Origin of the sequence: Candidatus Nanosyncoccus alces (assembly GCF_004138395.1) — a bacterium.
GTDB lineage: Bacteria > Patescibacteriota > Saccharimonadia > Saccharimonadales > Saccharimonadaceae > Nanosyncoccus > Nanosyncoccus alces.
Genome location: NZ_PRLM01000001.1, coordinates 57,672 through 113,718 on the forward strand (window position 1 = coordinate 57,672; position 56,047 = coordinate 113,718).

The window sequence follows — 56,047 nt, forward strand, 5'->3', positions numbered from 1 at the left end:
GATAGGAGCGAAGGGACTGGCGGCAATGAGCAGGCAGCTCAACGTACATTGCATTTTGCTGGGATTTTTTCTGATGGTGGGGTGCATAGCCATATTTCGCATTTAGAGCAAATGATACAAAAAGCGTACGATGATGGTGTGCGACGAATGCGTGTGCATGCTATTTTTGATGGGCGTGACGTTTTGCCTCAATCTGAGCCAAAATATATTCAGAGGTTTGAGAAATTTGCGGCGAAGTTTCAGGATGCAGATATACGAATAGCTTCTGGTGGGGGGCGGATGACTACGGTGTCGGATAGATATGGGAATGATTGGCAGATGGTGGCACGTGGTTGGGATATGATGGTGAATGGGGAGGCGGATTATTATTTTAAGTCTGCTGAGGAAGCGATATCGGTGTTGCGTCGGGTGAAACCTGGTGTGCAAGATCAGAATTTGCCGGCTTTTGTGATAGTTGGTGCTGATGAGCAGCCGGTAGGGAAGATAGAAAAAGGCGACGCGTTGATTTATTTTGATTTTCGGGCAGATCGGGCGATAGAAATTGCAATGGCGTTTACCTATTGGGACTTCCCGTATTTTAAGCGAGGTGATTACCAGCCGACTGATGTGTATTTTGTGGGGATGACGGAATATAATTCTGATACGCATGTACCGGAGCATCGTTTGGTGGAACCGGTGGAAATAGACGAGACTTTGAATAGATTTTTGAGCAAGCAAGGTATTTCGGAGCTTGCGGTCTCGGAAACGGTGAAGTTTGGCCATGTGACCTATTACTTTAATGGCAATAGTTATGATAAAGTAGTAGGGGAGGAGCACGTAAAGATAGATTCATATACTGAGCCTTATGAAACACGGCCATGGATGCGGACGGCAGAAATTACCGATGTGGTGTTGGAGAATTTGGATAAGTATAAGTTTGTGAGGCTAAACTATCCGGGCGGTGATATGGTGGGGCATACAGCCGATATGGAGGCAACAATTGTAGCAATGGAGGCGATAGATTTGTCGTTAGCACGGATTGCTGCTAAAGTAGATGAATTGGGTGGTGTGTTGGTGATAGTGGCGGATCACGGTAATGCAGAAGAGTTACTGGACGCGAATGGAGCGAAAAAGACTTCGCATACCACTAATAAGGTTCCGTGTATTATATACGATAATACGGCGAATAGAACAAAATATCAGTTAGCACCAGTAGTAGAACCGGGATTAGCAAATATTGCGGCAACGATGGCTGTGCTGTTGGGCGAAAATGATTATCCGGAAAGTTGGGATACGGCGCTGATAGAAGTTGAATGATACCTGGGGCATTATGCGCGGGAAGTTTGTGCTATAATGGTGGCATTATGATTACGAAAGCTATTATCCCAGTCGCGGGGTGGGGCACGCGGCGGTTACCAATTACGAAAATTATTGAGAAATCTATGTTGCCGGTGGGGAATCGGCCACTGGTGGACTATTCCGTGCAAGATTTGATAAAGGCGGGTGTGAAAGATATATATATGGTGATATCTAACGTAGAGCCGTGTCAAGTGCAGGAGTTTTATAAGGATAATTTGGCGTTGAACCAGTACTTGATTGAACGCGGAAAAGAGGACAGGTTGAAATTGGCAAAAACTTTGCCGGATGACGTGACGATTCACTATACAGTGCAAGACCCGGCGGCAAAATATGGGACAGCAGTGCCGATTGCGATGGTAGTAGAAGAATATAATATAGATGAGCCGGTGTTGGTGTTTATGGGCGATGATTTCGTGTGGAACCCGGGTGGCGAGAATGCAGCGGAAGCTTTGATAAAAGCGGCGGGTGAAAATGAGAGCGCGATACTGGGTGTAGAAATTCCGCTAGAGAAAGTGGAGAAATACGGTGTATTAGCGGCAGAAGATGGGAAGTTGACTGGTGTGGTGGAAAAACCAAAGCCGGAAGAGGCGCCAAGCAATTTGATTAATGTTTCTAAGTATATAATGGCGCCGGAGCTTTTGCAGCGGATTGTGAAATATGTGAATGAGAATGATTTTGGGCCGAAAGATCAAGAATACATGGTGACCGACCCGATTGATGAATATATTAAAGATGGTGGTGTGGTGCGTGTGGCACCAGCTACGGGCGAGTACTTGGACGGTGGCTCAGTAGAAGGCTGGTTGCATGCGAATGAAGTAGTATGTAAAGAACGCAAGTAGTATTTTTTATTTGTGTTCTTCTCCGATTTCTTTGGCCATACGCTCGAGTTTGCGGAAATCGGTTTTGTTGGCGCGGGTGAGTGGAAGATCGTCCAAGAAAATGACTTTGCGGGGGATTTCGTAAGATTTGAGCGTGATGCGGCGACGGCCGAGATTAAACGGTTGGGTAGCTTGCTTCATGATTTTACGACGGATTTGGTTGTTATGGCCGACGCCGTCATTGGTGACGATGAAAGCGTAAGAAGCGAGCTTTAGCTTGGGATCGGGGCCTTTAACAACGTAGCATTTTTTCACTAAATCGGATTTGGCGATGGCGGCACGGACAACTTCGTAATAAACTTTGGCCGGAAGATTATTAATAAAGAAAGTGGCGCGACCAACCAAAGTGATGTAGCCGGTTTCGGAAACGTAGGCGAGATCGCCGGTTTTGACGAAGCGCTTGCCTTTGATTTTGATGATTTTGTCTTCGTCTAGTTCCGGACGGTTATAGTAGCGGTTTAGCATGTGCTTGCCGGTGCAATAAAGGATGCCGGTTTTGCCGAAGCCGAGCTCTTCGCCAGTTTCCGGGTCTAGCACCATGACGTGGGTGCCGGCGGGGATGCGGCCGACAGAATCGGGATTATAGGCGGCGGTGCCGACAGCGGTGGAAATAAGGCCGAGAGCTTCGCCGACACCGTAGCCGTTGCTGATTTTGACGTTTTTGAGCCCGCGAGATTTGAAAAACTCTAGCGCGGCCAGTGAAGCGGATTTTTCTAGGCGTTCACCGCCAGAAGCGAACATTTTGAGATCAGAAATGTCGGTGTCTTCTTTGATATTTGGCAAAGCTTCAAGTAGGGGCGGGATGCCGAAGATGGTGTTAGGGTTTTTGCCGATATAATAATCTAGGTTAGTATCGTCTATATCGGGGGTAAGGATGACTTCGCCACCGCCGCAAATGGGGGCGATAACAGAAACTACCAGCCCGTAAGGGCAGTCAAACTTGACGTAGCTCATCCAGGAATGCAACTCTTTATCCCACATTTTGACGTTGGACGCAACTTTGGAATAGATAGCATCGGCGATGAGATTTTTGTTAGTAAAGACCATGGGCTTGGGGCCAGAAGTAGAGCCAGAAGTGAAAGAGATAAGAGCTTCTTTGTTGGCGGAAAAGATGTTTCTAGGTGTGTGGCCTTTATATTTTTCGGCAATTTTAGTGATGGGCTGATGGCCAAGCCAGAAACCATCTAGGGCGTGAAATTCAATATCTTCTGTTTGCTCATCGTCTGGGCTGGCTTCGTCTACGGTGCGGCCATCTAGATTGATGACGTATTTGACGGACTTGGCGTCTTTTTTAAGATCTTTGATACGGCCGGGAGATTTTTTGTAAGTGATAAGAATGGACGAATTGAATTCGTCTAGGTAGTGTAAGAGCGTGTCGCGTGGGGTTTTTTCGTCCAGAAAGGCAACGACGGCGCCGATTTGGTTGGCGGCTAAGAAAATTAGGATATTTTCGTACATAGAGCGGCCGGTGGCGACGGTGATAATGTCGCCAGATTTGATGCCGAGTTCTAGGAAGGCTTTGGCAAGGGTTTTGCGGTCGTTTTTGAGTTCGCGACGGGTGAAGTCTAGTTCTTTCTGATTGGCGACGACGCCGTCCCAGTGGCGGAAACTAGAAAGATTAAATAATGCTGATATGCTGATAGGCGGGACGAATGGGTCGCGCTTCTGATGCTTGATTTTTAACATATACCTCCTGTGTTAAGTTTATTTTAACATATTTTTGTATGGGGAGTGGAGGACTTTTGGGGAATGTATGATATAATCTAAACATAAATAATTTGAAAGGAAAATATGCAACCAAATAATATAGGCAATCAGCCGGCGGGGCCAGCAGCTGAGGCCGGAATGGCGAGTGCGGGTGCGCCGGTGAATGCGGCTAGTGCTGCACCAAAATCACCTGACCCAACGTTTGATAACGGGCCATCCGTAGTAGAGGGTAAAGGTGGAAAGAAGACCGGCTGGATAATTGGTTTAGTATTGATGGCTTTGATTGCAGCCGGTGGCGTAGGATTTGGCGTGTGGGCCTGGATGGATGGCAATACACAGAAGGACGCGTTGAATATGCAAATTAGCTCGCTGAAGCAACAGGTTAATAGTTTGCAAGAGCAATTAGATAATGGTGGAGCTGAATATAATAATCCAATAATACAATCTTTGAATTCTGACGAAGAATATAGAGTATGGCTGAGTTCTTCCATTGTGGATGGGAAAGAAATGAGAATTGGGATTAAAGATGGAAAAATTGATATTTGTAGTATCTATGAGACGGGCGGTGCTTTTGTTGACGATTGCATGATTGAAGGCGTTTCTGGTGATATTTTTAATGTAGTAGAATTTGGACAAGGACAGGATAATTCGAATTCAAACATTGGTTTCATTATGACGGACGGCTCTGTTTATTATTTTCCGTTTGTTGAGGCTATGAAAAATAATGAGTTCAGCATAAAAGGTAAATTAAATGTTGACGGATTTGTTACTGACGCTATTGAGATTACTGCTGGTCCTACAGAGCCTGGTGTGGCGGGCGGTTATGGCTCTACAATATTCATCCTTAAGGATGGTACTTACGTTAAGTTTGATGAAGCAATGTTAAATTAGTTACAAGATAGGAAGAATGATAATTAGCACTCTTGCATTGTGAGTGCTAATTTGCTACAATAGGGGGTATTATGCAAGAAGAATTTAGTGAAATCATGAATCGGTTAAGCGAAAACGCAAGGTTTGCGCTACAAAAGGCCGATTATTACAGTAAGCGATATAACAATGGTTATATGGGAACGGAGCATCTGCTACTCGGAATTATGAGCATAGATATGTCTACCGGGGCGAAGATGATTCGTGACGAAGGTGCGACGCTAGAAGAAGTGGAAAAAGCGTTAAATAAAGCGGCGGTGGAAGTGCCGGGTAGCGACATGGCAATGATGTCGCTATCGGAAGCGGTGATTTTGACGCTTAGGATGGCGCAAAATTATATACGCGAGCAGGGCCTGAGTGTGATAGGCACCGAGCATATATTATATGCTTTGCTTTCTCAGCCGAATTCGCGGGCTTCGCTAATATTAACTGGGCTGAAGGTAGATACGGAAAAGTTATTGAACGAAATTGAAGATCTAGTAGAAGAACAAACTAAAGATGAAAAGCTAAAAGCTGAAAAAGCGAAATATTTGAAGAAAACGCCACTGAAGTTTTTGAATCGGTACGGGAAAGATTTGACGGAAGAGGCGAAGGCGGGGAAACTAGATACCGTAATAGGGCGTGAAAACGAGATAGAACGGGTGGTGACGGTATTAAGTCGCCGGACGAAATCTAACCCGGTGTTAATAGGTGAGGCAGGCGTAGGTAAAACGGCGATTGTGGAGGGTTTGGCGACACGGATTGCGAATAATGAAGTGCCAGGGAACTTAATTGGTAAACATATTTACCAAGTGGATCTGAGCTCGGTGGTGGCGGGGACGAAGTTCCGCGGGGAATTCGAAGAACGTATTAAGGGGATTATAGATGAGGCGACGGGGGATGATAGCGTGCTGTTATTTATAGACGAAATACATCTGCTTTCTGGTGCGGGGTCTAGTGAAGGCAGCATGGATGCGGCGAATATTTTGAAGCCAGCGTTAGCGCGGAATTCTATCAACCTGATCGGTGCGACGACTTTGGACGAATATCGGAAATCTATTGAAAAAGACAAGGCGCTTTCGCGTAGATTCCAGACGGTGATGGTGGAAGAACCCTCGGCTGCAGTGACGCTCCGGATTTTGAAGGGGATTAAGAAACATTACGAAAAGCATCATGGGGTGGTGATACCGGACGAGATTTTGGAAACGGCGATTACGATGAGTCAAAGATATATTAACGACAGATTTATGCCGGACAAGGTAATAGACGTGATAGACGAAGCAAGTGCGATTGCAAAAGTGGCGGCAGATAAAAAGGGCGGCGGCAAGTATAAAAAATTGAAAATTGAAAAAACAACTTTGGAGAATAAGATTTCGGATGCGGCGGAAAAAGAGGATTACGAAAAAGCGGCGAATTTGAAGACAGAACTGGCGAAGCTAGAGCAAGAGATTAAGAAATTAGAAAAAGCCGGTGTGAAAGAAACGGAGAATCCGATTTTGACGGAAGAAAACTTAGCAACAGCGGTAAGTTTGAAAACTGGTATACCGGTGAGTAAAGTACATGGGTCCGAGATGAAGATGTTGGTTAACTTAGAAGATGAGCTAAAAAAATCCATTATCGGGCAAGATGAGGCGGTGGCGGCGGTAGCGAAGGCGATACGGCGCGGTCGGAGCGGAATTGCGGATGCCAAGCGGCCGATCGGTTCGTTCCTATTCATGGGGCCAACTGGCGTAGGGAAAACGGAATTAGCACGAGTGATAGCGCGTGAAGTATTTGGTGGGGAAAATGCGCTAGTAAAAATAGATATGAGTGAGTTTGGCGAGAAGCATAATGTGTCGCGATTAGTGGGTGCGCCAGCGGGATATATTGGTTATGATGACGGCGGAAAGCTGACCGAAGCGGTGCGCCGCAAGCCATATTCGGTCATACTGTTTGATGAGATTGAAAAAGCGCATCCGGATGTATTTAATTTACTGCTTCAAATATTAGAAGACGGCGTGTTGACGGATGGACAAGGTAGTAAGATTAAGTTTAACAATACGATAGTGATTTTAACGTCTAACCTTGGGTCGGCGGATATGTTTAGGGAATCAGAACTTGGCTTTGCTGCAAAGACGGCGAAAGACAAGAAGGCTTTGGCGGAAGAATACGAAGAAAATAAATCTTATGCAATGAAGGCGCTCAAGAAAGTGATGCGACCCGAGTTAATTAACCGGCTCGATAATATCCTGGTATTTCACGCACTGACGCGGAAGAATGTGGAAAGAATATTTGATAATTTGATAAACGATTTGAAGAAGCGATTGGCGACAAAAGGGATCGGTCTAAAGATTGATGAAAAGGCAAAGAATTATTTGATCGAGGAAGGATATGACCCGAAGAATGGGGCAAGGCCGCTGCGGCGAAAGATTGAAGACGAAGTAGAGTCGCTAGTATCGGAAGAAATTATCGCGGAAGGATTGAAAAAAGGTGATATCCCGACATTGAAATTAGTAAATAAGAAATTGAAATTAGTAAAAGAATAATTGAAAGGATAATATGAAGAAATTAACAAATGACTATTTGGTACCTACGGTAGTAGAAGAAACTAATAAGGGGGAAAGAGCATATGATATTTATTCAAGGCTTTTGAATGATCGGATTATTTTCTTAGGCGAAGATGTGAATGCGCATACGGCGAATTTGGTGGTGGCGCAGTTGCTATATCTTGCGCATGAGGATCCGAAAAAACCGATTAAACTATATATTAATTCTCCGGGTGGTTCGGTATACGATGGGTTGGCGATTATCGATACGATGAATTATATTGAGCCGGATGTAGAAACTATTGGCATCGGCCTGCAGGCAAGCATGGGGGCGTTGTTGCTTTCGTGTGGAGCGAAGGGCAAGCGATATTGTCTACCGAATGCGCGGATTATGATACATCAACCATCGTCCGGTACAGAAGGTAAAATCACCGACCAGGAAATTATGTTACGTGAAGGCATTTTCTTGAAGAAACGGACAGCAGAGATTTTTGCGAAAAATACTGGTAAAGATTTGAAGCAAGTGGAAAAGGATATGGATCGTGATAACTGGATGAGTGCAGAAGAAGCCAAAGAATACGGTATAATTGATGAAATTATAAAATAGGTTTTATAACTGTGGTACTGCGAACTTTAAAAGTTCGCAGTATTTTTTTGTGTTGATTTTTGGGATTTCTTTTTGCTTGTGGTAAAATAAAGCTATGACGAAGGATAAGGTGTGGGGAAAGAAAAAAGTCCTAGTGGCGGGGTTGGTGATTTTAGTGATAATAATTGTGGGGCTAGTAGTGGGGAATGTGATTTTGGTGACTAATCAAAAGAATCAGGTTGATGATAGACAGGACGAAGAGAGTGAACATATTGAAAATACAGAGGATTATGAGATTGTAGTGGAGCTACATGGTGCGGAGGGGAGTTCATCGACAAGTGCGAGTGGGAGTGGCAAATAGATATGCGGGTTAAGAAACAGACGATTTTTGTAATATTATTGATGGCGTTGTTCTGCGGTAGTTTGTGGCTAGGAGGGCAGGAGGCGCATGCTGATGGCTGGTCGTTTAGTATTGAAGCATTTGTGAATTATTCTATTAGTGGTTGTAGTGTAAGCGGGGGTGAAGTGATTTGCAGCTTTAGTATAAAACCGCAGGAGAATTTGACAAAGGCCAGTTATACTGGTCAGCCCCCTAGACAGGATATGCAGATAGACGTAACTCCAAAAGGTTCTTATGGTATGACGGCATTGAAAGACAAATATTTGGGGTATTGGCATTACAGTGAAAATGCATCGCAATTGTTGGATATTCAAAATCCGACTTATTCTTTGAAAATAGATAAGAGTAAATTGAAAAAACAAGAGAATAAGGGAGATGTTACGGTAATTACTTACACTGGGCAGTTTTGTTTTGATGTGGATGTACATTGGCGAGAGTATGGGTATAATAACGTGACTCATGGCGGAGACAGCAACTTCTGTGGTGATTTCAGTGTACAGGAAAGAATACCTTCTGAGTTTAAAGGTAAGTCTAGTGTTGGATCGACGACGACCGATTGGGTAAATGCGACAATTTCGAAATTGAAAGTGATTAATGATTGCGCGGCGGATGGATGCGACGTCAAGTTTGTGCATAGCCTGAAACGTACTGCTGGCTATGGGACATCTAGCTATGAGATAAAAAGAACATCGAATTATTCTAGACTAGGAGTGAACGGTAAAACTTTAAAGACTGGTAGTGAAAATTTTAATAATGGAAGTGAAAGAGAGGAATATAGTGAGACTGTAAAACTCGTTCCGGGTCAGGTGGTGTGTGAGGATATGAGGTTTAGAATTAATAGCAATAATGAGTATAGAACTACTACGGTTTGCGCGATGGCTTTGGGCAATGTGAAATCTACTATAGAGCAAAAGGTAGCCAATAGTAGCGTAGGTAAGTATAGTGATATGCAGGCGTTGGTATATGCTAAGCCTGGTGATACATTGATATATGAAACAACATACAATCCGGCTGTGCAATACGCTTATTATTTGGGCGCACAAAGAGTGAAGATAGATAATGGCGCAATAATAAATCCTTATTCATTCTTGTCTACGCTCGGTTCGGCATTTAATTATTATAAAGGAAGTGGTCTTGGAACTTGGCACAATTCTTTTACGGTGTCCGGGGATAAGATTAGTCTTTTTAGGAATTATTATGAAGATGAGAAGTATAATGGCGATATTACTAGGCGGATTGAACGTAATAATTATGAAGTGAGTAATCCGGTAGATGTAGGTAGAGAGCTGACTGTTGTTGCGGAAACTAATTTAAATGATAGCACCAAGACTACTCCAAGTGAGATTAGTTTTGTAAAATACAAAGATGGTGAAAAGTATTATAGTTTAGGAAATGTTAAGACAAATAGGATTTGGGGCTCTGCTAGTGCTCTGGTGCCGTATAATTTTGTTAACAAAACGGAGATTTCCTCGATAGATCAGCTGGTTTACGCTGGCGAGACGGCCAATATTGCCTACAAAGTTGTTACTGAACTAAAAGAAAATAATTTGTTAGAGGATACTTATGCCACTGTGGCGAAGAATGCAAAATGGAAGATGGAAATTTGCTATGGCAATGACTACGAGAATTGTTATTGGAGTGAGGAAAAAACTGGTAATTTGCATGAGAAAGAGGATATCTGGGATGAATCTACAAAAGAGGATGATAGTACAAAAACGCAGATCGTTGTTCCAGATGTGCCAGCAGGGACCAAAATTTGGGTGAGGTCGGCGGTATATCCGAAAGATAGTGGCGGGGATGATAATATAAAGCCAGACTATTATGATCCGAATGATCCTAATTCGTGGGCTTATTCAGATTGGGCAGAGCTTACTGTGGCAAAAAAGCCGAGTTTCCAGGTGTGGGGCGGAAGCATATATTCGGCTGGTAATATTAGTGTGAACACGAGTGAAAAACAGCATGTGTTTGGAGTCAACAATTTTGAGGAGGTATTGAAGAGTAAGAACAATACAAGTTATATTTTTGGGCCCTGGACAGAGTTAGGGTTAGTAGCAAGCGGTAGCGTTGTGGGGCTTGCTAGTGGTGCTGGTACTGGGTATGCCGAGGCTAGTGATGCCCTGTCTGTGCCAATACCCGATGAGCATCTGGGGGGTAGTGAGGAATGGGACGTAAATTACTGTTTGAGGAGTACGCTTAGCTTTGCAAATAGCAATTGTAATAGTAGCGTTGGTGGCCTGAGTGGTGTGAGCCAGGGCGATAACAGAGAGGCGTTGATAGCTAGGTTCGTGGATGATGGTGGGAGCGATATTAACCGAGTTGATTTAGCTGGCGATTTAGACAGTGTAATAGTTGAAAGTGGTACTAATCTATATTATAAGGATGGAGATTTGAGGATTGCTGGTGATGTAGTTTACGGTGATGCTGTTTATAGTACGCTAGCAGAAATCCCGAAGACTATTATTTATTCTACTGGTAATATCGTGATTGATTGTGATGTAGAGAGGATTGATGCTGTATTGATTGCTAAAGGCGACATTAATACTTGCCCGACTGACGTGATTGATGGACAGGAAGACCGTGACAACAAGGATAATTCTACGCCGTTGAAAATCAATGGTTCTACGATTTCTGATACGCTGACGCTAAATAGAACTTATGGAACAGCGACTGGAGTGAACACTGTAGTGCCGGCGGAGGTGATTAATTATGACACGACTCTGTACTTGTGGGCGAATGGAAAATCTGACGTGACTAGGACTGGAAAAATTGTGACAACATATCAAAAAGAGTTATCGCCGAGATATTAAGATTTATTTTACGACAGCGAACTTGTTTTTACCTTTTTTGATAACGGCAGTTTGATTGAGCGTAATGTCTTCAGTAATTTTGGTGCCATTGATGGAAATAGCTCCGGCACTAATGAACTCACGTGCTTTCTTTTTTGATTCGGCAAGATTGGTAATAGTGAGAGCATCTACTAGACTAACGTTTTTTGAGATGGTAGGTAAAAAATTGGCAAATTCGGAGATTTCATCAGTGGAGAAATCGGCAAAATTAGTGTTTTTGTCAAATAGTAAATTGGTAAGATTCTCGATGGCTTTGGCATTCTCCTTGCCGTGTACTATTTCTGTAACGTTTTTAGCTAAGGTTTTTTGGGCGAAGCGGTCTTCTGGATGTTCGGAATGGCGACGAATGGTAGTCTCAATATCGTTTTTATTGAGTAGAGTGTAGATCTTGAGGAGATATTCTACGGAACTATCAGGTTGATTGAGCCAGAATTGATAAAAATCGAAAATTGAAGTGTAATTACCAGATCCGTTGTCGGAGCTAGCGAGCCAAACAGCATTACCTTCGGATTTGCCAAACTTGCGTCCGGTAACTGGATCAATGACTAGAGGGGTAGACCAGACGTCGGCGTCGGCGTTCTCCAAGCGTTTAATCAGATGTATACCGGAAGTACAGTTGCCGTATTGGTCGGCACCACAGAGTTGTAAGGATACGCCATGCTCGCGGAAAAGATGCAAAAAGTCATATCCTTGGATGAGAGTATAGGAGAACTCAGCATAGGAGATGCCGGACCCGCCAGTGCCAATGCGGTTTTGAACGAATTGGCGGTCTAGGAGTTGAGTCATAGAAAAGGCTTTACCAACTTCGCGGAGGAAATCTAGATAGTTGATATTTTTAAACCAGTCATAGTTATCCACCATGGTGATGTCGGTGGAATTGATTATTCGCTCAATTTGCGATTTAATACAGCGTTTGTTGTGTTCTACTTCGTCTAGGGATTTGAGGTCGCGTTCACTGTTTTCTTTTGGGTCACCGATTTGGCCGGTGGCGCCGCCAACTAGAAGGTATGGTTGATAGCCATGTCGGATAAAACATGCACACATCATGAGTGCAGCGAGATTGCCGATAGTAAGAGAATCAGCGGATGGGTCGGCTCCCCAGTAGAATTTTTTGGATTCGCGATTGTCGAGAACTTTAGGATCTTTGATGGTGGTCTCGGCAGTGAAGCCACGATAAATCAATTCTTCGGATAAATTCATAATGTAATATTAGCATATTTTATAGAGTAGCACCAGTGCGAGCTTTGTTGGCCCATTCGTCGGCGAGCTCGTTATATTTAGTGCCGGCATGGCCGCGGACCCAGATGAGCTTGACTGGGTATTTGTGGTAGAGTGTGTATAATTCTTTGACGATGTCGAGATTCATGATTTCTCCTTTGGATTTTTTCCAACCATGTGATTGCCAGACGTCGGCCCATTTGGTAAGGACGTTAATCCAGAATTCAGAGTCGGAGTGAATTTCGCAACCTTCGATGTTGGCGTACTTGATAGCAGCAATCATAGCGAGGCCTTCCATGCGAATGTTGGTAGTGTGAGCTTCGCAACCTAGTGCTACGGGATTACCTGTTGTGCCGTCTATTACAGCATAGCCACCGGGGCCTGGGTTAGGTGACGCGCTGCCGTCCGTCCATAGGGTCTTCATAGGAAAATTATATCATAGGCGTGTTATAATCGTAGGTATGAAATATTTAGCAGTTTTGGGGCGACAACCAGAGGTATCAGCGGCGGAGCTAGGTGCTTTATATGAAGATGTCGAACTATTATCTGGTAAGGTAGCTGTTTTTGATTCGGAACAAGAGCCTGATATCGCTCGTTTGGGTGGGGTTTTGAAAATTGCTGAGAAGATGGAAGCTAAGCCACTAGTGTATTTATCGGGTTTGTCTGGAGGAAAGATTACACTGGGGATTTCTGATTATTCCAAGAGTGCTTCACGAAAGAGTGCTATGATAGAGGCACTAAAATTGAAAAAGATTTTGATACGGCATGGGCAGAGTGTACGAGTGGTGGAAAATAAGGAAGCGACGCTTTCTACTGCGACTTCTTTACATAATGGGCTCTCCGGCAAAAATGAACGTAAAATTGAATTTATCAAGGTGGATGATGTTTGGTATAAAGTAATTGGAGTGCAAGATATTGGTGCGTATGCAAAGCGTGACCAGGCGAGGCCAGCGCGGGATGCAAAGGTGGGTATGCTACCACCGAAGTTGGCTCAGATTTTGATAAACCTGTGCGGAAATCTGAAGCCAGGTGCGGTGGTTTTAGATCCGTTTTGTGGGACTGGAGTGGTACTGCAAGAGGCGTTGTTGATGGGATATAGGGCGTACGGGACTGATATTAGTGAAAGGATGATACAATACAGTGAAAAAAATTTGAATTACTTTGGTTTTGATGGGTATAATGTAGAAGTTGGTGATGCGACGTCTTTTAAATGGTCACAACCTATAGACGCGGTAGCTTGTGAAGGATATCTTGGTAAACCGATGTCACAGATTCCGTCTGGCGTCAGTCTGAAAGAAGAGAAACAAGAATGCGGGACGATAGTTTTAAATTTTTTGAGAAACTTGGTGGAGCAGATTGTGCCTGGCACTCCGGTAGTAATTGCAGTGCCGGCCTGGCTGAGAGAAGATGGTGAATATTCTCGTTTAGAGGTTGTTGACAAGATAGACGAACTGGGGTATAATGTGGATAATAAAATGCGCGAGGGGCTTCTTTATCATCGAGAAGGGCAAATCGTAGCAAGAGATATAATAATTTTAAGGAAGAAATAAATGTCACATGTGAAAGCTGGCGGTACCGCCAAGAACGTCCATAATAATGCTGGCCAGCGCCTAGGCGTTAAGCGTTTTGGTGGCCAGAAAGTTAAGAATGGCGAGGTTCTAGTTCGTCAAACTGGGGCCACGAAGATTGCTGGTCCAGGTACCTATATGTCACGTAATTTTACTATTCATGCGGCAAGGGATGGTGTGGTAACTTTTGTGAAGACAAAAAAGACACATTTTTCAGGGAAGAGCCTGCCGCGTGTTCGTGTAGAAGTGCGCTAATTGAGATTAGATAACCCCCGGATTGGGGGTTATTTTTTGTGATATAATCTTTTTATGGCTAAGAAGAAAAAGTTGAAGTTCTCTTTTCGGGCGATCTTGTCTGTGCTAACGGTGATTTTGGTAGGGTACGTAGTTTATCGGAATTGGCCGGATATTTTGGATACTGTTGACCATTTGGGTGAGACGAATGTATTCGTACTACTACTTTTGATACCGGAACAACTATATATGTATTATGCTTGTGGTCAAATTTTTTTCTCATATCTTAGGAATCGGAAGAATGTGCAGAAGTTTTCTGGAAAAGAGATTTTGTTGATTTCAACGGAGTTAAATTTTGTGAACCATGCTATACCGGCAGGAGGAGTGGGTGGATTGGCATTTTTGACTTATCGGCTTTTACCGTACAATGTGACGGCAGGGCAAGCGAGCTTCTTGTATCTTTTTCGTTATGCAGTGACGACAGTAATTAATTATGTGCAAGCGCTGATTGCTATAGGGGTATTATTGATTTTAAATTTAATACCAGATGAGGCGAAATGGATTATACCGGTGTCGCTTTTGATGAATATGGGTGTATTTTTCTTCCTGTGGTTGGTAATTTATGTTGCTAGTAGTGGGAAAAGGATTGAATTTTTTTCGAGGACGGTTTCAAGAATCATGAACCGTGTAGTGAGGATTTTTACATTTGGTCATAAGCGTCAATTGATGAAGTATGAGAAAATTAGCAATTATTTTGCAGACATCCACGAAAGTGTTAAGATTGCGAAGGAAAATAAGCGATATCTAAAGAAGCCGGCGGTATGGGGCGTAGTCTATAGTTTTTGCGAAATTGCTACTTACTGGATTGTGGCGATTTCTTTGGGAAGGCCAGAACTTTTGCCGTTTATTATGGTGGGAGAAGCGATTGGCTCGGTATTTGACGGAATTGTACCATATGGATTGTATGAGCTTGGCATGGCAGGGGTTATGATTGCACTTGGAGTAGATTTTCCCACGGCGACGATAATTACGGTAATGACAAGAGTTGTTACTTTGTTGTTTACTATTGTTTCGGGATCGTGGCCTTACTATCGAGCGATACGAGGTAAGAAAAATGCAGAGCGAGATTAAGCTTACACCGACCGAATTTTTGGCCGTGACAAATCAAAATTTAGAGTATGCTTTTAGTGGGGTGACATTAGAGGGTGAAGTAGTAAGTTTTAAGATTAATCAGGGGAAATGGGTATTTTTTGACGTAAAAGATGCGGGGTCGAGTGTATCGTGTTTTATGACACTTTTTCAATTGAGAATGCCCTTGAAGGATGGGATGAAAGTGACAGTGCGTGGTGTGCCGAAGGTGACAAAATGGGGGAAATTCTCTTTTACGGTAACTGCAGTGATGCCGGTGGGAGAGGGAAGTCTGAAAAAATCATATGAATTGTTGAAGAAAAAGTTGACGAACGAGGGGCTGTTTAACGTGGAGCGAAAGCGTCCACTGCCAGGAGATTTGACTAGATTGGGTGTAGTGTCTAGTGTTGATGCGGCTGGCTATGCTGATTTTGTGAAAATTTTGAATGCGAGGTGGGGTGGCATAGATGTGCAGGTGGCTCATACACAAGTGCAAGGTATGGATGCTCCGGATCAAATTATTAGAGCGTTAAAATATTTTAATGAGCGTAGCGAGGTTCAAGTGATTGCAATTTTACGAGGCGGTGGGTCAGCGGATGATTTGGCTTGTTTTAACGATGAGGAGTTGGTACGGACGATTGCGGCATCTAAGATACCAATAATTACTGGCATAGGGCATGAGGTAGACGAATCTTTGGCCGACTTGGCTGCAGATGTGCGAGCTTCAACGCCATCTAATGCAGCGGAAATGCTGACTCCGGATAAACGTTCGATAAAAATAACCGTTAATGACTCTGTGCTAAGGGTAAAGAACGTTGTGCTGAATAAGATTGAGTCAGCCAGTCGTGAAAAGGTAGAAAAGATGAATCAGTTGTCACGAGATATTAAAGGTCGGATTGATAATTATGCGAGTGGGCTGGAGCAAAAATTGAAAATTTTAGAAGCATTAAATCCGGAGGGTATTTTAAAACAAGGTTATGCGATTTTGACAGGGAAGATTTTTCCCGGTGATGTTGTAAAAATTACAACATATAAACAAGAAATTAAAGCAGAGATAAAGGAGGTTTATGAGCGATAAAATGAGCTTAAAGCAGAAAATTGAATTGTTGGATGATAAAATAGAATGGTTTTATTCGGATGAGTTTGATTTGGCTAAGGCTGAGGAGAAATATAAGGAGTCAACTGAGCTGGCGAAAGAGATAGAGAAAGATTTGTCGGAGCTTAAGAATAAGATTGAAGTTTTGGCTGAAGATTTTAGTAAATAGTGTGGTATAATGGGCTTATGGATAATGGACAAATGCCTCCGGTACAACCAGTGCAAGCTATGCCGCCGGTGCAGTCGGCTCAGGTGATGCCGAATGGCATGCCAATGGTGCAACAAGTACAGGTGGTGCCAGAGAAGAAGAAAGACATAGCTGGTTTAGTAAAAACTATTGTAATTGTGATGGTTTCTTTGATTGCTGTGACTTTTATTGGGTTGTTTATTTGGATGTTTGTACAATATAATGACGTGCAAGCGGATGTTGATGGGCAGATTAATATAGCAGTGGCAGAGGCTAAGGATGAGCAGGCTATGGAAGATGAAGCGGAGTTTTTGGAACGAGAAAAATATCCATATAAAACGTTCTCTGGGCCGGCGGATTATGGTCAATTAACTTTTGAATATCCAAAGACTTGGAGTGTGTATGTAGCAGCAGCGGCGACTAATGGTGGTGATTTTAACGCGTACTTTAATCCAATTCAAGTTGACGCGGTGGGCAAGGAAACCATCAATGCTTTGAGACTGACAATTAGGGATAAAAGCTTTGAAGATGTGACGGAAGAATATCAAAAGGCGATGGATAAAAAGAATTCGAATTTAACAGTGGAGTCGGTTACGGTTGGGGATGCAGCTAAGAACAGTGAGGTTACGGCCAATCGTTATACTGGTACGATCCCGAATACAGATTTAAGTGGTTATATTGTGGTCTTTAAGATTCGGGATAAAACAGTGATTTTGCAAACTGATAGCGTGTTGTTTAAAGATGATTTTGACAAGCTGCTGGGCACTATAGTGTTTAACTCTTAGTCTAGATGGTGTTATAATGGGGGTATGGATAAGGAGGTAGATGGGATTTTGGTGGCGGCGCATGAGTTAAAAGCGCCTTTGGCAGTGTTGAGACAATTAGCTTTATCGTTTGGTGAAATGAATGCGGGTGGTGAGCATATTCGTACAGAGATGGTGAGCGTGTCAGAAAGGGCGATAAAGCAAGTGAATGATTTAGTGAAGATTCGTCGTTTGGAGGATGGTCTGTTCTCTATGGAACCAGTGGCGGTGAGAGAAGTGTGTGATGCAGTATCCCATGAACTTAGGTATTTATTCCGTTACAATTATAGGGATTTACATATTAAGTATACTAATAAGTCACGTTTAGTAACAGCAAATCGAGATTTGCTCTATAGTGTGGTATATAATTTTCTCCTAAATGCGATGCATTATTCTGATGACGGAGCAAGAGCAGAATTAGTTGTGCAAGATGCAGCGGATAAGGTAAAAGTGACAATACGGGATTATGGCCCGACTTTGCCAATAGACATATGGCGTGAAATTAAGAGAGGTTGGATTGAGAAGCCCACTTCTATTGCAATGCGGCCGGGTTCTTCTGGGCTGGGTCTTTATATCGCCTCTAGGTTTTCACGATATATGCATGCGGATGTTGGTGCGGTAAGACATCGGGATGGTACGAGTTTTTATGTAAAACTGCCAATTTCTAAACAGGCGAGTTTGTTTGAATGATTTTTGTAATTGATGACGACGACATTATGGCGGAGTGTGTTGTTCGGGCTATTAACCGCAAAGAGGTACAAGTTTTTTCTAGTGCAATAGAGGCGATGAACGAGATTGCGGGGGGTAATGTGCCGGAGATGATATTTTTAGATATATTACTTGATGGGCCAGACGGGTTTACTTTTTTACAAGATCTGGTTTCTTATGCGGATACGGCGGTGATACCGGTAGTCATTATATCGTCACTGGACTTTAGTGGAAAAGATATGTCTGCGTATGGAGTAGTGGGAGTATTAAATAAGGATATTATGAAGCCGGGAGATATTAGAAGATATGTTGAACAATATGCGTAAGGATGTACGGACTTTGGGGTATGTGTTGAGACGTACTAACTATGGTGAAGCGGATAGAATTTTGGATATCATCACGCCGGAAGGTAAACTGTCGGTGATGGCGAGGGGCGTACGAAAGGAAAGATCTAAATTAGCGGGAGGAGTGGAACTATTTACTTTGACGGATTTTAATATTCATCTGGGAAAAAGCGAATTGGGGGTGCTGACTGGGGCTAAGATGGTGAAGCATTACAGCGATATTATTAAGGATTTTGACAAAATAGAGCTAGCTGCTATGGTTTTGAAGCGAGTTAGCAAGGTAGCTGGTGATACGGAGAATGCAGAGTATTTTAGAGTAGTAGATCAGGGGCTGATGGCTTTGAATGATGGAGACGATTTGGGATTAATCGAGGCTTGGGCGTTATTAAACATTAAAAAAGCGATGGGTGAGGAAGTAAATTTGTACCGTGATTTAGCGGGTAAGAAGTTGTCTTCGGAGGTGAGTTATCGTTGGGATGAGATCGAGCAAACTTTTGTGGAGGATGCAAATGGGAGGTATGGTGCAGATGAAATTAAGTTACTTAGATTAATAATAAGTAGTGACTGGGGGATGGTGCGGCGAGTAAGGTTGGAAAGCGGGATGGTGGAGCGGATTTTGTGGTTGGCGCGCACAGTGGTATAATGTAAGGGTAAAAATAAGGAGATAAAATGGCAGATTTTAATAAAGTTTTGACACCTGGGGATTATGAAAAAGGTGAATTGAATGTAGTAATTGAGATACCAACTGGGTCAAATCATAAGATTGAGTGGGATCGTGAGCATGCTTGTTTTATGTTGGACCGAGTAGAGCCGGTGGCGTTTGCGAAGCCTTGTAATTACGGCTTTATTCCACAGACGATAGATGAAGATGGTGATGAATTGGATGTGTTGATGATTACTGATCAGCCACTTACAACTGGAATTTGGATGAAAGCAAAGATTCTTGGCGTGATGAAATTTGTGGATGGTGGCGAAGTGGATGACAAAATTATTTGTGTGCCGGCGGACGATCGCAATAATGGTGATAAATACCAAAAATTGGAAGATTTGCCAGAACAATTAATTAGACAAATTGAATTTCATTTTAATCACTATAAGGATTTGAAGAAGCCTGGCACAACAGAAGTGAAGGCTTTTGAAGGCGTAAAGGAAGCTAAGGAAGTGATTAAAGCTTCGATTGAACGTTATGAAGAAGCTCACCCAGAGTTAAAAGTAAAGAAGGGTGTAGAAAGTGCTATGGAACAAGCAAAAACGGCAGTGTCTGGTACGATTGATGCGGCTAAAAAGGCAATTAAGGAAGTCACAAAATAGTTGGCTTAGCTATCAAAATACCCCCAAAAGTGGGGGTATTTTTTGTTGGAAACTGATTATTTTTCGTTTTCTTCAGTGGTTTCGTCGATCTCTACAGAATTATCAGAATCATCTTCAACGTCATTGAAGTTCATATTTTTAAGCATTTCCATAAATTCAATTTGTTGTTTGACGTCAGAAGCAGTCATTTCGGCGTATTGATCTTCGGTCATTTCGACTACGACGTATTTGCCATTGACGGAAATGTTCTTAACGCCAGTTTGATCTTCAGCATTTTTGTATATCTCAAGGGCTGATTTGGCAGTGGCGGTGTCGGCAAATTCCATATAAGTAGTCATACCGGTAATACTGTCACCAGAGTAGTTGTAAACGATGTGTGTCTTGATTGGCGTTAAGGTTTCCTCTTCTGAATCGGTTTGGTCAGAGTCAACGGTTAAGACGTACTTAGCGTCATCTGAGACAAAGTATGCGTCGTTTAGTGTAGCGGAGCCTCCACGAGTGGCGAAGAATATTGCAACCGCAACCACTCCGATTACTAGTACGGCTGCACAGATACCGATGATTAAGTTTTTATTGTTTTTCTTAGCTTTTTCAGCCATAATATCTCCTTATTATGGTGGTATTATAGCATAAGTTGTTATAGGTCCGCAATGTCCACTCTGATTTGTTTAGTAGTGTCGCGATCACGAACTGTGACGGTGTTATCTTCTAATGTATCAAAATCTACTACGATACATTTTGGTGTACCGATTTCATCTTGTTTGCGGTAGCGTTTCCCGATATTGCCGGAGTCATCCCATGTTACGTAAGTGTATTTAATGCGGAGTTGGTCGTAGACTTCTTTGGCCTTGGCGACTAATTCTGGTTTGTTTTTTAGGAGTGGGGAGACGCAGAATTTATGTGGTGCTAAGTTTTCTGGAAGTTTTAGTACGATGCGCTTGTTCCCGTCAATCTCTTCTTCTATATAAGAGTTGGACAATATAGCCAAGAATAGCCTTTCTACGCCTATGGATGGTTCGATCACGTGAGGAATGAAAGTTTCGCCGGTAACTTTGTCGCGGTACTCCATGGATTTGCCGGATTCACGTTCTATATTGGCGAGGTCAAAATCGGTACGATAAGCCAAACCCATTAGTTCTTCTTGGCCGTTTGGATAGTCGAACATAAAATCTACGGTGCGTTTGCTGTAGTGGGCGCGGTCGTCTGCTGGGACTTCGTAGTCGTGCAGTTTATCTTTGGATAAACCCATGATTTTTTCTAAGAAGTGATGATTTTCGGATAAGAGTTTTTCAAAGTTTTCTTGCCAAGTGTCGGGATGCACAAAATATTCAATTTCCATTTGAGTGCATTCGCGGTCACGCAAAATGAAATCGCGAGGACTGATTTCGTTGCGAAAAGCTTTACCTTGTTGAGCGATACCAAAAGGCAAGTTAGGGTAAATGGTATCGATGACGTTTTTGTAATTAGTAAAGATGCCTTGGGCAGTTTCGGGGCGAAGGTAAGCGATGGAGCTATCGTCATCTACGGCACCAACGTGAGTTTTAAACATCATATTAAATTTGCGAATTGGTCCCCAATTTTCTTTACCACAGACTGGACACTTGGTGTGAGTAGCCAGAAATTGCTCTGTAGTAACTGACTCGCTGATACCATCAGCGATTTTGTCTGCGCGGAAACGAGATTTGCATTCTTTACACTCTACTAAAGGATCGGCAAAAGTGGCGGTGTGACCAGAGGCGACCCAGGTCTTGGGGTTCATGATGATGGCAGCGTCTACTCCGTACATGTTGTCACGTTGTTCGACGAAGTAGCCCCACCAAGCATCCATGATTTTTTTCTTCAACATGATGCCGAGAGGTCCATAGTCCCAGGTTCCAGCCATACCGCCGTACACGTCAGAGCCTGGAAAAATAAAACCGCGACGTTTACATAAACTCACAATATTTTCTAGACTATTCATGAAGTAATTATAGCACAGTGTAGGGAATTATTTTTTAGGTTAGAAAACGATTTTGTTAAAATGAGAAATTATGGTATAGTATAAATATGACTGGGAATAAAAAGAAGAAATATAATGTTACGAAGCGGACGTTGTACTATTTTTGGAAGGCGTTGATGCGATGTAAGACCAGAACTATCTTGGTGCTGCTTTTGGTGCCGACTTGGATTTTTGTGTCTAACGTAGTAGTGCCGTATGGCACATCGGAAATTATTGGGAAATTATCTGGTGGTGATTTCGAGATTGAGAATTATGTGGGGATATTACTTTTGACGATTATTCCGGCTGGATTTAATAATTTGTTTGTGATACGAGCGATAGATTGGCTAGATTGGTCTTTGGACGCAAAATGTGGGGAGTATTTATCGCAGCTTGCGTTTAGCGCAGTGATAAATCAATCTATGACGTTTCATAGTAATCGTTTTTCAGGATCATTAACTTCACAAGCTAATAAATTACCGAACTCATTTATACGATTAAAATCTGGATTTGTTTGGGATTTGTACCCCTTGTTGTTGACGGTGGTTTATTCGGTTGGAGTGGCTGCGGCGGTATGTTTGCCTTTTGCGGTGATTTTAGCCGTTTACGCGATGGTGTATATGACGGTTTCTATTACTACGTATCGCAAGACTGGATATGCAGAAGAAAAATTAGCAGAAGCAGAGAATAAGCAAACTGGGCAATTGGCGGATTCTATTACGAATGAAATTTCGGTAAAATCATATGCGAGAGAAAGGTATGAGGGGACAAGATTCGCTGAAACTACGAGACGTACTAAAAAAGCGACATTTAATTTGGCAAAGGTTTCAATGATAAGAAATTTTTCAATGAATGTGATAAATATGATAACTTTTGCTGGCTTGTTGGTTTTGATTGTAATGAGCCGCGACCTATTTGGTTTGACAATTGCAAATATAATATTTTTATATTCTTTAGCTAATTCTTTGCTTTCTAATGTGTGGACTATGAATCATATATTAAGAAATATAAATCAGTCGTTTGGTGATGCAAAAGAGATGGTGGAAATTTTGGATATGCCATATATTGTGGATGATAGAACCGACAAGCCTTTAGTGGTGAGGGATGCGACGATTGATTTTAGCCATATTGCTTTTCGGCATGAAGAACAAAAAGAAAAATTGTTTGAGAACTTTGATTTAAAGATATCTGCTGGGATTAGAGTTGGGTTAGTAGGTGTGAGTGGCTCTGGCAAGACGACTCTGACTAAATTGTTGTTAAGATTTGCGGATGTAACTGCAGGTGCAATATATATAGATGGGCAGGATATTCGGGACGTGACGCAGGGTTCACTTCGTGAAAATATTGCCTACGTTCCGCAAGAATCTTCGTTATTCCATAGAACAGTGTTTGAAAATATTGCTTATGGTCGGCCGGGGGCGACTAAAGAAGAGGTGTTACGCGCGGCGAAGTTAGCTAATGCCGATGAATTCGTCAAGAAATTGCCAGATGGTTATGAAACGATGGTGGGAGAGCGAGGCGTGAAACTTTCTGGCGGGCAGCGACAGCGGATAGCGATAGCGCGAGCAATTCTAAAAGATGCACCGATATTGGTGCTAGACGAGGCGACTTCGGCGCTAGATTCGGAAAGCGAAGCTTTAATACAAGAGGCGCTAGTGAATTTGATGAAGGGACGGACATCGATAGTGGTGGCACATCGGTTATCTACGATTGCAGGTTTGGATGAAATCGTAGTGTTAAATGACGGTAAGATTGTGGAGCAAGGCACGCACGCGGAGCTATTAAAACAAGGTGGTGAGTATCAAAAATTGTGGTCGCGGCAATCCGGCGCGTTTTTAGATGAGGGCTAGTTGTTTTTAGCTTGGGTTGATTTTTTTGGCTTCAAAAAATACGGTGGGAACAGCTGGTGGGGGAGTAAAATCGGCAGGTTTTAATGGCAAACGGATTTTGGTTTGGTAGTCTTGAATAAGTTGCAAGCCGAGCTGGGAAGTGTAGTGACGATCAGTATTTAAGAGTTTGAGCGCGAATTGTTTTTGAAGAATAAGGTAGAAAGATTCTGGTTGGTCTTCGGCTTCGATAAGTTTGTGAATAATTTTGGAACTAAGATGGAAAGGTGGGTTACTAAAGATTTTATATGGCGTGGATGGTAATTTATAGTCTAAGAAATCTTGTTCGACGATTTCGACGTTTTTTATATTGCGTTTGACGAGATTAGTGCGGAGCTTGGCGGCGGTGGTATGATCTGGTTCGATGGCAATGACGTGATGTGCCCGGTGAGCAAGTGCACTAGTGATGACGCCGGAGCCGGCACCGATTTCGATGACGGTGTCGCGTTTTTTAAGATTGGAATGGCCGATCAAAATTAACGCAAGCCTTGGGGATTTGAGGAAATGTTGGGATAAAAGGTGGTTACGCATTCAAATCTAGATCGTTGGTTTCGCCGGTGGAGAAATCTTTAACCTGGAGTTTGCCAGAAGCAACTTCTGATTCGCCGATGACTATGCCATTTTTGGCGAGTTTAGCGGCGTAGGTGAGTTTATCGCCGAGTTTTTTATCGGTGAGGACGACTGTAACGGAATAGTTTTGTTGGCGGAGTTTGGCGGCGGTACTAAAAGCGAAGTCTAACTCGTTTTCAGAAATTGGCACGATAGCGTAATCTAGGACTTGGGCGGGTTGTTCTGGTAAAAGTTTCCCTTCGTTTAAAACGTAGAAAAGACGAGTAAGGCCAATAGAGCCACCGACGCCGGGGAATTTTTGGTCGGTAAAGTAACCAGTAAGATTTTCGTAACGGCCTCCACCACAAACGGAGCCGATATTTTTGTATTCTGGTAGGATGAATTCGAAGACAGTGCCGGTGTAGTAATCTAGCCCGCGAACGATTTTCATATCGGCAGCAATTTGATTTTTGAGGCCCATAGTTTCTAGTAGATAGAGGGTTTGGTCTAGTTCGGCGACGCCTTCTAGGAAGGTAGGATTGCCGATGTTTAGATTGCTGAGATTCTTAATTACGAAAGAACGTTCGCCGTGGAGGTTCATGAAAGCGAGGATTTTTTTGGTGTTTTCTTCGGAAATGCCGATTTCGGTGAGATTCTCGGTGGTTTTTTCAACTGGGACTTTTTCGGCATGGTCGATAATACCGTAAATGTCGGTTGAACTTTCGGTGAGATTGAGTGCTTCTAATAGGCCAGTCAAGATTTTGCGGTTGTTAATACGAGCGAGGACTGGAGTTTTGAGATTAAAGCTTTTGAAAGTCTGGAGTAAAGTAGAAATCACGTCAGCGTCGTAAGCGAGGGGGAGATTATTGCGACCAATGACGTCGATGTCGCATTGATAGAATTCACGGAAGCGGCCTTTCTGGGCACGTTCACCGCGGAAGTTAAGCCCAATTTGGGAAACTTTAAATGGGAAAACTAAGTTATTTTCGTGTTCTACTATGTAGCGGGCGAGTGGTACGGTGTGGTCGAAACGAAGAGCCTGATCAGACTCATCGGCAGTTTCGGCAGTCTTGACGACTTTGTAGATTTGTTTTTCGGTATCACCGCCGGCTTTGGCAAGAAGGATTTCAGTACGTTCGATGGAGGGGGTTTCGATGTCTAGGTAACCGTGGCGATGGTATACTTCGTCAATTTTGGTTTTTAGATTATTGAAGATAGCCTGGTTTTCAGGTGTGAGTTCCTGGGTCCCAGAAATTGGTGAAGTATTTACTTTTTTCATACTTTTAATTATATCATAAGTATGGTATAATAGATATGTTGGTTCTGTAGCTCAGTTGGTAGAGCAGAGGCCTGAAGAGCCTTGTGTCACTGGTTCAAGTCCAGTCGGAACCACCAGTTCCTTTTAGGGACTGTCGGCTCCGGGACTGAAGTGAACGGAACCACCATGCGATCGGGCGGTTAGCTCAGTTGGCTAGAGCGCGTCTTTGACGTAGACGAGGTCACAGGTTCGACTCCTGTATCGCCCACCATATTAACAATCTGGGTCGGTAGCTCAGCTGGTTAGAGCACGGGCCTTTTAAGCCCGGTGTCGAGGGTTCGAGCCCCTCCCGACTCACCATTATGGGAATTTGCGAAAACCATAAGTTTAAAGATGAAATTAATTCCCAGACATCGTTCCGTATCTAAAGCGTAAGTGTTTTGACTTTTTGTTGGTAGTTTGGTATATTTGAAGTAATATAATATTTAGCTAAAGGAGTAATAAATGTCAAAAAGAACATCGTATGAAACAATGAAATCATTTAGTTGGATTTATGTTATTGTTGCTTCATTCTATGCTATCGGTACAATTATTTGTTTTGTCATACCAGAACTTCGCAACGGCTTGGAGGAAAGCCTAGGCGGTGGCGAAGGAATGATAAAATTTGGTATTACGGCCGGAATTACTATTTTGCTTAACTTGTGGTATTTCTGGCTTGCAAGAAGAGTTGCAGCCAAAAAAAGCGACGGTGTGCTCTATGGAGTTTTATTGATTTTGGGTATTGTTGGCGCTATTGTAACTTTCTTTACTACAAAAACTAGTGTTACAGGCCTTTTGTCGCTCGACTTCATTATTGATACGATAGGTCTTTATTATCTTGCTCAGGTGAGAAAAGAAAATAAATAGTTAGTGGTGATAAGAGTAGTTGGCCGTTACTCTATTAGAGAAGAGTTTAAATACTTAATTGTTTGAGTGGTCAGGGTTATTCGCTTACTGCGAACGAATCTCTGGTGTGATAGAATGTGTTGGAGGTTTTGTTATTTCTTTATAGGTTATCATCTCTTTGTCTATATATGTATACCTCAGAACTTGCATGGCATTAGTACCGGGTAGTCTTTCTTAGGTATTACCTTTATCTTTGCAGTGTATTCAGAGTGCTCCAGGCACCAGCCCACAACCATACATAACCGAATAGATACATCTACTCGCCCTTCATCATGTGTTGTATTAAAAAATCCCCTCCTTGGAGGGGATTTTTGTTTAGAGATAATTATTTCTTTTTGGTGTTGTCGGCGATGTCTCTAGTGTTGCGCCAGATCATGATGAACATCATAGTTGCTTCGTAGACGAGGCGGATGATGATTGGGCCAAGTATGAGGAAGAGGATAAACATCAAGAATCCGTAGCCACCAAGCGCAATAAACGAGAACGAATAGAGAACCGTGAAGATAGTAGCAACGTAGTAGACAACTTTCAAGATTGGTTCGATCCACATGATCTTAAAGGATAGAAAATCCTTTAGCCATTTAGCAAATTTGCCTTTTGGTTCGGTTTTGGCGTTGACGAAGAGAAAGTATACTAGGATACCGCCAACAATGGCAAGAATTGCGGCAATAATACTCCAGATGCCGATACCTGCAGCAGTGGACGTATAAGAGCTACTCGAATTTAAGCTATTTAATAATTGGTATGTCTCATAATCGGACATATATAACTCCTTTAGTTAATGTTACCTTAATTTTAGCATAAAAAATTCAAAAATCTAGAATATTATATATAATATACTCTATGAATAGAGTGCCATTGGCTGAGCGTATGCGCCCGCAAAAATTGACGGAAGTGCTGGGGCAAGAAGACATTATAGGTGATGGGAAGATTTTGACAGAAATAGTAAAAAATGGTGAACCAGTGAACCTGATTTTTTGGGGCCCACCAGGGACGGGTAAGACTACGTTGGCACGGATTTTGGCGCGTGAGTTTAAAGCTGATTTTGTGGAAATATCTGCAGTGACGGCGGGTAAGAAGGACGTAGAGGAAGTGGTGTCGCGGGCAAAAGTGAATTGGAATTTAAAAACACGGACGATTTTGTTTGTGGATGAAATCCATAGATTTAATAAGGCGCAACAGGATGCTTTTTTGCCACATGTGGAATCTGGGTTGATAATTTTGATTGGCGCAACTACGGAGAATCCATCTTTTGAAGTAATTTCTCCGCTTTTATCTAGGTCGCGAGTGGTGGTCGTATCATTACTGTCCAAGGATGCTATTTTAGAAGTGCTAAAGCGGGCGTTGAAGGCTGAAAAAGCTACGAAGCGCGTAACAAAAAGAGCACTGGAGTTATTAGCGGAACTATCTGGTGGAGATGCTCGTTCGGCTTTAGGAGATTTGGAATTAGCTTTGTCTTTGGCAGAGAAAATAGATGAGAAAGTGGTGCTTGAGGCAGCGGGCAAAAAAGTGCCCGGCTATGATAAAAAGGGCGATAAACATTATGACACTATATCGGCATTTATAAAATCTATGAGAGGAAATGATGTAGATGCGGCGTTGTATTATTTGGCACGGATGGTACAGGCTGGAGAGGATCCGAAGTTCATTGCGCGGCGGATGGTGATATTTGCTTCGGAGGATATAGGCTTGGCTGGTAATGGTGCCTTATCTTTAGCTACGGCGTGTTTCCAGGCAGTAGAGAGGGTGGGAATGCCAGAAAGTGGTTTAATTTTGGCCCATGTTGTGGTGGCGTTGACGAAGTCAAAAAAATCGCGTGCGACTACAGACGCTTGGTATGAGGCTTTAGATTTGGCAAAAAAGACCCCGAACGAGCCAGTGCCGACATGGTTAAGGAATGCTCCAACTAAATTAATGAAGGACTTGGGGTATGGAGCGGGGCAAAAATGGGAGGCCGGATTTCATCTTGATAAGAATTATTTGCCGGATAGCATAAAGAACGAAAAGATTTTTGGCGAATAGACGAGCTATGCTGCCATATTTTACTGGTGATTATGCTTGTCCGAGAAAATTATTTTTTACTATCTAATCCGGCCTGGAAATACATCAGGACATATTGATAATCCCAGGAAAGGTCAAAACCAGAGCTAGTGTAATCGTTGAATTTGAAGTAAGGCATGCCACGGGCTAGTTTAGAGGTTTTTTCGGCGTTAGCTTTGATTTCGTTTAATGTGTCTTCGTTCTTTACGCAGGTTTCGAAGTTTTCAGACAGACCTACTTGTTTGCCGATGTTGATCCAGTAGTCTTTGCCGATGCTAGACATCTTGGAGACGGCGGATTTGCCAGAGGCTTTGAAAAAGTCATTCCAGACGCTAGAGACAGCAAGATTATAATAGTCCCAAAATTTACCCTCATTTTTAGCGCAGTAGGCGCCGAGGGCAGAATAGCGTGAGTGGATGGGGTTGGTTTCGCCATATTCATAAAGAAAGTCGGAAAGACGAATTTCGAATAGGATATTGTTGTCTTCTAGGTACTGTTGGAATTCTTCTTCGTGTTCGACGATAGCATTTTCGAAAGCGATGCAATAAGGGCAGACTAAATCGGAGTAAACGATAAAATAATTCTTGGCTTCAAGGTTACCAATGGTCATTTGCGTGTCCCAGACTTTATCGGCGTTAGAAGGTTTAATGTTCATGCTGGCGACGATGGCGGCAATAATTACGGCGATTACAGTAATGAGACCGATAATCCTAAATGTTTTTTTCACTTTGCTCCTTTATGCCTTTCTTGGCGAGGTATTTTTCATTTATTATTGTAACATAAGTTTCCTCTCCGAGGCGTTTGAGCGAAAGTATAGCGATAATGATGGCAAGCCAGGTGATAATGGTAGAGATGGCACCGGTTACAGCTAGGCCACCAGTGGAGAAGATGGTGCCAATAAGAGGAGTTAAAAGTGTGGTGCCACAAGTAGGGCAGCCGGCGCCAAGGGCGATTAGACCGGCGATAATGCCAGCTTTTTCGAGATTAGCGGAGTTTTGGTTCTTTTTCTTGTTCCATAGTAGAACGATGAGACCGATTAAAATGCCTTGTAGGGTAGAGATGGCAAAGATTGGTATCCAGTCTAGGAAAGGTTGGTTAATTCCAAATATTGCAGTGAAGCTATCAATAATTATTTTGAGGCTATTTGGAAAACCTAATGCGGACATCAATTCAAATTTAGAGAACCCCCCGGATAGTAAGTTCATGAGGAACCCAAAAAACAGAAATGCTGGTATAAACCCGCACCAAAAGCGTTTTTCCTTAGTGGCAAGTAGAATACCTTTGCCGGCTAGGGCAAAACCGTCGAGCCATTTCCTCCAATTCATGACGTTATTATAGCACGCGAAAATAATAAAGTTAAGCTATATGATATAAAATATTTTCTATTGGTGTCAAGTTGAGTTTGTTCGGTTTTTGAAATTCTAATCTGTAAAATGCGAAAAAGCAAAAATATTTTAAACCATAAATAGATTTAAAAAACAAGGTTGACAGGCATTTTGCCTATGCTAAAATAAGGTTAGGTTTGGACCAGATCCGACGTTGAAAGTGGCCTGAGCCTGGGGGAAGTGTGTAGAAAGGGTGGAGAGTGTAGAGCTGTTTTGGCTAAATTAGAGTTGTTTCACCTAGAAGAATTGTTTAAAAGCCTCGCCTCGCAGCGGGCTTTTTGCGTATAGGGGTGGACTTTTTGCCATAAGTATGATATAATGGTGGTATGAGGCTTTCGCGAAAAATCGAGCAAGCTTTCGGTTTTGTGGTAGCTATTTCTTTAGTGATTGTTTTTGCTGTGTTGGCTGGATTGGGGGTGAGGAATACTTTTGCGGAGAGTGACGGAGTTTCGGACACGTATTTAGCGGAGGGGGCAAAGTTTGTGACTTTTTATGATGACGGCGCTAAATTAACTGTAAGAACAGAGGCGAAGACGGTACAGGAGGCTTTGGCCCGTGCGGGAGTAGCAATTAATAGTGGCGATACGGTGGAACCTAGTCTAGATACAGAGATAAATGCAGATAACTTTTTTATTAATATTTATCGTGCGCGGCCGGTGGTGGTAAAAGACGGAAAAGTTATTAAATATTTGATGACTGCGAGTTATGATTCTAGGGCCATTGTAGAGCAGGCAGGTTTTACGGTGTATGATGGCGATGAGATAGATTTTGTGCCAAATGGGGATTTTCTAGAGACAGGGGTAGCGAATGTGTATGAAATTACGAGGAATGGTGGACGGACCTTAACCATAGAAGAGGAAATCCCTTTTACTGAGCGTACAGAGAAAGACCCCGGTTTGGATAAAGGTGTAAGCGAGGTGCGGCAGCTTGGCGAGGTGGGGGTGAAGAGGGTTTCATATAATATATTATATATAGATAATGTGGAAGTATCGCGGGAGTTGGTGTCTGAAGAGGTCATTAAGGCTCCAGTTGAGAGAGTTGTGGCGGTGGGCGCCAAGAAGTCTATCCCCCCGGAATGGGAAACTTGTGCAAGTTGGGCCCGGCAAGCTGGTGTGAGCGAAGCAGATTTGTCGGCAGCGCTTGATTTGATTTATCATGAGAGTGGTTGTAGAGTGGATGCTGCTAACGCTTCGGGCGCTTATGGTATTCCACAGGCTTTGCCTGGCAGTAAGATGGCTTCGATTGCCGCGGACTGGGAGACGAATCCAGTTACGCAAATTAAGTGGATGATCGGGTATGTGAATGGTCGCTACGGTGGGTGGAGCCAAGCGCTTAATTATTGGTATACGTACGGTTGGTATTAGATGAAGAACAATAAGTCTCTGGGTCAACATTGGTTGAAAGATCGGGCAATATTGGAAGAAATTGCCGATTTGTCTGGCGGCGGCGAGTTGTGTTTAGAGATTGGCCCAGGGCTTGGAACTTTAACCAGCAGTTTGCTTCGGCGGTTTGATAAGGTAATAGCTGTGGAATATGATGCTAGCTTGGCACGGAATTTGCCAAAATCCTTCCCGGGGAAAAATTTGGAAGTGATTAATGCGGATATTTTAGAGTTTGATTTTGACGGACTAAGAAGACCATATATAGTAGTGGGGAATATCCCGTATTATATTACCAGCCCAATTATCGAGAAATTGTTGACTTTGAAGAATTGTCCAGAGAGAATAGTGCTTTTGATTCAAAAAGAAGTGGTGGAAAGGATTGTGGACGATAAAGAAACAATGCTTTCACTTTTTGTAAAGAATTATGCTGACGTAAAGTTGGGTCCACTAGTGAGAAAGATAGAGTTTACGCCACCACCGAAAGTGGATAGTCAAGTGATAGTTATGGAGCCACATGCGGCTCAGGTTTCTGATGCGGTGTTTGAGTTGATTAAACGGGGATTTAGCTCACCGCGCAAAAAGTTAATTCATAATTTGGCTGGTTTAACATCGACAGAGAGATTAAAACAGATTTTTGAGGAGTTAGGCATAGATTTAAACGCAAGGCCCGGTGATGTAAAGCTAGTTGACTGGGAGCGGTTGTATCAATTTTTGTAATTGGTGCTATAATGATGATATGTTAGATGTGAAGTTTATCAGAGAAAACTTAGAACTCGTAGAGAGATCGGCGAGAGAAAAAGGCTACGAGGTTGATATAAAAGAAGTTTTAGACTTGGATGCTGTACGCAAGGTAGAGCTGTCGGGTGTAGAGGAGTTAAGACAAAGACGTAACGAGATTGCTAGTAAAATGAAGGGGGGTAAGCCCGACCCTGACCTAATTGCGGTTGGAAAGGATGTAAAAGTCAAATTAGCTGAGAAGGAGGCTAAGCTAGCGGAAACGGAAAATAAGCTGAAAGCGTTAATAAAGAGAGTGCCAAATATTATTTTTGACGATGTGCCTTTGGGTGGTGAAGAGGATAGCGTAGAAGTAAAGAGGTGGGGCGAAAATCGTGAATCTGGCGTAGATCATTTGGATTATGCAGTGAGCCGTGATTGGGTAGATTTTGAGCGGGGCGCAAAGGTAGCAGGGGCGAAATTCTATTACCTGAAGGGAGAGTTGGCGCTTCTAGAGAATGCGCTATTGCAATATGGTTTGTCGAAGGTTTTGGAATACGGCTTTACTTTTATGACGGTGCCGGATATGGTTTCTTCGCGCGTACTAGAAGGGTGCGGTTTTAACCCGCGTACGAGTGAACAGAGTGACGAGTATTATATAGAAGGTGAAGATTTAGCAATGATAGCGACAGCGGAGATGCCTTTGACCGGTTATCATATGGACGAAATTATTGATGAGGATAAATTGCCTTTGCTATATGCTGGATACTCGGCGTGTTTTAGAAAAGAAGCAGGAACGTATGGGAAATATACACGGGGGTTGTTCCGGGTACACCAGTTTAATAAGCTCGAGATGTACGTATTTTGTTTGCCTGAGCAAAGTAAAGAAATGCATGAGAAGATTTTGGCGATTGAAGAAGATATCTGGCAGGGCTTGGGTATACCATACCATGTGGTGAATATCGCGGCAGGTGATCTTGGCGCGCCAGCGGCGAAGAAATACGATATGGAATATTGGTCTCCGGTGAATCAAAAGTATCAAGAGATTACGAGTTGCTCGAATTGTACCGATTTTCAAGCGCAAGCGGTGAATGCTAGGGTAAGGCGCAAAGATGGTACAGTAGAATATGTGCACACTTTGAACGGTACGGCTATACCTTTGGCGAGGGCCTTAGTAGTAATGCTGGAGAATTATGCAACGGCTGGGGGTAAGCTGAAAGTACCGGAGGCGCTGCGTCCGTATTTAGGCGGTAGGGCAGAAATTTAATAGGTGCAATGAGTATTGCAGATTAAATAGGGGAAAGGAGAAAAAATGATTGAAAAAATTGAAATGAGCGGGAATGGTTATAAGATTGAAGAACCGTTCAAAAAATACACTGAGAAACGTATTGGTAAGTTGGATCGTTACCTGCCAAGGGGAGCTAAAAAAGATGTAGTAGCTAAAGTAGTGGTATCCGAGATAGGCAAAAATAAGGGTGAAAAATATGAGATTTCGGTAGCGATGGATATTCCTGGAGGAAAGGTGATTGCTGCGCGCGATGAGTGCTCTAATGTGTTTGCGGGGGTGGATTTGGTGGAAGCAAAATTGATGGGGCAGATCCGTCGTTATAAGCTAGAAGTGCAACCACATCGCCAAAAGAAAAACTGGCGCAACCTCTTTATTAGGAGAAAGTAATGTGCTAAAATGGGGGAAGATTGGAGTTATATGGCGAAAAAAGAAAAGAAACCGACAGATAAGTTGGCAGACAAGACAGCGCTTACTAAGTTTTTGCAGGGTATTTTTGGCGACGCTCAGAAAAAGACTCTGAGGCGTATGTGGAAAAAAGCCCAGGAAGTCAATAAGCTTGAGTCGAAATATGAAAAAATGGATGACGAGGAGTTGGCTGAGCAGACGGAGATTTTCAAAAAGAAAATTGATAAAGCTTTGAAGGTGGCGCGTGCTGAGCAGGGTATTAACAGAAGCGGCAAGAAACGCCCCCCTGTAGATGATACGAAGATTTTGAATGAGCTTTTGCCTGACGTGTTTGCTGTGGCGAGGGAAGTGTCTAAGCGTGTACTAGGGCTTCGACCATATGATGTGCAATTGATTGGCGGTATTGCTCTGCATGAGGGGAATGTAGCTGAAATGAAGACCGGTGAGGGTAAGACTTTGGTGGCAATGTTGCCAGCGTATCTTAATGGCCTAACTGGGCGAGGCGTACATGTGGTAACGGTGAACGACTATTTGGCGCAGCGTGATGCTGGCTGGAATGGTCCGATTTATGATTTTTTGGGGATGAGCGTAGGTGTTATTATTAACAATGCGTCGTTTGTTTATGACTCTGAGTACGAGAACGAGGACCACGAAGACGAGAGGTTTAGGCATTTGAAGCCGGCTACGCGTAAAGAGGCTTATGCGGCAGATATTACTTATGGGACTAATAATGAGTTTGGATTTGACTATTTGCGTGATAACATGACGAGCGAGGTGCAGTATTTGCGACAGCGAGGGTTGAATTTTGCAATTGTAGATGAGGTGGATTCGATTTTAATTGATGAAGCGAGAACTCCTCTCATAATTAGCGCCCCGGCGGGAGATAATCCGGACTCCTATTATCAATTTGCTAAGGTTGCTGCTAGACTTACGCCGGAGGACTATATTTTGGACGAGAAGCGTCGTAGCGTAACTTTGACGGACAAGGGTATCGAAAAAGTACAAGAGATTTTGGGGGTAGATAACTTGTATTCTACTAAAAATACACGGTTGGTATACCACTTGGAGCAGGCAATCCGGGCGGAGATTATCTTTAAGCGTGATAAAGATTATGTCGTGACGAATTCGGGCGAAGTAATTATTGTAGATGAGCATACTGGGCGGTTGATGCAGGGGCGGCGATATAACGAAGGTTTACATCAGGCGATAGAGGCCAAGGAGGGCGTGGTGGTAAAACAAGAGTCTATGACGCTCGCAACCATTTCGTTCCAGAATTTCTTTAGACTGTATACGAAATTATCTGGTATGACGGGTACGGCATTTACTGAAGCGGAGGAATTCCAGCAGATTTATGCTTTGGATGTGATTCAGATTCCACCAAACAAGCCAATTGCGCGGGTAGACAAAGATGATTTGATCTATAAAACTAAAGTAGCGAAGCTGAAAGCGATTGCGGAGGAAATCAAGAAGTATCACGAAAAAGGCCAACCGGTGTTGGTGGGCTCTGGTTCAATTGCGAATAATGAGGAGATTGCACGATATTTGGATGCACAAGGGATTCACTACGAGATCTTAAACGCAAAGAATAATGAACGTGAAGCGGCGATTATTGCGAAGGCTGGTGAAAAGGGTGCGATTACGTTGGCTACTAACATGGCGGGGCGCGGAACAGACATTAAATTGGGCGATGGCGTAAAAGAATTAGGCGGTTTGGTGGTGATAGGTTCAGAGCGGCATGACTCGCGGCGGGTAGACAACCAGTTGCGCGGTCGTGGTGGTCGGCAAGGCGATCCTGGTACAACTCAATTCTTTGTAAGCTGTGAGGATGATTTGATGCGGATTTTCCAGGGTGATAGAGTAAAGATGTTAATGACACGCCTAGGCGTAGATGATGATATGCCGATTCAGACCAAAGCGATTTCTAAGACTTTGGAAGCGGCGCAAAAACGAATCGAGGGGTTTAACTTTGACTCGCGTAAAAATGTAGTGCAGTATGATAACGTAATTAATCGACATCGCAAAGTAGTATATATGATGCGCCGGAAGATTTTGGAAGGTGATGACATCTTCCCAGAGATCAAGCGCTTGATGCGAGACGAAGTGAAGATGTTGACGGAGTTTTCGTCGCGGGTAAATAAAAAGTTTGATGAGGAATTTAAAGCGGTATTTGATTTTGATGACGATTTGATTCATGAGATTGGCTTAATGCGGAAGGAAAAGGATCGTGACAAACTAGCACTAGAGGCAGTGGAAGAGGCTTACCATAAGAAAGAGCTAGAGTTTGGCGCAGAGACGATGCGGAAGGTAGAGCGCGAGGTATATTTGAAAGTATTAGATACTTTGTGGATGCAACATCTTGAGAATATGCAACATTTGCGTGAAGGGATTCATTGGCGTTCGGTTGGCCAGCGTGATCCTTTGGTTGAATATCGTTCCGAATCGCAGAAATTATTTGATGGTTTGCAACGAAATTTGCGTGAGGAAGTGTTGAAGATTCTACTTTCTATTACTCCGGCAGAGGCGGCAGCAGACAATGTGACTGATGGTGAAGAATATGAGTCTGAACTCACTAAGATGGCAGAAGGTCAGACCGAGAGAGGTGTGAACGAGATATCTGCGGGCGATAAGAATATGGATGACGAATTTAAAAAAGGCGCAAAAAAGACTGCACCAAAGCGAGCTGTAGTAAGAAAAGGTAGCTCGAAGAAAAAATCTGCTAAAAAGAAGAAATCTAAGGCTAAGCGAAAATAGTTTATTAGGATTTCTTTAGAAAAGAAAACATGAAGCATTCTGTAGAAGAGATTACTCTAAAAAGTGGCGCGAAAGGGCTTTTGATTGATATACCTGGTGCCAGTGTGATGTCTACACGGATACAGTTTCGGGCAGGGATGCAATATGCTAAAAATCACGACGTGTATGAAATTCCGCACTTAGTGGAACATTTAGCTTTTGGGGCGAATGCGAAATTTAAAGATGAACAGGCTTATGAGGCGGAGTTTACTAAGAATGGGGCGTACCATAATGCTTGGACGAGTGATATTTCAGTGTGCTATGAGACGGAGTGTGCGGATTTCGAGTGGGACAGGATAATGGAATTGCAGCGGGTATCAATCTGTGAGCCAAAGTTTAATGAAGAAGAATTGAAGAGTGAAAAAGCTAACGTGAAGTCTGAATTGACTGGTTATATGAATGATTACTATCGATTGTTGTGGCCGCGGGTTCAGCAAGCGGTGGGCGAAGATATTCTAGATTTGCCAGAAAGGCTTAAGACAATTGCAAATATTGAATTGAAAGATATCAGAGAGCATTATCGGCGAACACATACGGCAAAAAATATGTTATTTATTATCGCTGGCAAAATAAAGGGGCGAAAGCACAAGATTATCAAGGCGTTGAATGCTTGGAATCTAAGAGAGGGTGAGAAGTTTGAGATCCCGCAAGCGGACTTGCATGCTGGAGAGGCAGTATCGATTCGGCGGAAGGATGCTTCGAATATTACTTTTGGGTTCTCTTTGGTGACGCCGCGGCATCTGGAACCAAATGAGGTTTTTGCAATGAACTGTCTGAATCATATCTTGAACGGCACGACAAACTCAAAGATTTTTGGGGCGGCTAGGAAGCGTGGTTTGGTGTATGGCATGGGGAGTTCGATTGCTAGTAATGCGACAAGTTCGTATTGGGACTTTGATGGAGAGGTAAACGTAGAGAATGCCGAGGAGTTGTTTGAGTTGATTCAGACGGAGTTGATGAAGACTCTGAATGGCGAGATATTGGATATGGACTTTTTGGCGGCGAAATCGTATGCGATGGGGCGATTCCAAATGGGGGCGCAGACGGTGGGGCAAATTGCGGATTATTATGCGGAGAATTATTTTACAAATGAAGCAGTGATAAAGTATGATTCGATGCCGAATTTGATTAAATCGATCGATAAATTTAAGATGGTAGAATTGGCGCGTGAATTTGCCGGAAGCGGAATTAAGGGCTTTGCGGCAGTATCTTCTACCGAGAAAGCATTTATTTCTAGTTTAGAGTCGCGATTAAATTTTTAAATTGATCACCGCGATCGTAGACATTTTCGAACATATCAAAGCTGGCGGCAGCGGGAGACATGATGATAATGGCGCTGTCTAGTGTTCCAGCAGCGTTATTGGCAGTGTCGACGGCCTGTTTTAAAGTTTCAGCGGTGATGAAGCGGTTGTCTTGGTGACGTTTGGCAAGTTCGTGGCCGGATTCGCCAATAAGGACGACTTTTTTGACTTGTGGGGCCTGGAGAATTTCGTAGATTTCGGATAAGTCTTTGTAATTGGTTTTGTCGCGGCCGCCGAGAATAAGGACAATGTTCTGATCTGGGAAGGCTTCGACGGCAACACGAGTAGAAGATGGGTTAGTGGAAAAATTGTCATCGTAGTATTTTACGCCATTTAGTTCGCGGAGATATTCTAGGCGGTGTGGTAAACCATGGAAATTGCTAAGTCCTTTAATGATAGCGTCTGTATTGTTTTTAATAAATTCGTCTGGTGATATATTTTTATAACTAGCTACGGCAGCGATGGCGGCCAGGGCGTTTTCTTGGTTGTGTGTGCCGGGAAGTTTGATAGCTTCTAAGATATCGGTAGGAACTTCGTATGGATAAGGGATTTTGTGGGCGGGAGATTCATTGGCGATCTTGATGGATTCGGGATTTTTGGAATAATAAATCAGATAGTCTTTGGCTGTTTGATGTTTTGCGATATTGGCTTTGGCGCCTAGATAGTCTGCGTAATCTTTGTGAACATTAAGGTGGTCTGGCTCTAAGTGACCAATGATGGCGATGTGAGGGGATTTCTCTAGGTCCCAGAGCTGGAAACTGGATAGTTCATAAACGACGACGGATGTGGGTTTTAGATTGTCTAGAATTTCGATGGAGGGGGTGCCGATGTTGCCGACGAGGTAGACGTCTTCGTTTAGCGTATCGAGGATTGATTTAATGAACGAACAGGTGGTGCCTTTACCTTTGGTAGCGGTGACGCCGATAATAAGGCAAGGACAGTGATCGAAGAAGTATTTAGTTAGACTAGATTCGTTTCTGAGGCCCAAAGGAGGAACACTGGGGGAACGTAAAATTATATCATAAGACGAATAATCTCTCTGTTTTATTTCTTCGGTGGTAAAATTTTCAAAAATATTACATTCGGCGTCGAAATGAGCTTTAAAATATTTCTCAGCGGCTTGGCCTTCTTTGCCATAGCCTAGCAGTGCGATTTTCATGAGTTTATTATATCACGGGCTTCTTTTGCAGAGTGGGTTTCCATGAGTTTTGTGCGTAATTCTTTGGCGCCAGGGAAATTATTGACGTAGATTTTGAAGAAATGTTTCAGAGTTTCATAGGAAATATAATATTTTTGGGATTGTTTTTCGTACAGGTCTAAATGCAATTTCAAAAGTTCTATCAACTCCTCGCGGGTGGGTCGGTGGTCGGTGAAGCAATAAGGGTTGGCGAAGACGCCGCGGCCGATCATAAAACCATCGACTTCTGTGTGCTTAGAATGTAATTCTAGAGCGTGGGCTTTATCTCTAATATCGCCATTGATGATTAGCTTGGTTTTGGGGCTGATTTGGTTGCGAAGTTCAATAATTTCGGGAATTAATTCGTAGTGAGCGGGGACTTTGCTCATTTCCTTCTTGGTGCGAAGGTGGATAGTAAGGGCGGCGGGGTGTTCGGCAAGTAAGACGGGTAGCCATTCTTGATATTCGTTTGGCTGGCTCCAACCGAGACGTGTTTTAATGGATACGGGTAAAACGGTAGATTTTTTGGCGTTTCTAAAACATTCTATGGCGAGATCTGGGGTGCGAATCATTGCGGCACCGCCACCGGCTTTGTTGACGTGTTTATCTGGGCAGCCAAAATTAAGATCTACGCCGGCAAACCACAGTGAAGCTAGCGCGTGGGTAGTTTCCGAAAAATGTTCAGGGTTTTTGCCCCAGATTTGAGCGATAATAGGGGAGTCTGTGGGGGCGATTTCTAATCTTTCTAGAGCATTGTGGCGGCCTTTTTCGGAAGCATAGGAAGAAACATTGGTAAATTCGGTAAAAAATAAATCTGGACGACCAGCATGGGAGATAACTTGGCGAAACATGATGTCGGTGACGCCTTCCATCGGAGCCAGAATCAAGAATGGTTTTGGCAGTTTTTCCCATATATTCATCTGTTTATTATAACATTTTTTGTGCTATAATTAAATTGCTCTTGCTAAACTTCGGTCACTGGCGAAGAGAAAAGTTAAAAGCTGTACAGTATTGTCATTTGTACTTGCAGCCAGGAGCCAATAAAACGGGCTCACATAAATGACTCTAAAATTAATCTAATTAAGGAGTCTTTATGAAAAACTTTAATAAAAACAATAAAACTGAGCAGGTCGAGGTAATGGCTCTTTTCGGTTACGAAATGACCCCTTGCCAGCCGCTGACTTTTCGGCGGCGCGGGGAGAGCGAGACCGAGGTGACAGAGCTTCTTAGAACGCAAATTCGTTTTGCGGGCGGGGTGGCTCTACATATTTTCGATGTGCTCGTTGGCCGGGAGAAGTTGCGACTCGAGTTTAACTCGCGCGATTTGTCTTGGTACCTCACACAATAACGCTGGCGTTTTGAACTCTTTTCCGGACAGAAATAGTTCAGCAGAAAAGGCCGGTAAGAAAATTGAACCGAAAGTGAATTCCGGTTCAATTTTTGTTGATATCCATTTATTCGCGTTGCGAATAAATGGTATAATAGAGAGTATGCAAGGTTTGGCGAAGAGGTTGGCGGGACTGGAAGCTGAATTTTTGAAGGTTTATGAAAAATTGCAGATTAGTGAAAAATTGCAGAAGATTACAGAACTAGAGAAGCAGGTGGCAGATCCGGAGATTTGGAAGAATGTAGATGAGGCTACGGCGAAAAATCAGGAATTGGCAAAATTGCAGAGTGAAACGCAGCCATATGAACTACTTAAGACCCAGATCGGCGATTTAGGTGAGTTGCTAGGGATTTCGGATAGTAGTCTGGAAGATGAGTTTGCCGAGCAGATAATGGCGATGGAGGGCCAGTTTATGGAGCTGAAGAAGTCTTTATGGTTTAATGGGCCGTATGACGCAAAGGACGCGATTGTGCGGATTACCTCTGGGGCAGGTGGTACAGAAGCAATGGATTGGGCGAGTATGCTCGAGCGGATGTATTTGAGGTATTTTGAACGTAAAGGTTTTAAAATAACTTGTTTAGAGCGAGTAGTGGGGGAAGAGGCAGGAATAAAAACGGCAGTATATGAGGTAAGTGGCACCAATGCTTATGGGTTGCTAAAATCTGAGCATGGTGTACACCGACTGGTACGACTTTCGCCGTTTAATGCGAACAACTTGCGACAGACGTCGTTTGCACTAGTAGAGGTCTTGCCGGTGATTAAGGCTGATACTGAGGTGCAGATTGATGATAAGGATCTGAGGATAGACGTGTACCATTCTGGTGGGCACGGCGGGCAGAGTGTAAATACTACAAATTCAGCAGTGCGGATTACGCATTTACCAACCAATACGGTGGTGGCGATTCAGAATGAGCGTTCACAGTTACAAAACAAAGAAAAAGCAATGGAAATTCTCAGAGGGAAGTTGGTGCAAATGCAATTGGAACAACATGCAGAAACGATAGGCGAGTTAAGGGCTGGAGAATCGGCTGGCTGGGGTCAACAGATACGAAATTATGTGCTGCAACCGTATAAATTGGTAAAAGATACACGCACAGGTTATGAAGAAACTGATCCAGACGCGGTACTGGACGGGAAGATTGACGGATTTATTGACAAATATCTAGAAATGTAGGCTTAGATATTGACATTTTAAGGTGCTTGTGGTATAATTGGAAGCGGAGTTATCTCCATGAGTATTTTGCCTGTTATAAATTTTATAAAAACATTGGGGAGGAATGAAAGATGGCAGATAAGCACATTGTAACAATCAATATGGTATTAACAGTAAAGGATTGGGAATTTGTGTTCCCTATGTCGGCAGAAAGACGTGAATGTGCAGACTTTGTTCGCGAGTGGGTAAAGTTTGTGAGGAATCCTGGCGTCAGAGTATTCAATCTTAGTGATGTTATTAAGGTCACGTTGCATGGAGTATTCTCTGGCGGAGACGTTTTACGCGATGGCGTGGAGGCTACAACTTCTGCTATCGCTAAGGTGGAAAAGATTTCTCCGCCTGAAGAAAGGTCCTTTACTGCATGGTTGGAATCGTGGCTGTTTTGGCCGAAGAAAATCGATCAGATGTATCGGTTGACTACTGAAAACGGTTCGATGTTCACTGTGTGCTCAGGGGACGCCTCGGTAGAAACTCGCAATCAGCTGTGGACATCGAGATTTGGTGCGCCGGATGAGATGCGCTACAGGGGAAGCCTGGCATAATGCCGTTTGGCCTTGGCTGTGGAAGTCGGGGCCTTTTTCTTGGTTTGAGCTTTGTTAATAATAAAAAAGACCGCTTTAAAGCGGTCTTTTAATGAGTGATTGAAATGCGTTTAAATAGGCTTTTGCATCGCTGCTAAGGTTGCCGTTTTGGCTGGTAGCGGTTGAGCCAAATTTCTCACCATCTTCGCGTAGATTTATATGCTCTGGGCCTTTTTGGTCGGTCGTCCATGCCGCTATGGCGCGTGGGAACATTTTGGCCACTGCCGTAGGGTTAATAACTCTATCGCCAGTAGAGTAGATGACTCCGTTTACGCTTTTGATGGACGGTGTCTTATCGAAAATATACGAAAATTGTTTTGATATGGCGTATAACGATAAGAACCAGTTGTCCAGTTTGGTGCCACCGTAGAGTGGATACCAGCGGTGCTGTGCGAACGGTTTAGAGATGCCCATAAATATGAATGCCAAGATCCTCAGTGCGGGGCTTAAAATATGAAGTAATCTACCTCTGAGGAATTCTCTCCCAAGACAAGGACAGATGTAGAAAACGTCTGTGTCTTTATCCTCGGTGAGAAGATTGCCTATCATTGCACCGCAGGAGAAACAGATTACCTTTTTCTTGCCCTCAATGCGCTTGATGTCTGCAGCGATTGCGTTTGGGTTCCAGTCGGCTCCTGCTCGGAAAAGTAAGAATTGATCTGATCCTAGAAGTTTTGTCAGCGGCGTGTAATATTTGCTGGCTAAACCACCAAAAAGCCCGGGAACGACGATGATCGCGTCTTTCACTCATTTTCACCCCCTTTCTGGTAAGGTTCAATATATTTTTATTGTATCATACTTTTGTGATTTTGTCAATGTAAAGTGGCAATTGGTGAGTTTGTTGGGATTTGGGGTTGTAAAAGAGGTAAAAGTGTGATATACTGAGGTAGTTATCTAGACATAAGGTGAGGTCTTATGCTGCAACAGCAGAGGAAACCGGCCTAAAAGTCTAGTTATTTACATGTAAAAATATTAAAAAATTGCGAGAAGAGTTTTGCCTGGTGTACAGAGGCAAAACGGCAATATAAAGGAAAGGAAAAGGATGCAAGTCATTCTCGGCACCAAAATTGGTATGACCCAGATTATCGGCGAAGATGGTGTGGTTACCCCGGTAACTATCCTACAAGCCGGTCCGTGCGCAGTGACTCAGATAAAGACCGTTCAAACTGACGGTTATAATGCTGTGCAAGTGGGCTATGGTCAGGGTAAGAATCTGAGCAAGTCGGTTACTGGCCATGTAAAAAAGGCTGGTGAAAATATTAATCCAAAAGTCTTGAAGGAGTTTCGCGTAGACGAGCTTCCGGAAGGTGTGAAACTTGGTGATGCTCTTACCGTAGAAAGTTTCAAGTTGGGTGATAAGGTTGCAGTGACTGGCACTAGTAAAGGCAAAGGCTACGCTGGTACAGTAAAGCGCTGGAACTTTAATGAATCCCGTAATACTCACGGATTCAAAGGAAATATTCGTCGGGTTGGTTCAATTGGTTCGATGTACCCGCAAAAAGTTTTCAAGGGTAAGAAAATGCCGGGTCGTATGGGGCACGATCAAGTAACGGTAAAGAACTTGGTAGTGGCTTATATTGACGTGGAAAATAACTTGATTGGCTTGAAGGGTGCAGTGCCAGGCCCGAAGAAGGGGATCGTAAGCGTGGAGGGAAAGGAGTAATATGGCGACACTAAATAAAGATATATTTGGTTTGACCGTAGAGAATCACGAACTCGTCAAACTCGCTTATGATGCATATTTGGCAAATTCGCGTTCTTCGCATGCAAAAACTTTGAAGCGGGGTGAAGTACGTGGTGGCGGTAAGAAACCTTGGCGACAAAAAGGTACTGGTAGAGCACGCTTTGGTTCGACTCGTAATCCGATTTGGCGACATGGCGGTGTGGCCTTTGGCCGCACTGGTGAAGAAAATTTCACTAAGAAACTAGCCAAATCTTCGAAGCGTTTGGCGGTACGCCAGGCTTTGTCGATGAAGAATGCCGATAAGGCAGTGTTTGTGCTGGATAAGGACGTAAAGCTTACTGGTAAGACAAAAGATGCTGTAAAGATACTCAAAGATATGAAGCTAGACGGCAAGAACGTACTTGCCGTAGCAGCAGAGAAAACTCCAGAAGTTTTGAGATCAACTAATAACTTACCGAACATAAAACTGGTACGCGCTACATATTTGAATGTCTTTGACATTATGAATGCGGATGCGATTGTATTTAGTGAAGCGGCACTTAAAGCTACTGAAAACTGGCTAATCGGAGAGGAGAAGTAAGATGGCAGAGAAAACTATTGATATTAAGCTTCATCTCTTAGAACCTAGAGCCACTGAGAAAAGCTACCTAGAACAAACTAATCGGATTTATGTTTTCCCAGTCAAGCGGACGATGGGCAAGCAGGAAATCGCTAAGATGGTAGAAAAAGAGTTTAACGTAACCGTAACGGATGTCCGAACCTTGATCCGTAACGGTAAGAAGACCAAATATAGCAAAGGCAAGCACGCTTATCCTGGTATTACTCATCGCCAAGACAAAAAGTTTGCTTATGTAAGGTTGAAGAAGGGTGATTCGATTAAAGTTTTCGATGAACCTGAAGAAGATAAGAAAACCAGCGCAAAGGAAGCTAGAGCCGATAAAAAGGCTAAAGCCGACAAGAATGCAGGGAAGGAGAGTAAATAATGGCAATTAAGGCTTATCGCCCAATTACACCGGCGCAGCGTCAAAAGACGACGCAAGACTTTGATCAGATTACGACAAAGAAGCCGATGAAGGCGTTACTCAAGGCGAAGAAACAACAGGCAGGTAAAAATAACCAAGGTCGGATTACTGTGCGACATCGTGGTGGCGGTGTAAAGCGGCACTATCGGATCGTGACTTACAACTTGCCAAAGGATTTGACTTTGACGGTTGAAGAAATTGAGTATGATCCGAATCGTTCGGCTCGTATTGCGCGCGTAAAGGACCAAAACGGTGTTTATTATTATGTGTTAGCAGACACAAAGATGGCTAAAGGTGTTACTTTTAAGACTGGCAGCGAGATTGAAGTGGAAGACTCTTCGCGGATGCCACTTGAAAATATTCCAGTGGGTACTTTTGTGTATGCTGTAGAATTGCAGCCAGGTAAAGGCGCTCAAATGGTGCGTGCAGCTGGTGCTAGTGCACAGCTGATGGCAAAAGAGAATGGTTATGCCACGCTCAAAATGCCATCTGGTGAAGTTCGGAAAGTTTTGGTAAATTGCGAAGCTTCGATTGGTACGGTTTCTAACGTGCAACACCAGAACGTGAAAATCGGCGCGGCAGGTCGTCGTCGTCGTAAGGGCATTCGTCCAACGGTACGCGGTGTTGTAATGAACGCGACGGACCATCCACACGGTGGTGGTGATGGTGGTCGTCATGGTTCTGGTAAAGCGCCACGTACGCCGTGGGGCCAGCTGACGCTTGGTTATCGTACTCGTCATAATAAGAAAACTAATAAAATGATCGTGCGTAGTCGTCACGAAGGAAAGAGGAAATAATGTCTCGGAGTCTAAAGAAAGGTCCTTTTGTGGACTATAAACTCGCGAAAAAGATTGCCGCACTTTCCAGCGAAGATCGCACCGTAATTAAAACTTGGGCGCGCCAATCGACGATTTCGCCAGAAATGGTTGGTCGGACGATTGCCGTACATAATGGTAAAGTCCACGTTCCAGTATTTGTTTCAGAAAATATGGTCGGTCATAAGCTAGGTGAATTTGCGCCAACTCGTAAATTCCGCCGTCATGGTGGTAAAAAAGCTGCAGAAGCTGCGGCTGCGAAAGGAAAAGGTTAAAATATGGCGGAAACTTATTTTGCACATGCTTATGAAAAAGGTATCGACAGCCAGCCACGCAAGACTAGCATTGTTGCCAGTCTAGTGAGGGATCGCTATGTGGCGGATGCTGTAGTGATTTTAGAGCATACGCCTCGACGCGCGGCTCGTGCAGTATTAAAAGCTGTAGAATCAGCCAATGCAAATCTTTTGAATAACTCTAAGGTTAGTATTGATCCAAAGACTATCCGAATTGCGCGGATTTTTGTAACAAGCGGGACTAGAATGCGTCGGTATAAGCCAGCGTCTCGTGGTCGTGCACTTCCGTATGAGAAGATTTCTAGTAATATATTCGTCGAGGTCGCCGGCGAAGAGAAAGTAAAGAAAACTGCTGAGGCTAAAACAGCCAAAGCAGAGGCGAAAAAGGAGAAAAAGTAATATGGGTCAGAAGGTTAATCCCATCTCTTACCGTCTCCAGATCAGCAAGGATTGGTCCTCGAAGTGGTTTACCCGCAAAGCGGACTTTCGACGTTGGTTAGTGGAAGACGACAAGATTCGCAAGGTGATTGAGGAACGGTTCAAGAGTCGTCCTACTATCGCGCGAATCAATATTGAACGCTCCGCCAATCTTACTACGATTACAATTTTTACAGCCAAGGCTGGTGCAGTAATCGGAAAACAGGGCGTAGGCATCAATGAATTAAAGAAGCAGCTTGAAAAGATTGTAGACGGTCCAATTCGGATCAATGTCGAAGAGATTAAAAAGCCAGAGCTGAATGCTAAATTAGTGGCTGAGAATATCGGTTTTCAGTTGGGTAAGCGGATGAATTTCCGTCGGGCTGTCAAGATGGCTTTGCAATCTTCGATGAACGCGGGCGCTAAAGGTGTACGTATCGAGGTGGCTGGACGTTTGAATGGTGCGGAAATGTCTCGTCGTGAGAAATTCATTGAGGGTTCGGTGCCGTTACATACTTTGCGTGCGGACATTGATTTTCATTGTCATCATGCACCGACGATTGCCGGCATTGTGGGCGTAAAAGTTTGGATTTATAAGGGGGAGAAATAATATGGCTATTCTAATTCCGAAAAAAGTTCCGCATCGTAAGGTGCGCAAGGGCAAAAACTCAGGTATTGCAACACGTTGTAACACTGTGGCGTTTGGTGAGTTTGGCTTGATGTCGCTAGACAATGAGCGCATTAATAGTCGCCAAATTGAGGCGGCTCGCCAGGCGATTACTCGTTATATTAAGCGCGGTGGTAAAATTTGGATTCGAATTTTTCCGCATACGCCAGTCACAAAGAAACCTTTGGATGTAAAAATGGGTTCCGGTAAGGGTGAACCACAGTTTTATGTAGCTAAGGTAAAGGCTGGTACGGTGATGTTTGAGATTGCTGACGTAACTGAAGAGCAGGCAAGAGAAGCTTTGCGTTTAGCATCGCACAAGTTGCCGGTAAAATGTAAAATTATAAAGAAAGAGGAGTTCTAATATGGCGCACACATTAGTAGGAACAGTGACCTCCGACTCGCGTGATAAGACCATTACCGTCTCCATCGTTAGTCGTGAGACTCACCCACTCTATCGTAAGCAGTACACAAAGACTCGTAAGTATACTGCACACGATGAGAAAAATGAAGCCAAAAAAGGTGATCGCGTACAGATTGCGCAGACTGCACCAATTTCCAAGACCAAAGCTTATACTTTGGTTAAGGTGATTGAACGATCGCATGGTACAGTTGAGCTAAAAGAAGATGTTAACAAGGCTTACGAGGCTGAGAAGATTGGCGCAGATGAAATCGCAAAGGCTAAGGCTGCTACTGAAACTGAAAAGACCGAAGATGTAGCAGGAGAAGGGGAGGAAGCTTAAATGATTCAACAAGAAAGTAGACTGAAAGTTGCCGACAACAGTGGCGCAAAGGAACTTGGAGTGATTCGGGTGCTTGGCGGCACGCGGGCACGCTATGCTCGGGTTGGTGATATCGTGACTTGCTCAGTGAAAGAAGCTTCACCTACTGGCAACGTCAAGAAAAAGGCTGTAGTACGTGCGGTGATTGTACGAACTCGTCAACCGATTCGTCGTCCGGATGGTTCAACCATTCGCTTTGATGAAAATGCGGCAGTGTTGGTAAATGACGATAAGACTCCTAAGGGTACGCGTGTGTTTGGACCGATTCCTAGAGAGCTTCGTGACCTTGGCTTTTCGAAGATTATTAGCTTAGCACCGGAGGTACTCTAAAATGGCACAGAATTTAAAGATCAACGACAAAGTTTTAGTGATCGCCGGCGATAATAAAGGCAAAGAAGCTAAAATCGTAAAAATTGACCCCAAGGCTGGTAAGGCTTGTCTTGAGGGCATTGGCGTAGTAGAACGCCACATGAAGAAGTCTTATTTAAATCCGACAGGTGGTAAAAAGACGATTCATGTAGGCATTGATTTATCTAACCTAAAATTAGTAGAAGCTGCGAAATTTGAAAAGACAGCGGCAAAAAAGGCTGATAAAAAAGCAAAGAAAGGAGCTAAATAATGGCGGAAAAGAAAACGGCTGCCAAGGCTGAGAAGCCTGCGGTAAAAACCGCGGCAAAATCGGCTAAAGCACAACCACGCCTCAAGGCTCTCTACAACGCGGAGCTAAAGGCGAAACTGGCGAAGGAACTTGGTCTCAAAAACATCAACCAGGTGCCGGAGCTCAAGAAGGTGATTGTGTCTTCTGGCGTAGGGAAGAAGCGTGAAGACAAGCGTTTCACTGAAACAGTAGCTTTGACTATTGCAAAAATTACTGGTCAAGCACCGACTTCGCGTTTAGCAAAAAAATCTATCGCGACTTTTAAAATTCGTAAAGGAATGGGGGCGCCGGTAGGTTACCTTACGACTCTTCGCAATGATAGGATGTATGAATTTGTAGATCGCTTGATTAATGTTGCGTTGCCACATGTACGCGATTTTCACGGTGTGAGTCGTAATGCGTTTGACGCGCAGGGCAATTATAATTTAGGCCTAAAAGAACAAACTGTGTTTCCAGAGATTACGTTTGAAGATGCAGCGGCTTTGCATGGTCTAGAAGTTACGTTTATAATTAAAAATGGTTCAAAGGAAGGAAGCACAAAATTGCTAGAACTCTTCGGAATGCCGTTTGAGAAGGAGGCTAAGTAGTATGGCTAAGAAATCTGCAGTCCTCCGTGACGAAAAACGACGTAAAATGTATGAAAAATACCAAGCTAAGCGTGCAGAATTAAAGGCGGCGGGTGATTTGGAAGGTCTACAGAAACTTCCACGTAATGCATCTCCGACACGATTGAAAAATCGTGATATGTTAGATGGCCGTCCGCGTGGGTATATGCGTCAGTTTGGGCTTTCACGTATTAATTTCCGGGAAAAGGCAAGTAAGGGTGAAATTCCTGGCGTAACTAAGAGTAGTTGGTAGGAGAAAGGAGAAGAATATGTCATTACAATCTACAGATCAAATCGCCGACCTTATTACTCGTATTCGTAATGCTGTGATGGTAGGCAAGAATGAAATTCTCGTCCCTACTTCCAAACTTAAAGTACAGGTAATTGAGGTTTTGGCTAAAAATGGTTATATTACGGGCTTTGAAGTGATTGAAGGCAAGCCACGTGGCGTGCTGAAGGTCACGATTAACGAGCCTGGTATGATAGCTAAAATCAATGAGATTTCAAAGGTATCTAAACCTGGACGTCGAGTATATTCGGCTGCTGAAGATTTGCCGGTAGTGAAGTCTGGCCGAGGTATGGTTATTGTTTCTACCTCTAAGGGGTTAATGACCGGTCGTGAAGCAAAGAAAAACCATTTGGGTGGCGAAATTCTAATAAGGGTTTGGTAGGATTTGAACTTATATCCTCTGGAGAGGAGTTTAGTAAAAAATAAATTGAGACCTAGTCTCAATTTATTTTTTGTTGACAGGTTTATCTATTGTTAGAGCGGAAGGATCTTAGGACATAATGTTTGAATTAACTTAAAAAATCTTGATTTTTGGGGTTAGGTGCGGTATATTGAGACTAGAAAAGGAGTGTGTGTTTGACGTTTGGTGGGCCAAGCGCATTTTTAATTTAAAACCATCAGGAGGAGAGAGTATGGTTAGAAAACAAATATTAAAGCGGGTCAGTTATTTTGGCGTGGCCTTAATGTTGATGCTGGCGAGTGTGCCAATATTGCCTAGTGGTAGTGCATGGGCGGATGGTGGATTGTCGACCTGCATTGGTGGCCCCTGGAACAATTTGAATAACAAACTTTCTAGTACTGCCGATGAACTTGAGATTACACTTTGTGCTGGTGAAGATTATTCAGAGTATGATCATGGGCTATCCGCTCCCAACATTAAGAATTTAGTTCTAGACTTAAATGGCAATGCCATTAGAATAACTGGTACTAATGTAAAACCCGGCAATAGTTTGACTATTAAGAACGGGACGATTTTGGGTAAGAATGGCAATCCGTTATTTAGCAACAGTGGTACTTTGACTTTTCAAAATGTTACTTATAGTGCTAATGATTTGAGATTTGTCCGTAATAACGCTGGTGGTGTATTGAGAATTGTAAGCGGTAATTATTCTGGTGCAACCACACTTTTCTATGGCGATGGCGCAGCTAATATTAGTGGTGGGACTTTCGACCGTGACGTAAACTCTGGCGTGGCTAGTGGCTACGCGGCTTATAAGAGTGGCAACGCATGGGTAGTAGAAACTAAATTAACCAACGAGAATATCACCGCTCCAGATACTATCGTATTGAAAGAAGGCGAGGTATTTGACGTAGCAAGTATAATTGGGCTGCCGGCGGGTTCTACCACGGGACTTAGCTATTATTCGCGCAATAATGATGTGGCAAACATTAATTACCGTGGCATAAATAGCGAAGGCTCTAACGGCTTGCTCGGCGTAAGTGCGGGTACTACTAGTATTGCGGTGAGACCACTATATGATACAAGCTTGATTAAAAATATTAATGTAGTGGTAGAGTCTGGCTTGGTGGGGATTAATGTCGATGATTTGAATATGTCGCAAGAAGATTCGGTGAGAACGAGGATCTCTAATATTTATGCAGAAAGAGCAAATCCTGACTACGTGACTGGAGTAACTTACGTAGTAGATAGAAACAATTTGCCGAGTGGTCTAGCTGCGCGTATCAGTACGGCTGGAGACGAATTGGTGGTGACGACTGGTATTGATGCCAAAATTGAGCCTGGCACATATACCGTAAGGATTAAAGCTCTGAGAGACGGCGTGGATACAGGTATCTACAGGGATGTTACTGTAAATGTGGGCAATATTTTCACTAACTTCTCATTAAACCAACAATTGGCAAGTGAAAACACGATTGAACTGAAAGAAAACGAGTCGGTGGAACTGACCGTGAAAAACGCTAGGACGATGAATAGTGCCGATAATGTTGAGGTGGTGAGTGTAGAGTTGAGGAGTGCTAGCGACGTAATGAGTACCGATGGTGTTAAAACTATTTCTGGTAGTCAGAATGGTATCGGTGAAGCAACAATCTACGTTACGGCAGAATACACTAGCAGTAACAATCATAAATATACTTTCACTAAAGGATTTAAGGTGAAGGTGCTTTCGGTTTTGGAAAGCATTGGCGTGCGGGATATTAATGATGACAACTACAGTGGCGATTTGTATGGTTCAGATGCTGGCGAGACGAGTGAAGTAGAGCTTGATAAATACGACGAAAAAAGTTTTAAGATTACCAAGCATTGGTATAATGCGGCGACGGACTATGCAGTGGAAATCGTATCTGGTAATGATGTAGTTGAACTGGACGATACCAATATTACAAATGGTCAATTTGGCGTGAGTGGCAAAATGCCTGGCGTGGCAACCGTAAGGGTGAGTGTAACACCTAAGGGTGGTAACGATACTTTGACTAAAGAGTTTAATATCAAAGTCAATCCTATTTTGGAAGATATTACGATTGCGGTTGAATCTGATGGTAGAGTGATGACGGAAGATTACGAGATTGATAATGGCGATTTTGGGAGAATTATTGCAACAGCCAATGACAATTTGGATGCTACTGGCGATATCACTTATACTTTTGTGGAAACTGATCGGGTGAAGCGACTAGATATAAGAGAGGACGGTAATTTTAGAAGTGGTCTAAATACAAAATCGGAAGCAACTGTAAGGGTTACTGCTAGAGATAGTAAGGGGCGCGAAGTTACTAAAGACATCAAAATAAAAATCAATCCGGTACTGGTGTCATTAGCTTTGGAAAATGACGATATCACGATCTACGAAGAGGACACGGCACAGATCAAGATTAAGCAGGTAGTAGCAGATGTGATTAAGTCGAAAGTAGCTTGGAGTTACGAGAATTATGACGGCAGTATCATTAGCGTGTCTGAAACTGGTGAAGTGACTGGCCTGAAAGATGGCACGACCGTGGTAAAAGTGGTAGGAACTTTTGTGTCGCCACTAGGCAAGACCTATACTGCTTCTAAAGAAGCTAGGATTACGGTAAAGCCGTTATTGAAACAGGTGAGTATCAAGAGCAAGAACGGTAGATATTTATTAAGTGGCACGACACAGACTTTGTATGAGCTAGATAATGCTACTTATAGGATTTCACATAAGAATAAGAACGCACCAGTAACATACACGGCGATTTCGGCGGATGAAGATGTGGCGACGGTGGTAGTAAATGGTAGTGAGCTTGAAGTGATAACTTATGAAAAAGTTGGTAGTACTTTGATTACGGTGATCGCTGAAGATAACGAAACTGGCAAGAAAGTTTCCACTACCATGACGATAAAGGTAAAGCCGACCTTGAAGAACGTGAGTGCGGACGATGTGTATATGGTGGTTGGTGAGAAAGAAGCCTTGAACGTTTCGTGGGAAAATCCTGATGTGACGCCGTCTTTGCAATATCACTCTGGCGATAGGACGATTGCAAGAGTGAGCCCTAGGGGCAATGTGACTGGTATGAAGGCCGGTGAAACGACGGCAACGGTGAGAGCGTATTACGACAGTAAGGTTGCGGAAGCGACTGCAGGAGTACATGTATACGAAATGGTGAAACCGGTACGTCATCACTATTATGGCGCTGTGGGGCAGGTGTTTAATGTGCACGTAGGAGACAAGAATACGAACGCTTATACTAGGGCGAGAGTAAACGCTCCTTGGGGAATGTTTGTAATGGGCGATGCTGTTATGGCGCTTTTGCCTGGTGTATATACGGTAATTTATACGGACTACATGGCAAATGGCGAGGTTGTGGGTGAGTATGCGGCGGAATTTACAATATTTAACGTAGAGCGTGAAACTGTAGTGGTAGCACGTGGTGATACGGTGGAGTTGGAACCGCATAGTGAGTGGAATACTACCTCTGCCAAGGATGAAACTACCGGACATCATGTGCGTGTTAATAGGGATGGTAAAGTAGTGTTTAAAGCTGATGAGGCAACCGCACTCGGTGTGCACGATATAACAATGAAGCATATGTTTAGATATGACGTCCGTGAGGTAGTAAAGGAAGTGAGGGTAGTGGTATATGATGTAGTGGCAGATTTAGAGACAGACCCAGACGGTGTAACGGCAGATACCCTTAAGGAGTATATTGAAGGAATGTTTGTACAACCTACTTCTTGGGAAGAGTTTGTGGAAAGAATGCAACAGACGCGGGGGTTGTTTGGTGATGGGTTTGAGTATTTCTGGTCGACTATGGGCGTGAGTAGTGCAGTGTTTAATGGTGACGAAATCAACACACGCGTAGAGGTTACTGAGCTTGAGGAAGAGGAGGTGGAAGTTGAGTTGATTGATGCGATTGGTGATTTGGACGTAAAAGGAGTAAAATATTTTGATGTGTCAGTATGGATGTCTAAGAATGGTTACGATTTTGGTAAAATACATCAGTTGAATGGAAAAATTACCGTGGCATTAACCGAAGTGGCCGATCCAGAGACTGGCTATATTCGTCAATATATTGTAGTGCGTGAACACGACGGCGAGATTGAAATGCTAGAGGAAGGCGTGGATTTCTATATTGAAGATGGTGTGCTGTATATAATTTCGGATAAGTTCTCGACTTACGCGGTGGCTTATCAAGACACTTTGATTCCGGCTTACGGTGGGGTGGCTTATACTGTGAGCGCGCCGGATACTGGTGTAAACACGAAGGTGGACGGTGGTGCTACCAGTACCAATATGGTTGTAGCTGTGTTAGCCGCATTGACTGCGACAGCCTTGGCTGGCGTGGCGATGTTCGCGAAGCGTAGATAGACAAAAGCTACTTGGCTTGACAAAAAATAAAAAGTGTGCTATACTGTAATGGTAGTGTGAAAATTCCCTAGAAGTAGGGAATTTTCTCTTGTAAATAGAGAAGTTTTGTGATATAATTGTCGGGATATTAACATAAAGGAGACAAATGAGTCGTATCGGAAAACAACCCATCGAGATTCCGACGGGAGTGACAATTACGGTCGGCGACAGCGAGATTACTGTTGCAGGCCCGAAGGGTCAACTCATCGTTCCGGTGCAACCTAAGACTAAGGTTGCGATTGAGGGGAGCATGGCTACGGTCACCCGTGAGGATGACGAGCCAAAATCTCGGGCTTGGCATGGTTTGCAACGCGCATTGCTCAACAATGCTGTTGTGGGCGTGACTAAAGGCTACGAGAAAAAATTAGAGATTAATGGTGTGGGGTTTCGTCTATCTGGCGGTCCGCAAGAAATCGAGATGGCGCTTGGTTTTTCACATCCAGTGAAATACAAAGCTCCAGAGGGCGTAACGCTTACTACCAATAAAATGGAAATTACGGTTTCTGGCATCGACAAGCAAAAAGTTGGTCAGGTAGCCGCAGAAATCCGCAGCCTCAAGAAGCCAGAGCCTTACAAGGGTAAAGGTATTAAGTATGCCGATGAAGTGATTCTTCGTAAAGCAGGAAAGGCGGGTAAGAAATAATGAATAAGGCATTTAGGGCAAAACGTACTCGCGCTAAAATTCACGGTACGGCAGATCGGCCGCGACTTTCGGTGCATTTTAGTAATCAACACATTACTGCGCAAATTATTGACGATGATAAAAAAGCAACTTTGGCTTATGCTACTACGGTTGGGGCCAAGATGACTGGTAATAAAACCGAAAAAGCAGCAAAGATTGGTGCAGAAATTGCCAAAAAGGCAAAGACCGCCAAAGTCTCTAAAGTTGTATTTGACCGTGGCGCTAAATTATATGCTGGTCGGATGAGCGCACTCGCAGATGCGGCCCGCAAAGAAGGATTGGAGTTTTAATTATGCCAGAAACAGAGAAAAAAGCCCCAAGAGTAATTAATAAGTCTGGTACGCTAAAGATGGACGATAAGACGGCTGCTACTAAGCAGACGCGAGACATTTCCGGTAAGAGAATGGATCGGCGTAATCGTCGCGATCGCGTGCGTGCTGAAGCAGGGCCAAAAGAATTTGACGAGATTACCATTGCGGTGGATCGCGTGTCTCGTACGGTAGCGGGTGGTCGCCGGATGCGCTTTAAGGCATTGGTGGCAATCGGTAACCATAAAAATAAAGTTGGCGTGGGCGTGGCTAAAGGCAATGACGTGACTACGGCGGTAGCTAAAGCAACTTCTAAAGCCAAGAAATCCATGATTACCTTTAATATGGATGGTGAAACTGTGTGCCATGAAACTCGCACTAAGGTGACTGGCGCAGATGTATTGATTAAGCCTGCGGCACCTGGTACTGGGATTATTGCTGGTGGTACAGTACGCTCAATTATTGGTTTGACTGGTGTGAAAAATTTGATTTCTAAATCGCTAGGTTCTACCAATAAGGTGAACATTGCTTACGCGGTGATCGAGGGTTTGCGCCAACAAGTGCCACGCAAAGAATGGAATGGCGTGAAGGCTGAAAAGGCGGAAGCTAAAGTTGAAAAGACGGAAAAATCAGCAGCCAAGAAAGCCTCGGGGAAGGAGACTAAGTAATGAAATACAATGATTTGGTGGTAGAGAAAAATACTCGTCCGACGCGTAAAGGCCGTGGTATTTCGGCTGGTCAGGGTAAAACTGCTGGTCGTGGTACGAAAGGTCAAAAAGCGCGTACTGGTCATCGCAAGATGCCGGTGGGCTTCATGGGTGGCCAGCGAGCGATTATGCAGGCTGTGCCAAAGCTAAAAGGTTTCAAATCTTTTCATCCAAAGGCGGAGGTTGTTTATACTGACAGGTTGAATGGTCTGAAGGGTAAGGTAGACAAT

60 protein-coding genes, 3 tRNA genes and 1 pseudogene (2 of these 64 only partly in view) are annotated in these 56,047 nt (G+C 43.5%); 51 read left to right on the forward strand and 13 right to left on the reverse strand.

Going from position 1 to position 56,047, the window contains the following annotated elements; all coding sequences use genetic code 11:
• Positions 1-1,296 carry the 3' portion of a 2,3-bisphosphoglycerate-independent phosphoglycerate mutase gene (gene gpmI, locus G3RUM_RS00305; protein ID WP_129734258.1) on the forward strand. Its footprint begins 327 nt before the window's first position, so only the last 1,296 of its 1,623 coding nucleotides appear in the window; the start codon falls outside the window, past its left edge; its stop codon occupies positions 1,294-1,296.
• A gap of 47 nt (positions 1,297-1,343) precedes the next feature.
• Complete coding sequence (locus G3RUM_RS00310; RefSeq protein ID WP_164998319.1) at positions 1,344-2,177, forward strand: sugar phosphate nucleotidyltransferase; 834 nt, start codon at positions 1,344-1,346, stop codon at positions 2,175-2,177.
• Between the two features lie 6 nt (positions 2,178-2,183).
• Here the strand turns inward: G3RUM_RS00310 and G3RUM_RS00315 are convergent, their stop codons facing one another.
• On the reverse strand, positions 2,184-3,902 hold the full coding sequence (locus tag G3RUM_RS00315; RefSeq protein WP_129734262.1) for a class I adenylate-forming enzyme family protein: 1,719 nt from the start codon (positions 3,900-3,902) through the stop codon (positions 2,184-2,186).
• A gap of 105 nt (positions 3,903-4,007) precedes the next feature.
• Between G3RUM_RS00315 and G3RUM_RS00320 the strand changes: the two genes are divergently transcribed.
• The 5 genes from G3RUM_RS00320 to G3RUM_RS00340 all read left to right on the forward strand — a co-directional run bounded on the left by G3RUM_RS00320 (position 4,008) and on the right by G3RUM_RS00340 (position 11,147).
• Positions 4,008-4,814, forward strand: a complete 807-nt coding sequence (locus G3RUM_RS00320) for a hypothetical protein (protein WP_129734264.1) — start codon at positions 4,008-4,010, stop codon at positions 4,812-4,814.
• Between the two features lie 71 nt (positions 4,815-4,885).
• Positions 4,886-7,354 (forward strand): ATP-dependent Clp protease ATP-binding subunit, encoded by a 2,469-nt coding sequence (locus tag G3RUM_RS00325; protein ID WP_206660882.1) that lies wholly within the window; start codon positions 4,886-4,888, stop codon positions 7,352-7,354.
• Between the two features lie 13 nt (positions 7,355-7,367).
• Positions 7,368-7,961 carry an ATP-dependent Clp protease proteolytic subunit gene (locus tag G3RUM_RS00330; RefSeq protein WP_129734268.1) on the forward strand — a complete coding sequence of 198 codons (594 nt, stop codon included), beginning with the start codon at positions 7,368-7,370 and terminating at the stop codon, positions 7,959-7,961.
• Positions 7,962-8,055: 94 nt separating this feature from the next.
• Positions 8,056-8,301: a hypothetical protein gene (locus G3RUM_RS00335; RefSeq protein ID WP_129734270.1), complete on the forward strand. Its 246-nt coding sequence runs from the start codon at positions 8,056-8,058 to the stop codon at positions 8,299-8,301.
• Between the two features lie 2 nt (positions 8,302-8,303).
• Positions 8,304-11,147, forward strand: a complete 2,844-nt coding sequence (locus G3RUM_RS00340) for a hypothetical protein (protein WP_129734272.1) — start codon at positions 8,304-8,306, stop codon at positions 11,145-11,147.
• Positions 11,148-11,150: 3 nt separating this feature from the next.
• On the opposite strand, the gene tyrS is transcribed toward G3RUM_RS00340, so the two are convergent.
• Together tyrS and G3RUM_RS00350 are read right to left on the reverse strand one after the other, a co-directional pair.
• Complete coding sequence (gene tyrS / locus G3RUM_RS00345) at positions 11,151-12,386, reverse strand: tyrosine--tRNA ligase (RefSeq protein ID WP_129734274.1); 1,236 nt, start codon at positions 12,384-12,386, stop codon at positions 11,151-11,153.
• A 19-nt stretch (positions 12,387-12,405) separates the two neighbouring features.
• Positions 12,406-12,828: a ribonuclease H family protein gene (locus G3RUM_RS00350; protein WP_129734276.1), complete on the reverse strand. Its 423-nt coding sequence runs from the start codon at positions 12,826-12,828 to the stop codon at positions 12,406-12,408.
• A gap of 37 nt (positions 12,829-12,865) precedes the next feature.
• Here G3RUM_RS00350 and G3RUM_RS00355 point away from each other — a divergent pair, with 37 nt between their 5' ends.
• The 10 genes and pseudogenes from G3RUM_RS00355 to G3RUM_RS00400 form a co-directional block, all read left to right on the forward strand.
• The gene (locus G3RUM_RS00355) at positions 12,866-13,954 is read left to right on the forward strand and encodes a methyltransferase domain-containing protein (RefSeq protein ID WP_129734278.1); all 1,089 of its coding nucleotides are present in this window, start codon (positions 12,866-12,868) and stop codon (positions 13,952-13,954) included.
• Complete coding sequence (locus tag G3RUM_RS00360) at positions 13,955-14,227, forward strand: 50S ribosomal protein L27 (protein WP_129734280.1); 273 nt, start codon at positions 13,955-13,957, stop codon at positions 14,225-14,227.
• Positions 14,228-14,281: 54 nt separating this feature from the next.
• Positions 14,282-15,337, forward strand: a complete 1,056-nt coding sequence (locus tag G3RUM_RS00365; protein ID WP_129734282.1) for a lysylphosphatidylglycerol synthase domain-containing protein — start codon at positions 14,282-14,284, stop codon at positions 15,335-15,337.
• Positions 15,321-16,412 (forward strand): exodeoxyribonuclease VII large subunit, encoded by a 1,092-nt coding sequence (gene xseA / locus G3RUM_RS00370; RefSeq protein ID WP_129734284.1) that lies wholly within the window; start codon positions 15,321-15,323, stop codon positions 16,410-16,412. The genes G3RUM_RS00365 and xseA overlap by 17 nt, the downstream gene beginning before the upstream one ends.
• Entirely contained in the window at positions 16,402-16,599 is a 198-nt protein-coding gene (locus G3RUM_RS00375) for a hypothetical protein (protein ID WP_129734286.1), read from the forward strand. The genes xseA and G3RUM_RS00375 overlap by 11 nt, the downstream gene beginning before the upstream one ends.
• A gap of 17 nt (positions 16,600-16,616) precedes the next feature.
• Positions 16,617-17,402, forward strand: coding sequence for a hypothetical protein (locus G3RUM_RS00380; RefSeq protein ID WP_129734288.1), 786 nt, complete (start codon positions 16,617-16,619; stop codon positions 17,400-17,402).
• A 24-nt stretch (positions 17,403-17,426) separates the two neighbouring features.
• Positions 17,427-18,110 carry a sensor histidine kinase gene (locus G3RUM_RS00385; RefSeq protein WP_129734290.1) on the forward strand — a complete coding sequence of 228 codons (684 nt, stop codon included), beginning with the start codon at positions 17,427-17,429 and terminating at the stop codon, positions 18,108-18,110.
• Positions 18,107-18,454: a response regulator gene (locus G3RUM_RS00390; RefSeq protein WP_129734292.1), complete on the forward strand. Its 348-nt coding sequence runs from the start codon at positions 18,107-18,109 to the stop codon at positions 18,452-18,454. The genes G3RUM_RS00385 and G3RUM_RS00390 overlap by 4 nt, the downstream gene beginning before the upstream one ends.
• Entirely contained in the window at positions 18,435-19,115 is a 681-nt protein-coding gene (gene recO / locus G3RUM_RS00395; RefSeq protein ID WP_129734294.1) for a DNA repair protein RecO, read from the forward strand. The genes G3RUM_RS00390 and recO overlap by 20 nt, the downstream gene beginning before the upstream one ends.
• A 26-nt stretch (positions 19,116-19,141) precedes the next feature.
• Positions 19,142-19,666 (forward strand): annotated as a pseudogene (locus G3RUM_RS00400) (inorganic diphosphatase); the annotation flags it as partial.
• 173 nt (positions 19,667-19,839) lie between these two features.
• Here the strand turns inward: G3RUM_RS00400 and G3RUM_RS00405 are convergent.
• Both G3RUM_RS00405 and G3RUM_RS00410 read right to left on the reverse strand, forming a co-directional pair.
• The gene (locus G3RUM_RS00405) at positions 19,840-20,382 is read right to left on the reverse strand and encodes a hypothetical protein (RefSeq protein WP_129734298.1); all 543 of its coding nucleotides are present in this window, start codon (positions 20,380-20,382) and stop codon (positions 19,840-19,842) included.
• A gap of 38 nt (positions 20,383-20,420) precedes the next feature.
• Entirely contained in the window at positions 20,421-21,743 is a 1,323-nt protein-coding gene (locus G3RUM_RS00410) for a glycine--tRNA ligase (RefSeq protein ID WP_129734299.1), read from the reverse strand.
• A gap of 86 nt (positions 21,744-21,829) precedes the next feature.
• On the opposite strand from G3RUM_RS00410, the gene G3RUM_RS00415 reads away from it, so the two are divergent.
• On the forward strand, positions 21,830-23,611 hold the full coding sequence (locus G3RUM_RS00415) for an ABC transporter ATP-binding protein (RefSeq protein ID WP_129734301.1): 1,782 nt from the start codon (positions 21,830-21,832) through the stop codon (positions 23,609-23,611).
• Positions 23,612-23,617: 6 nt separating this feature from the next.
• On the opposite strand, the gene G3RUM_RS00420 is transcribed toward G3RUM_RS00415, so the two are convergent.
• Both G3RUM_RS00420 and hisS read right to left on the reverse strand, forming a co-directional pair.
• Positions 23,618-24,178, reverse strand: coding sequence for a ribosomal RNA small subunit methyltransferase A (locus tag G3RUM_RS00420; protein WP_129734303.1), 561 nt, complete (start codon positions 24,176-24,178; stop codon positions 23,618-23,620).
• The gene (gene hisS / locus G3RUM_RS00425) at positions 24,171-25,475 is read right to left on the reverse strand and encodes a histidine--tRNA ligase (protein WP_129734305.1); all 1,305 of its coding nucleotides are present in this window, start codon (positions 25,473-25,475) and stop codon (positions 24,171-24,173) included. Before hisS ends, G3RUM_RS00420 begins: the two co-directional genes overlap by 8 nt.
• Before the next feature lie 40 nt (positions 25,476-25,515).
• On the opposite strand from hisS, the gene G3RUM_RS00430 reads away from it, so the two are divergent.
• The 4 genes from G3RUM_RS00430 to G3RUM_RS00445 all read left to right on the forward strand — a co-directional run bounded on the left by G3RUM_RS00430 (position 25,516) and on the right by G3RUM_RS00445 (position 26,360).
• Positions 25,516-25,591: transfer RNA gene (locus G3RUM_RS00430), tRNA-Phe, on the forward strand.
• A 57-nt stretch (positions 25,592-25,648) separates the two neighbouring features.
• Positions 25,649-25,725 (forward strand) — tRNA-Val (locus G3RUM_RS00435).
• Between the two features lie 12 nt (positions 25,726-25,737).
• A tRNA-Lys gene (locus G3RUM_RS00440) sits at positions 25,738-25,814 on the forward strand.
• Between the two features lie 144 nt (positions 25,815-25,958).
• Entirely contained in the window at positions 25,959-26,360 is a 402-nt protein-coding gene (locus G3RUM_RS00445) for a hypothetical protein (protein ID WP_129734307.1), read from the forward strand.
• Between the two features lie 364 nt (positions 26,361-26,724).
• Here G3RUM_RS00445 and G3RUM_RS00450 read toward each other — a convergent pair whose 3' ends face one another.
• Complete coding sequence (locus G3RUM_RS00450; protein WP_129734309.1) at positions 26,725-27,162, reverse strand: DUF4282 domain-containing protein; 438 nt, start codon at positions 27,160-27,162, stop codon at positions 26,725-26,727.
• An 80-nt stretch (positions 27,163-27,242) separates the two neighbouring features.
• Here G3RUM_RS00450 and G3RUM_RS00455 point away from each other — a divergent pair, with 80 nt between their 5' ends.
• Complete coding sequence (locus tag G3RUM_RS00455) at positions 27,243-28,421, forward strand: replication-associated recombination protein A (protein ID WP_129734311.1); 1,179 nt, start codon at positions 27,243-27,245, stop codon at positions 28,419-28,421.
• A gap of 49 nt (positions 28,422-28,470) precedes the next feature.
• On the opposite strand, the gene G3RUM_RS00460 is transcribed toward G3RUM_RS00455, so the two are convergent.
• Together G3RUM_RS00460 and G3RUM_RS00465 are read right to left on the reverse strand one after the other, a co-directional pair.
• Positions 28,471-29,166: a DsbA family protein gene (locus G3RUM_RS00460; RefSeq protein WP_129734313.1), complete on the reverse strand. Its 696-nt coding sequence runs from the start codon at positions 29,164-29,166 to the stop codon at positions 28,471-28,473.
• Positions 29,150-29,764, reverse strand: a complete 615-nt coding sequence (locus G3RUM_RS00465) for a hypothetical protein (protein ID WP_129734315.1) — start codon at positions 29,762-29,764, stop codon at positions 29,150-29,152. Before G3RUM_RS00465 ends, G3RUM_RS00460 begins: the two co-directional genes overlap by 17 nt.
• Positions 29,765-30,150: 386 nt before the next feature.
• Here G3RUM_RS00465 and G3RUM_RS00470 point away from each other — a divergent pair, with 386 nt between their 5' ends.
• The 6 genes from G3RUM_RS00470 to G3RUM_RS00495 are packed head-to-tail and all read left to right on the forward strand — an operon-like array spanning position 30,151 to position 37,665.
• Entirely contained in the window at positions 30,151-31,188 is a 1,038-nt protein-coding gene (locus G3RUM_RS00470) for a resuscitation-promoting factor (RefSeq protein WP_129734317.1), read from the forward strand.
• On the forward strand, positions 31,189-31,923 hold the full coding sequence (gene rsmA, locus G3RUM_RS00475; RefSeq protein WP_129734319.1) for a 16S rRNA (adenine(1518)-N(6)/adenine(1519)-N(6))-dimethyltransferase RsmA: 735 nt from the start codon (positions 31,189-31,191) through the stop codon (positions 31,921-31,923). It begins immediately after the preceding gene.
• Between the two features lie 19 nt (positions 31,924-31,942).
• Positions 31,943-33,187, forward strand: a complete 1,245-nt coding sequence (gene serS, locus G3RUM_RS00480) for a serine--tRNA ligase (protein WP_129734321.1) — start codon at positions 31,943-31,945, stop codon at positions 33,185-33,187.
• A gap of 45 nt (positions 33,188-33,232) precedes the next feature.
• Positions 33,233-33,595, forward strand: coding sequence for a ribosome hibernation-promoting factor, HPF/YfiA family (gene hpf, locus G3RUM_RS00485; protein ID WP_129734323.1), 363 nt, complete (start codon positions 33,233-33,235; stop codon positions 33,593-33,595).
• 30 nt (positions 33,596-33,625) lie between these two features.
• Entirely contained in the window at positions 33,626-36,364 is a 2,739-nt protein-coding gene (gene secA / locus G3RUM_RS00490; protein WP_129734325.1) for a preprotein translocase subunit SecA, read from the forward strand.
• A 29-nt stretch (positions 36,365-36,393) separates the two neighbouring features.
• Positions 36,394-37,665, forward strand: coding sequence for a M16 family metallopeptidase (locus tag G3RUM_RS00495; protein WP_129734327.1), 1,272 nt, complete (start codon positions 36,394-36,396; stop codon positions 37,663-37,665).
• On the opposite strand, the gene murD is transcribed toward G3RUM_RS00495, so the two are convergent.
• Together murD and G3RUM_RS00505 are read right to left on the reverse strand one after the other, a co-directional pair.
• Complete coding sequence (gene murD, locus G3RUM_RS00500; RefSeq protein WP_129734329.1) at positions 37,637-38,863, reverse strand: UDP-N-acetylmuramoyl-L-alanine--D-glutamate ligase; 1,227 nt, start codon at positions 38,861-38,863, stop codon at positions 37,637-37,639. The genes G3RUM_RS00495 and murD overlap by 29 nt on opposite strands.
• Entirely contained in the window at positions 38,860-39,801 is a 942-nt protein-coding gene (locus tag G3RUM_RS00505; RefSeq protein ID WP_129734331.1) for a tRNA dihydrouridine synthase, read from the reverse strand. Before G3RUM_RS00505 ends, murD begins: the two co-directional genes overlap by 4 nt.
• Before the next feature lie 173 nt (positions 39,802-39,974).
• Between G3RUM_RS00505 and G3RUM_RS00510 the strand changes: the two genes are divergently transcribed.
• The 3 genes from G3RUM_RS00510 (at position 39,975) to G3RUM_RS00520 (ending at position 42,023) form a co-directional block, all read left to right on the forward strand.
• Positions 39,975-40,229, forward strand: coding sequence for a hypothetical protein (locus tag G3RUM_RS00510; RefSeq protein ID WP_129734333.1), 255 nt, complete (start codon positions 39,975-39,977; stop codon positions 40,227-40,229).
• A 142-nt stretch (positions 40,230-40,371) separates the two neighbouring features.
• Positions 40,372-41,442: a peptide chain release factor 2 gene (gene prfB, locus G3RUM_RS00515; RefSeq protein WP_129734335.1), complete on the forward strand. Its 1,071-nt coding sequence runs from the start codon at positions 40,372-40,374 to the stop codon at positions 41,440-41,442.
• Positions 41,443-41,552: 110 nt separating this feature from the next.
• Positions 41,553-42,023: a hypothetical protein gene (locus G3RUM_RS00520; RefSeq protein WP_129734337.1), complete on the forward strand. Its 471-nt coding sequence runs from the start codon at positions 41,553-41,555 to the stop codon at positions 42,021-42,023.
• Positions 42,024-42,098: 75 nt separating this feature from the next.
• Here G3RUM_RS00520 and G3RUM_RS00525 read toward each other — a convergent pair whose 3' ends face one another.
• Positions 42,099-42,809, reverse strand: coding sequence for a hypothetical protein (locus tag G3RUM_RS00525; protein WP_129734339.1), 711 nt, complete (start codon positions 42,807-42,809; stop codon positions 42,099-42,101).
• 295 nt (positions 42,810-43,104) lie between these two features.
• Here G3RUM_RS00525 and rplC point away from each other — a divergent pair, with 295 nt between their 5' ends.
• The 19 genes from rplC to rplO all read left to right on the forward strand — a co-directional run.
• Positions 43,105-43,725 (forward strand): 50S ribosomal protein L3, encoded by a 621-nt coding sequence (rplC, locus tag G3RUM_RS00530; protein ID WP_129734341.1) that lies wholly within the window; start codon positions 43,105-43,107, stop codon positions 43,723-43,725.
• Position 43,726: 1 nt separating this feature from the next.
• Positions 43,727-44,326, forward strand: coding sequence for a 50S ribosomal protein L4 (gene rplD, locus G3RUM_RS00535; protein WP_129734343.1), 600 nt, complete (start codon positions 43,727-43,729; stop codon positions 44,324-44,326).
• A gap of 1 nt (position 44,327) precedes the next feature.
• Positions 44,328-44,729, forward strand: coding sequence for a 50S ribosomal protein L23 (locus G3RUM_RS00540; protein WP_206660883.1), 402 nt, complete (start codon positions 44,328-44,330; stop codon positions 44,727-44,729).
• A complete protein-coding gene (gene rplB, locus G3RUM_RS00545; protein ID WP_129734345.1) occupies positions 44,729-45,565 on the forward strand; it encodes a 50S ribosomal protein L2 in 837 nt (278 codons plus the stop codon). Before G3RUM_RS00540 ends, rplB begins: the two co-directional genes overlap by 1 nt.
• Positions 45,565-45,858 (forward strand): 30S ribosomal protein S19, encoded by a 294-nt coding sequence (gene rpsS / locus G3RUM_RS00550; protein WP_129734347.1) that lies wholly within the window; start codon positions 45,565-45,567, stop codon positions 45,856-45,858. The genes rplB and rpsS overlap by 1 nt, the downstream gene beginning before the upstream one ends.
• Positions 45,859-45,861: 3 nt before the next feature.
• Positions 45,862-46,275, forward strand: coding sequence for a large ribosomal subunit protein uL22 (locus G3RUM_RS00555; protein WP_129734349.1), 414 nt, complete (start codon positions 45,862-45,864; stop codon positions 46,273-46,275).
• 1 nt (position 46,276) lies between these two features.
• Positions 46,277-46,903, forward strand: coding sequence for a 30S ribosomal protein S3 (gene rpsC, locus G3RUM_RS00560; protein WP_129734351.1), 627 nt, complete (start codon positions 46,277-46,279; stop codon positions 46,901-46,903).
• 7 nt (positions 46,904-46,910) lie between these two features.
• The gene (rplP, locus tag G3RUM_RS00565) at positions 46,911-47,324 is read left to right on the forward strand and encodes a 50S ribosomal protein L16 (protein WP_129734499.1); all 414 of its coding nucleotides are present in this window, start codon (positions 46,911-46,913) and stop codon (positions 47,322-47,324) included.
• 1 nt (position 47,325) lies between these two features.
• Positions 47,326-47,703 (forward strand): 30S ribosomal protein S17, encoded by a 378-nt coding sequence (rpsQ, locus tag G3RUM_RS03895; protein WP_129734353.1) that lies wholly within the window; start codon positions 47,326-47,328, stop codon positions 47,701-47,703.
• Positions 47,704-48,072, forward strand: coding sequence for a 50S ribosomal protein L14 (rplN, locus tag G3RUM_RS00575; protein WP_129734355.1), 369 nt, complete (start codon positions 47,704-47,706; stop codon positions 48,070-48,072). It begins immediately after the preceding gene.
• Between the two features lies 1 nt (position 48,073).
• Complete coding sequence (gene rplX, locus G3RUM_RS00580; protein ID WP_129734357.1) at positions 48,074-48,361, forward strand: 50S ribosomal protein L24; 288 nt, start codon at positions 48,074-48,076, stop codon at positions 48,359-48,361.
• Positions 48,361-48,987: a 50S ribosomal protein L5 gene (gene rplE, locus G3RUM_RS00585; protein WP_129734359.1), complete on the forward strand. Its 627-nt coding sequence runs from the start codon at positions 48,361-48,363 to the stop codon at positions 48,985-48,987. Before rplX ends, rplE begins: the two co-directional genes overlap by 1 nt.
• Position 48,988: 1 nt before the next feature.
• The gene (rpsN, locus tag G3RUM_RS00590) at positions 48,989-49,258 is read left to right on the forward strand and encodes a 30S ribosomal protein S14 (protein WP_129734361.1); all 270 of its coding nucleotides are present in this window, start codon (positions 48,989-48,991) and stop codon (positions 49,256-49,258) included.
• Between the two features lie 16 nt (positions 49,259-49,274).
• On the forward strand, positions 49,275-49,676 hold the full coding sequence (gene rpsH / locus G3RUM_RS00595) for a 30S ribosomal protein S8 (protein ID WP_129734363.1): 402 nt from the start codon (positions 49,275-49,277) through the stop codon (positions 49,674-49,676).
• 250 nt (positions 49,677-49,926) lie between these two features.
• On the forward strand, positions 49,927-54,081 hold the full coding sequence (locus tag G3RUM_RS00600; protein WP_129734365.1) for a hypothetical protein: 4,155 nt from the start codon (positions 49,927-49,929) through the stop codon (positions 54,079-54,081).
• A gap of 145 nt (positions 54,082-54,226) precedes the next feature.
• A complete protein-coding gene (gene rplF, locus G3RUM_RS00605) occupies positions 54,227-54,763 on the forward strand; it encodes a 50S ribosomal protein L6 (protein ID WP_129734367.1) in 537 nt (178 codons plus the stop codon).
• The gene (gene rplR, locus G3RUM_RS00610) at positions 54,763-55,092 is read left to right on the forward strand and encodes a 50S ribosomal protein L18 (protein WP_129734369.1); all 330 of its coding nucleotides are present in this window, start codon (positions 54,763-54,765) and stop codon (positions 55,090-55,092) included. Before rplF ends, rplR begins: the two co-directional genes overlap by 1 nt.
• A 2-nt stretch (positions 55,093-55,094) precedes the next feature.
• The gene (locus G3RUM_RS00615; RefSeq protein WP_206660884.1) at positions 55,095-55,778 is read left to right on the forward strand and encodes a 30S ribosomal protein S5; all 684 of its coding nucleotides are present in this window, start codon (positions 55,095-55,097) and stop codon (positions 55,776-55,778) included.
• Positions 55,778-56,047: the 5' portion of a 50S ribosomal protein L15 gene (gene rplO / locus G3RUM_RS00620; protein WP_129734371.1), read on the forward strand. 195 nt of this gene lie beyond the right edge of the window; 270 of the gene's 465 nt are visible here — the first part of the coding sequence; its start codon is at positions 55,778-55,780; the stop codon falls past the right edge of the window. Before G3RUM_RS00615 ends, rplO begins: the two co-directional genes overlap by 1 nt.

Excerpts from the sequence above, each read along its gene's own strand:
- G3RUM_RS00310 (WP_164998319.1), top strand. The coding sequence starts at position 1,344 with ATGATTACGAAAGCTATTATCCCAGTCGCGGGGTGGGGCACGCGGCGG.
- G3RUM_RS00315 (WP_129734262.1), bottom strand. The coding sequence starts at position 3,902 with ATGTTAAAAATCAAGCATCAGAAGCGCGACCCATTCGTCCCGCCTATC.
- G3RUM_RS00320 (WP_129734264.1), top strand. The coding sequence starts at position 4,008 with ATGCAACCAAATAATATAGGCAATCAGCCGGCGGGGCCAGCAGCTGAG.
- G3RUM_RS00325 (WP_206660882.1), top strand. The coding sequence starts at position 4,886 with ATGCAAGAAGAATTTAGTGAAATCATGAATCGGTTAAGCGAAAACGCA.
- G3RUM_RS00330 (WP_129734268.1), top strand. The coding sequence starts at position 7,368 with ATGAAGAAATTAACAAATGACTATTTGGTACCTACGGTAGTAGAAGAA.
- G3RUM_RS00335 (WP_129734270.1), top strand. The coding sequence starts at position 8,056 with ATGACGAAGGATAAGGTGTGGGGAAAGAAAAAAGTCCTAGTGGCGGGG.
- G3RUM_RS00340 (WP_129734272.1), top strand. The coding sequence starts at position 8,304 with ATGCGGGTTAAGAAACAGACGATTTTTGTAATATTATTGATGGCGTTG.
- tyrS (WP_129734274.1), bottom strand. The coding sequence starts at position 12,386 with ATGAATTTATCCGAAGAATTGATTTATCGTGGCTTCACTGCCGAGACC.
- G3RUM_RS00350 (WP_129734276.1), bottom strand. The coding sequence starts at position 12,828 with ATGAAGACCCTATGGACGGACGGCAGCGCGTCACCTAACCCAGGCCCC.
- G3RUM_RS00355 (WP_129734278.1), top strand. The coding sequence starts at position 12,866 with ATGAAATATTTAGCAGTTTTGGGGCGACAACCAGAGGTATCAGCGGCG.
- G3RUM_RS00360 (WP_129734280.1), top strand. The coding sequence starts at position 13,955 with ATGTCACATGTGAAAGCTGGCGGTACCGCCAAGAACGTCCATAATAAT.
- G3RUM_RS00365 (WP_129734282.1), top strand. The coding sequence starts at position 14,282 with ATGGCTAAGAAGAAAAAGTTGAAGTTCTCTTTTCGGGCGATCTTGTCT.
- xseA (WP_129734284.1), top strand. The coding sequence starts at position 15,321 with ATGCAGAGCGAGATTAAGCTTACACCGACCGAATTTTTGGCCGTGACA.
- G3RUM_RS00375 (WP_129734286.1), top strand. The coding sequence starts at position 16,402 with ATGAGCGATAAAATGAGCTTAAAGCAGAAAATTGAATTGTTGGATGAT.
- G3RUM_RS00380 (WP_129734288.1), top strand. The coding sequence starts at position 16,617 with ATGGATAATGGACAAATGCCTCCGGTACAACCAGTGCAAGCTATGCCG.
- G3RUM_RS00385 (WP_129734290.1), top strand. The coding sequence starts at position 17,427 with ATGGATAAGGAGGTAGATGGGATTTTGGTGGCGGCGCATGAGTTAAAA.
- G3RUM_RS00390 (WP_129734292.1), top strand. The coding sequence starts at position 18,107 with ATGATTTTTGTAATTGATGACGACGACATTATGGCGGAGTGTGTTGTT.
- recO (WP_129734294.1), top strand. The coding sequence starts at position 18,435 with ATGTTGAACAATATGCGTAAGGATGTACGGACTTTGGGGTATGTGTTG.
- G3RUM_RS00405 (WP_129734298.1), bottom strand. The coding sequence starts at position 20,382 with ATGGCTGAAAAAGCTAAGAAAAACAATAAAAACTTAATCATCGGTATC.
- G3RUM_RS00410 (WP_129734299.1), bottom strand. The coding sequence starts at position 21,743 with ATGAATAGTCTAGAAAATATTGTGAGTTTATGTAAACGTCGCGGTTTT.
- G3RUM_RS00415 (WP_129734301.1), top strand. The coding sequence starts at position 21,830 with ATGACTGGGAATAAAAAGAAGAAATATAATGTTACGAAGCGGACGTTG.
- G3RUM_RS00420 (WP_129734303.1), bottom strand. The coding sequence starts at position 24,178 with ATGCGTAACCACCTTTTATCCCAACATTTCCTCAAATCCCCAAGGCTT.
- hisS (WP_129734305.1), bottom strand. The coding sequence starts at position 25,475 with ATGAAAAAAGTAAATACTTCACCAATTTCTGGGACCCAGGAACTCACA.
- G3RUM_RS00445 (WP_129734307.1), top strand. The coding sequence starts at position 25,959 with ATGTCAAAAAGAACATCGTATGAAACAATGAAATCATTTAGTTGGATT.
- G3RUM_RS00450 (WP_129734309.1), bottom strand. The coding sequence starts at position 27,162 with ATGTCCGATTATGAGACATACCAATTATTAAATAGCTTAAATTCGAGT.
- G3RUM_RS00455 (WP_129734311.1), top strand. The coding sequence starts at position 27,243 with ATGAATAGAGTGCCATTGGCTGAGCGTATGCGCCCGCAAAAATTGACG.
- G3RUM_RS00465 (WP_129734315.1), bottom strand. The coding sequence starts at position 29,764 with ATGAATTGGAGGAAATGGCTCGACGGTTTTGCCCTAGCCGGCAAAGGT.
- G3RUM_RS00470 (WP_129734317.1), top strand. The coding sequence starts at position 30,151 with ATGAGGCTTTCGCGAAAAATCGAGCAAGCTTTCGGTTTTGTGGTAGCT.
- rsmA (WP_129734319.1), top strand. The coding sequence starts at position 31,189 with ATGAAGAACAATAAGTCTCTGGGTCAACATTGGTTGAAAGATCGGGCA.
- serS (WP_129734321.1), top strand. The coding sequence starts at position 31,943 with ATGTTAGATGTGAAGTTTATCAGAGAAAACTTAGAACTCGTAGAGAGA.
- hpf (WP_129734323.1), top strand. The coding sequence starts at position 33,233 with ATGATTGAAAAAATTGAAATGAGCGGGAATGGTTATAAGATTGAAGAA.
- secA (WP_129734325.1), top strand. The coding sequence starts at position 33,626 with ATGGCGAAAAAAGAAAAGAAACCGACAGATAAGTTGGCAGACAAGACA.
- G3RUM_RS00495 (WP_129734327.1), top strand. The coding sequence starts at position 36,394 with ATGAAGCATTCTGTAGAAGAGATTACTCTAAAAAGTGGCGCGAAAGGG.
- murD (WP_129734329.1), bottom strand. The coding sequence starts at position 38,863 with ATGAAAATCGCACTGCTAGGCTATGGCAAAGAAGGCCAAGCCGCTGAG.
- G3RUM_RS00505 (WP_129734331.1), bottom strand. The coding sequence starts at position 39,801 with ATGAATATATGGGAAAAACTGCCAAAACCATTCTTGATTCTGGCTCCG.
- G3RUM_RS00510 (WP_129734333.1), top strand. The coding sequence starts at position 39,975 with ATGAAAAACTTTAATAAAAACAATAAAACTGAGCAGGTCGAGGTAATG.
- prfB (WP_129734335.1), top strand. The coding sequence starts at position 40,372 with ATGCAAGGTTTGGCGAAGAGGTTGGCGGGACTGGAAGCTGAATTTTTG.
- G3RUM_RS00520 (WP_129734337.1), top strand. The coding sequence starts at position 41,553 with ATGGCAGATAAGCACATTGTAACAATCAATATGGTATTAACAGTAAAG.
- rplC (WP_129734341.1), top strand. The coding sequence starts at position 43,105 with ATGCAAGTCATTCTCGGCACCAAAATTGGTATGACCCAGATTATCGGC.
- rplD (WP_129734343.1), top strand. The coding sequence starts at position 43,727 with ATGGCGACACTAAATAAAGATATATTTGGTTTGACCGTAGAGAATCAC.
- G3RUM_RS00540 (WP_206660883.1), top strand. The coding sequence starts at position 44,328 with ATGGCAGAGAAAACTATTGATATTAAGCTTCATCTCTTAGAACCTAGA.
- rplB (WP_129734345.1), top strand. The coding sequence starts at position 44,729 with ATGGCAATTAAGGCTTATCGCCCAATTACACCGGCGCAGCGTCAAAAG.
- rpsS (WP_129734347.1), top strand. The coding sequence starts at position 45,565 with ATGTCTCGGAGTCTAAAGAAAGGTCCTTTTGTGGACTATAAACTCGCG.
- G3RUM_RS00555 (WP_129734349.1), top strand. The coding sequence starts at position 45,862 with ATGGCGGAAACTTATTTTGCACATGCTTATGAAAAAGGTATCGACAGC.
- rpsC (WP_129734351.1), top strand. The coding sequence starts at position 46,277 with ATGGGTCAGAAGGTTAATCCCATCTCTTACCGTCTCCAGATCAGCAAG.
- rpsQ (WP_129734353.1), top strand. The coding sequence starts at position 47,326 with ATGGCGCACACATTAGTAGGAACAGTGACCTCCGACTCGCGTGATAAG.
- rplN (WP_129734355.1), top strand. The coding sequence starts at position 47,704 with ATGATTCAACAAGAAAGTAGACTGAAAGTTGCCGACAACAGTGGCGCA.
- rplX (WP_129734357.1), top strand. The coding sequence starts at position 48,074 with ATGGCACAGAATTTAAAGATCAACGACAAAGTTTTAGTGATCGCCGGC.
- rplE (WP_129734359.1), top strand. The coding sequence starts at position 48,361 with ATGGCGGAAAAGAAAACGGCTGCCAAGGCTGAGAAGCCTGCGGTAAAA.
- rpsN (WP_129734361.1), top strand. The coding sequence starts at position 48,989 with ATGGCTAAGAAATCTGCAGTCCTCCGTGACGAAAAACGACGTAAAATG.
- rpsH (WP_129734363.1), top strand. The coding sequence starts at position 49,275 with ATGTCATTACAATCTACAGATCAAATCGCCGACCTTATTACTCGTATT.
- G3RUM_RS00600 (WP_129734365.1), top strand. The coding sequence starts at position 49,927 with ATGGTTAGAAAACAAATATTAAAGCGGGTCAGTTATTTTGGCGTGGCC.
- rplF (WP_129734367.1), top strand. The coding sequence starts at position 54,227 with ATGAGTCGTATCGGAAAACAACCCATCGAGATTCCGACGGGAGTGACA.
- rplR (WP_129734369.1), top strand. The coding sequence starts at position 54,763 with ATGAATAAGGCATTTAGGGCAAAACGTACTCGCGCTAAAATTCACGGT.
- G3RUM_RS00615 (WP_206660884.1), top strand. The coding sequence starts at position 55,095 with ATGCCAGAAACAGAGAAAAAAGCCCCAAGAGTAATTAATAAGTCTGGT.